General features: G+C 65.1%; 48 protein-coding genes and 1 pseudogene (1 of these 49 running past the window's edge). 30 read left to right on the top strand and 19 right to left on the bottom strand.

Features of this window, described 5'->3' with window-relative positions:
• Window positions 1-844, top strand: the 3' portion of a protein-coding gene (locus IVB27_RS17085; RefSeq protein WP_247444567.1) for a M20 family metallopeptidase. 284 nt of this gene lie to the left of the window's left edge; 844 of the gene's 1,128 nt are visible here — the last part of the coding sequence; its start codon lies off the left edge, out of view; its stop codon occupies window positions 842-844.
• A complete protein-coding gene (trmB, locus tag IVB27_RS17080; protein ID WP_247444566.1) occupies window positions 841-1,551 on the top strand; it encodes a tRNA (guanine(46)-N(7))-methyltransferase TrmB in 711 nt (236 codons plus the stop codon). The genes IVB27_RS17085 and trmB overlap by 4 nt, the downstream gene beginning before the upstream one ends.
• On the opposite strand, the gene IVB27_RS17075 is transcribed toward trmB, so the two are convergent.
• Window positions 1,548-2,630, bottom strand: a complete 1,083-nt coding sequence (locus tag IVB27_RS17075) for a DUF2336 domain-containing protein (protein ID WP_247444565.1) — start codon at window positions 2,628-2,630, stop codon at window positions 1,548-1,550. The genes trmB and IVB27_RS17075 overlap by 4 nt on opposite strands.
• A gap of 376 nt (window positions 2,631-3,006) precedes the next feature.
• Here IVB27_RS17075 and rimP point away from each other — a divergent pair, with 376 nt between their 5' ends.
• The 8 genes from rimP (at window position 3,007) to pnp (ending at window position 13,385) form a co-directional block, all read left to right on the top strand.
• On the top strand, window positions 3,007-3,786 hold the full coding sequence (gene rimP / locus IVB27_RS17070; RefSeq protein WP_247444564.1) for a ribosome maturation factor RimP: 780 nt from the start codon (window positions 3,007-3,009) through the stop codon (window positions 3,784-3,786).
• Window positions 3,787-3,788: 2 nt separating this feature from the next.
• A complete protein-coding gene (gene nusA, locus IVB27_RS17065) occupies window positions 3,789-5,399 on the top strand; it encodes a transcription termination factor NusA (protein ID WP_247444563.1) in 1,611 nt (536 codons plus the stop codon).
• A 22-nt stretch (window positions 5,400-5,421) separates the two neighbouring features.
• Window positions 5,422-6,105, top strand: a complete 684-nt coding sequence (locus tag IVB27_RS17060) for an RNA-binding protein (protein WP_247352851.1) — start codon at window positions 5,422-5,424, stop codon at window positions 6,103-6,105.
• 71 nt (window positions 6,106-6,176) lie between these two features.
• Window positions 6,177-8,873, top strand: a complete 2,697-nt coding sequence (gene infB, locus IVB27_RS17055; RefSeq protein WP_247444562.1) for a translation initiation factor IF-2 — start codon at window positions 6,177-6,179, stop codon at window positions 8,871-8,873.
• Window positions 8,874-9,028: 155 nt separating this feature from the next.
• Complete coding sequence (gene rbfA / locus IVB27_RS17050) at window positions 9,029-9,460, top strand: 30S ribosome-binding factor RbfA (protein ID WP_247352848.1); 432 nt, start codon at window positions 9,029-9,031, stop codon at window positions 9,458-9,460.
• The gene (gene truB / locus IVB27_RS17045; RefSeq protein ID WP_247444561.1) at window positions 9,457-10,575 is read left to right on the top strand and encodes a tRNA pseudouridine(55) synthase TruB; all 1,119 of its coding nucleotides are present in this window, start codon (window positions 9,457-9,459) and stop codon (window positions 10,573-10,575) included. The genes rbfA and truB overlap by 4 nt, the downstream gene beginning before the upstream one ends.
• 2 nt (window positions 10,576-10,577) lie before the next feature.
• Entirely contained in the window at window positions 10,578-10,847 is a 270-nt protein-coding gene (rpsO, locus tag IVB27_RS17040; protein ID WP_092027405.1) for a 30S ribosomal protein S15, read from the top strand.
• A 378-nt stretch (window positions 10,848-11,225) separates the two neighbouring features.
• A complete protein-coding gene (pnp, locus tag IVB27_RS17035; RefSeq protein WP_247444560.1) occupies window positions 11,226-13,385 on the top strand; it encodes a polyribonucleotide nucleotidyltransferase in 2,160 nt (719 codons plus the stop codon).
• Between the two features lie 78 nt (window positions 13,386-13,463).
• Here pnp and katG read toward each other — a convergent pair whose 3' ends face one another.
• Entirely contained in the window at window positions 13,464-15,632 is a 2,169-nt protein-coding gene (gene katG, locus IVB27_RS17030) for a catalase/peroxidase HPI (protein WP_247444559.1), read from the bottom strand.
• A 114-nt stretch (window positions 15,633-15,746) separates the two neighbouring features.
• On the opposite strand from katG, the gene IVB27_RS17025 reads away from it, so the two are divergent.
• The 3 genes and pseudogenes from IVB27_RS17025 to IVB27_RS17015 form a co-directional block, all read left to right on the top strand.
• Complete coding sequence (locus tag IVB27_RS17025) at window positions 15,747-16,673, top strand: hydrogen peroxide-inducible genes activator (RefSeq protein WP_247352842.1); 927 nt, start codon at window positions 15,747-15,749, stop codon at window positions 16,671-16,673.
• A gap of 7 nt (window positions 16,674-16,680) precedes the next feature.
• Window positions 16,681-17,145, top strand: coding sequence for a GNAT family N-acetyltransferase (locus IVB27_RS17020; protein WP_247444558.1), 465 nt, complete (start codon window positions 16,681-16,683; stop codon window positions 17,143-17,145).
• A gap of 26 nt (window positions 17,146-17,171) precedes the next feature.
• A pseudogene (locus IVB27_RS17015) lies at window positions 17,172-17,393 on the top strand (glutathione S-transferase family protein); the annotation flags it as partial.
• Here IVB27_RS17015 and fabI read toward each other — a convergent pair.
• The 3 genes from fabI to fabA form a co-directional block, all read right to left on the bottom strand.
• The gene (gene fabI, locus IVB27_RS17010) at window positions 17,390-18,190 is read right to left on the bottom strand and encodes an enoyl-ACP reductase FabI (RefSeq protein WP_247444557.1); all 801 of its coding nucleotides are present in this window, start codon (window positions 18,188-18,190) and stop codon (window positions 17,390-17,392) included. The pseudogene IVB27_RS17015 and the gene fabI sit on opposite strands and share 4 nt — an antisense overlap.
• A gap of 138 nt (window positions 18,191-18,328) precedes the next feature.
• On the bottom strand, window positions 18,329-19,552 hold the full coding sequence (fabB, locus tag IVB27_RS17005) for a beta-ketoacyl-ACP synthase I (protein WP_247444556.1): 1,224 nt from the start codon (window positions 19,550-19,552) through the stop codon (window positions 18,329-18,331).
• 39 nt (window positions 19,553-19,591) lie between these two features.
• Window positions 19,592-20,113 carry a bifunctional 3-hydroxydecanoyl-ACP dehydratase/trans-2-decenoyl-ACP isomerase gene (gene fabA, locus IVB27_RS17000; protein ID WP_247444555.1) on the bottom strand — a complete coding sequence of 174 codons (522 nt, stop codon included), beginning with the start codon at window positions 20,111-20,113 and terminating at the stop codon, window positions 19,592-19,594.
• Window positions 20,114-20,464: 351 nt separating this feature from the next.
• On the opposite strand from fabA, the gene irrA reads away from it, so the two are divergent.
• A complete protein-coding gene (irrA, locus tag IVB27_RS16995; RefSeq protein WP_276001300.1) occupies window positions 20,465-20,956 on the top strand; it encodes an iron response transcriptional regulator IrrA in 492 nt (163 codons plus the stop codon).
• Window positions 20,957-21,086: 130 nt separating this feature from the next.
• Here the strand turns inward: irrA and IVB27_RS16990 are convergent, their stop codons facing one another.
• Window positions 21,087-21,617, bottom strand: a complete 531-nt coding sequence (locus tag IVB27_RS16990) for an SH3 domain-containing protein (protein WP_247444554.1) — start codon at window positions 21,615-21,617, stop codon at window positions 21,087-21,089.
• Window positions 21,618-21,941: 324 nt separating this feature from the next.
• Between IVB27_RS16990 and IVB27_RS16985 the strand changes: the two genes are divergently transcribed.
• Window positions 21,942-22,943 (top strand): 2-hydroxyacid dehydrogenase, encoded by a 1,002-nt coding sequence (locus IVB27_RS16985; protein WP_247352833.1) that lies wholly within the window; start codon window positions 21,942-21,944, stop codon window positions 22,941-22,943.
• Between the two features lie 12 nt (window positions 22,944-22,955).
• Here the strand turns inward: IVB27_RS16985 and IVB27_RS16980 are convergent, their stop codons facing one another.
• Entirely contained in the window at window positions 22,956-23,861 is a 906-nt protein-coding gene (locus tag IVB27_RS16980; RefSeq protein ID WP_247444553.1) for a LysR family transcriptional regulator, read from the bottom strand.
• 115 nt (window positions 23,862-23,976) lie between these two features.
• Here IVB27_RS16980 and IVB27_RS16975 point away from each other — a divergent pair, with 115 nt between their 5' ends.
• Window positions 23,977-24,984, top strand: a complete 1,008-nt coding sequence (locus tag IVB27_RS16975) for an aldo/keto reductase (protein ID WP_247444552.1) — start codon at window positions 23,977-23,979, stop codon at window positions 24,982-24,984.
• Window positions 24,985-24,993: 9 nt separating this feature from the next.
• Here the strand turns inward: IVB27_RS16975 and IVB27_RS16970 are convergent, their stop codons facing one another.
• Window positions 24,994-25,797 carry a HesA/MoeB/ThiF family protein gene (locus IVB27_RS16970; RefSeq protein ID WP_247444551.1) on the bottom strand — a complete coding sequence of 268 codons (804 nt, stop codon included), beginning with the start codon at window positions 25,795-25,797 and terminating at the stop codon, window positions 24,994-24,996.
• 234 nt (window positions 25,798-26,031) lie between these two features.
• On the opposite strand from IVB27_RS16970, the gene IVB27_RS16965 reads away from it, so the two are divergent.
• Complete coding sequence (locus tag IVB27_RS16965) at window positions 26,032-27,390, top strand: serine protease (protein WP_247444550.1); 1,359 nt, start codon at window positions 26,032-26,034, stop codon at window positions 27,388-27,390.
• A 68-nt stretch (window positions 27,391-27,458) separates the two neighbouring features.
• Here the strand turns inward: IVB27_RS16965 and ggt are convergent, their stop codons facing one another.
• Window positions 27,459-29,138 (bottom strand): gamma-glutamyltransferase, encoded by a 1,680-nt coding sequence (ggt, locus tag IVB27_RS16960; protein ID WP_247444549.1) that lies wholly within the window; start codon window positions 29,136-29,138, stop codon window positions 27,459-27,461.
• Between the two features lie 237 nt (window positions 29,139-29,375).
• On the opposite strand from ggt, the gene IVB27_RS16955 reads away from it, so the two are divergent.
• Window positions 29,376-30,119 carry a nucleotide-binding protein gene (locus IVB27_RS16955; RefSeq protein WP_247444548.1) on the top strand — a complete coding sequence of 248 codons (744 nt, stop codon included), beginning with the start codon at window positions 29,376-29,378 and terminating at the stop codon, window positions 30,117-30,119.
• A 171-nt stretch (window positions 30,120-30,290) separates the two neighbouring features.
• Here the strand turns inward: IVB27_RS16955 and mutM are convergent, their stop codons facing one another.
• Window positions 30,291-31,172, bottom strand: a complete 882-nt coding sequence (mutM, locus tag IVB27_RS16950; RefSeq protein WP_247444547.1) for a bifunctional DNA-formamidopyrimidine glycosylase/DNA-(apurinic or apyrimidinic site) lyase — start codon at window positions 31,170-31,172, stop codon at window positions 30,291-30,293.
• Between the two features lie 81 nt (window positions 31,173-31,253).
• Between mutM and ubiE the strand changes: the two genes are divergently transcribed.
• The 12 genes from ubiE (at window position 31,254) to IVB27_RS16890 (ending at window position 49,431) form a co-directional block, all read left to right on the top strand.
• Window positions 31,254-32,015, top strand: coding sequence for a bifunctional demethylmenaquinone methyltransferase/2-methoxy-6-polyprenyl-1,4-benzoquinol methylase UbiE (gene ubiE, locus IVB27_RS16945; RefSeq protein ID WP_247444546.1), 762 nt, complete (start codon window positions 31,254-31,256; stop codon window positions 32,013-32,015).
• Window positions 32,012-33,586, top strand: coding sequence for a 2-polyprenylphenol 6-hydroxylase (gene ubiB, locus IVB27_RS16940; RefSeq protein ID WP_247352817.1), 1,575 nt, complete (start codon window positions 32,012-32,014; stop codon window positions 33,584-33,586). The genes ubiE and ubiB overlap by 4 nt, the downstream gene beginning before the upstream one ends.
• A gap of 56 nt (window positions 33,587-33,642) precedes the next feature.
• Window positions 33,643-35,094 carry a bifunctional phosphopantothenoylcysteine decarboxylase/phosphopantothenate--cysteine ligase CoaBC gene (coaBC, locus tag IVB27_RS16935; protein ID WP_247444545.1) on the top strand — a complete coding sequence of 484 codons (1,452 nt, stop codon included), beginning with the start codon at window positions 33,643-33,645 and terminating at the stop codon, window positions 35,092-35,094.
• On the top strand, window positions 35,091-35,549 hold the full coding sequence (gene dut / locus IVB27_RS16930; protein WP_247444544.1) for a dUTP diphosphatase: 459 nt from the start codon (window positions 35,091-35,093) through the stop codon (window positions 35,547-35,549). Before coaBC ends, dut begins: the two co-directional genes overlap by 4 nt.
• Window positions 35,550-35,740: 191 nt before the next feature.
• Window positions 35,741-38,245, top strand: a complete 2,505-nt coding sequence (locus IVB27_RS16925; protein WP_247352812.1) for a sensor histidine kinase — start codon at window positions 35,741-35,743, stop codon at window positions 38,243-38,245.
• Window positions 38,242-39,774 carry a tRNA (adenosine(37)-N6)-threonylcarbamoyltransferase complex ATPase subunit type 1 TsaE gene (gene tsaE, locus IVB27_RS16920; RefSeq protein ID WP_247444543.1) on the top strand — a complete coding sequence of 511 codons (1,533 nt, stop codon included), beginning with the start codon at window positions 38,242-38,244 and terminating at the stop codon, window positions 39,772-39,774. The genes IVB27_RS16925 and tsaE overlap by 4 nt, the downstream gene beginning before the upstream one ends.
• Before the next feature lie 106 nt (window positions 39,775-39,880).
• Window positions 39,881-40,198 carry a PilZ domain-containing protein gene (locus IVB27_RS16915; protein WP_247352808.1) on the top strand — a complete coding sequence of 106 codons (318 nt, stop codon included), beginning with the start codon at window positions 39,881-39,883 and terminating at the stop codon, window positions 40,196-40,198.
• A gap of 124 nt (window positions 40,199-40,322) precedes the next feature.
• On the top strand, window positions 40,323-41,045 hold the full coding sequence (locus IVB27_RS16910) for a nucleotidyltransferase family protein (RefSeq protein ID WP_247352806.1): 723 nt from the start codon (window positions 40,323-40,325) through the stop codon (window positions 41,043-41,045).
• Between the two features lie 201 nt (window positions 41,046-41,246).
• Window positions 41,247-44,393 carry a double-strand break repair protein AddB gene (gene addB, locus IVB27_RS16905; RefSeq protein ID WP_247444542.1) on the top strand — a complete coding sequence of 1,049 codons (3,147 nt, stop codon included), beginning with the start codon at window positions 41,247-41,249 and terminating at the stop codon, window positions 44,391-44,393.
• Window positions 44,387-47,896, top strand: a complete 3,510-nt coding sequence (gene addA / locus IVB27_RS16900; protein ID WP_247444541.1) for a double-strand break repair helicase AddA — start codon at window positions 44,387-44,389, stop codon at window positions 47,894-47,896. The genes addB and addA overlap by 7 nt, the downstream gene beginning before the upstream one ends.
• 63 nt (window positions 47,897-47,959) lie before the next feature.
• Complete coding sequence (gene trxA / locus IVB27_RS16895) at window positions 47,960-48,280, top strand: thioredoxin (protein WP_247352799.1); 321 nt, start codon at window positions 47,960-47,962, stop codon at window positions 48,278-48,280.
• A 143-nt stretch (window positions 48,281-48,423) separates the two neighbouring features.
• Window positions 48,424-49,431 (top strand): ATP-dependent DNA ligase, encoded by a 1,008-nt coding sequence (locus IVB27_RS16890; RefSeq protein WP_247444679.1) that lies wholly within the window; start codon window positions 48,424-48,426, stop codon window positions 49,429-49,431.
• Between the two features lie 135 nt (window positions 49,432-49,566).
• Here IVB27_RS16890 and IVB27_RS16885 read toward each other — a convergent pair whose 3' ends face one another.
• The 9 genes from IVB27_RS16885 to sppA form a co-directional block, all read right to left on the bottom strand.
• On the bottom strand, window positions 49,567-50,307 hold the full coding sequence (locus IVB27_RS16885) for a metallophosphoesterase family protein (protein ID WP_247444678.1): 741 nt from the start codon (window positions 50,305-50,307) through the stop codon (window positions 49,567-49,569).
• Window positions 50,308-50,324: 17 nt separating this feature from the next.
• Complete coding sequence (locus IVB27_RS16880; protein ID WP_247444540.1) at window positions 50,325-51,668, bottom strand: bifunctional folylpolyglutamate synthase/dihydrofolate synthase; 1,344 nt, start codon at window positions 51,666-51,668, stop codon at window positions 50,325-50,327.
• On the bottom strand, window positions 51,665-52,606 hold the full coding sequence (gene accD / locus IVB27_RS16875) for an acetyl-CoA carboxylase, carboxyltransferase subunit beta (RefSeq protein WP_247444539.1): 942 nt from the start codon (window positions 52,604-52,606) through the stop codon (window positions 51,665-51,667). The genes IVB27_RS16880 and accD overlap by 4 nt, the downstream gene beginning before the upstream one ends.
• A 111-nt stretch (window positions 52,607-52,717) precedes the next feature.
• Window positions 52,718-53,554: a tryptophan synthase subunit alpha gene (gene trpA, locus IVB27_RS16870; protein WP_247444538.1), complete on the bottom strand. Its 837-nt coding sequence runs from the start codon at window positions 53,552-53,554 to the stop codon at window positions 52,718-52,720.
• Window positions 53,551-54,768, bottom strand: a complete 1,218-nt coding sequence (gene trpB / locus IVB27_RS16865) for a tryptophan synthase subunit beta (RefSeq protein ID WP_247444537.1) — start codon at window positions 54,766-54,768, stop codon at window positions 53,551-53,553. Before trpB ends, trpA begins: the two co-directional genes overlap by 4 nt.
• Window positions 54,765-55,436, bottom strand: a complete 672-nt coding sequence (locus IVB27_RS16860) for a phosphoribosylanthranilate isomerase (protein WP_247352787.1) — start codon at window positions 55,434-55,436, stop codon at window positions 54,765-54,767. The genes trpB and IVB27_RS16860 overlap by 4 nt, the downstream gene beginning before the upstream one ends.
• A gap of 81 nt (window positions 55,437-55,517) precedes the next feature.
• Entirely contained in the window at window positions 55,518-55,910 is a 393-nt protein-coding gene (locus tag IVB27_RS16855; protein WP_247444536.1) for a lipopolysaccharide assembly protein LapA domain-containing protein, read from the bottom strand.
• A 71-nt stretch (window positions 55,911-55,981) separates the two neighbouring features.
• Window positions 55,982-56,287 (bottom strand): integration host factor subunit beta, encoded by a 306-nt coding sequence (locus tag IVB27_RS16850; protein WP_007598410.1) that lies wholly within the window; start codon window positions 56,285-56,287, stop codon window positions 55,982-55,984.
• Between the two features lie 172 nt (window positions 56,288-56,459).
• Window positions 56,460-57,440: a signal peptide peptidase SppA gene (gene sppA, locus IVB27_RS16845; protein WP_247444535.1), complete on the bottom strand. Its 981-nt coding sequence runs from the start codon at window positions 57,438-57,440 to the stop codon at window positions 56,460-56,462.
• Between the last annotated feature and the right edge of the window lie 231 nt (window positions 57,441-57,671).

Below are 57,671 nucleotides of genomic sequence, written 5' to 3'. Positions count from 1 at the left end.
GTTCAAGGTCGAAGGCGACAGCGCGTTCGGTCCCGGCATCTACGACATGAAGGGCGGCGCCTACATTGCCCATCAGGCCTTTCGCGCGCTTTGCGCCACGGCCGATCGCTCGCCGCTCGGCATCACCCACATGTTCACTTCCGACGAGGAGATCGGCAGCCCCACCTCTCGTGCACTGATCGAGACGGAAGGGCGCAAGGCCAAATACGTGCTGGTGACGGAGCCGGCGCGCGACGGCGGCAAGATCGTCACCGGCCGCAAGGGCGTCGGACGATTCGAAGTCTTTATCAAGGGTGTGCCCGCACATGCCGGCACGCGGCCCCAGGACGGCCGCAGCGCGATCCGCGAGCTTGCCAACGTCATCCTGGCGCTGGAAGCGATGAACGATCTGGCGCGCGGCGTCACCGTCAATGTCGGCGTGGTGCGCGGCGGCACGCGGCCCAACGTGACGCCGGAAGAAGCCCATGCCGAAATCGATCTGCGCGTGCTGAGCTTCAAGGACGCGGACGAATTCGTCGGCAAGATCCTCGCCCTGACATCGAAGACGGATGGCGTCACCGTCAAGGTCACGGGCGCGCTCAATCGTCCGCCTTACGAGAAGAGCAATGCAGGCGCATCGCTGTACGAACATGCGAAGACTGTCGCCACGGAGATCGGCTTCGAGCTGGTCGACGCTCACACCGGTGGCGGCTCGGACGGCAATTTCACCGCCGCCCACACCGCGACGCTCGACGGGCTCGGCGTCGACGGCAAGGGCGCGCACACCCCTTATGAGCAGCTCTATGTCTCATCGCTCGAACCGCGCGCGCGGCTGCTCCATCGCCTGTACCAGACGCTGCGATGAGCGAACGCAAATCAGATCCCGGTCGCGATGACAGCGAGCGTGCGTTCTTCGGACGCCGCAAGGGCCACAAGCTCAGGCAGCACCAGGCCGAGCTGATCGGTCATCTGCTGCCGCGTCTTGCGCTCGCCATCGACAGTGAAGCACCGGCGGATGCCCGCGAGATATTCACCCCCGCGGCCGACGACGTGCGGCTCGAGATCGGCTTCGGCGGCGGCGAGCATCTTGCGGCGGAAGCGCAAAACTTCGTCACAACCGGCTTCATCGGCTGCGAGCCCTATGTCAACGGCATGGCGAAGATCCTCGCGCAGATCGAGGCAGCCAGCATCGGCAACATCCGTCTGTTCGCAGGCGATGCCGCCGAGCTCCTGGCCTGGCTGCCGAAGGCTTCGCTGTCGCGGATCGACCTGATCCATCCCGATCCCTGGCCGAAACGGCGGCACTGGAAGCGGCGCTTCGTCCAGGACCGGACCATCGCGGCGATGGCGCGCGTGCTGAAAGCCGGCGGCGAATTCCGTTTTGTCTGCGACATCGACGATTACTGCGCCTGGACGCTGTCGCATCTGGTGCGCTCGCAGGACTTTGTCTGGCTCGCGGAGCGCGCCGATGATTTTCGCCTGCCGTGGGACGGCTACACGATGACGCGCTATGGCCGAAAGGCGACGCGCGAAGGCCGCAAGGCGGCGTATCTGCGATTCAGGCGGGTTTAGATCGTCTGCCGATTGCGCCAGAAATTGACGACGCGCTCGGCGGTCGTCGGCATCAAGCGCGTGAAATTCGCGCGCGCCGCCTCGAGGTCGGCATCCGCCGGCGTGCGGTGCGGTCCGTACCACAGCAGGATGAGCGCGCGCACAGTCGGCCAGCCGAGATTCAGCACGCGTCCCAGCACCAGAATTGGATCGTACCGATCACCCGCGACCAAGCGCTCGAGGATCGAGAGGCGAACGCCGGACAGCGCCGAAAGCGAGGCGATCGACTCCTCATATTTGTGAGCCTTGGCGAAGCCAAGCAGCGCGCTCTCGCCAAGATGGCCCTCGCGATGCAAGGCCAGCACCGTGCGCTGTGCCCCCGAGAAATCGCGACGCAGGCCCGGCGGCAGCGTGGCCTCCTCGATCGCCGCCATGGCGCGCTTGATCTCGACCTGACGCACGGGATTGACCACGCTCGAGAGGCGGCGGCGGATGACGTCGAGCGTGCCGTCGAGAAGCTGTTTCAGGTTCTCGCCTGAAAGATCGCTGCGCTGGCCGATCTTGAGCGTCAGCACGCCGTCCTGCGCGGCACGCTTGATCAGCTCGGAATAGCTGCCGGGCGAGAACACCGCGCCGGCATTGCCCGCGGCGCGGCGCACCACATCGCGATCGCCGCGCTCGACCAGCACGTCGGTGACGACAGCCGACAGTGTGGGGCGCTCGGTCATCGCCAGCAGATGGCCCTGGCCCTTCAGCCGCGCGATCTCGACGAGGGCGGCTTCGTCGAGCACGGGCGAACGGCGCAACACCGGGCCCGCCACCGTGATCTCGTTTTCGCGCGCGAGCTGGCTCACCAGATGCCGTGGCGCATTGGTCAGCAGCGAGAAGCGTTCGGCGAGATCGACGCGCGAGGCGAGTTCGGCGTGCGGGACGAGATCGATCAGCAGATTGTCGAAGAGATCGACGACATCGGGACGGAGATTCTCAGCATCCTGAAAGAACAATTGGGAGATGGCGCGCGCGATCTCGCCGCGACGCCGCGGGTCGCCGCGTTTGACGATATCGTCCAGTCCGGGAATAAGAGACGTGGCAACGGTCATGAAAACGCAACTCGTATAGGGCACGCCGCTAGGGCACGCCGCGGGCGCGCCCTTGGCCCAAGCCGCCCCACAATCAGGGAATTTAGGCCTCCTAGATGAAGGAAGCGTTGCGCGGGGGGCCGCAGCCCGGTCGCAAAAAGCCTCGCCTGCCCTGCGATGGGCCTTGTCCGGGAAGACGGAAAGGGCTATATCAGCGCCAATTCATCTTCTCATACGATCCGCGTAATGAGAGTGGGCCCGAAAGGACCCGCTCTTTTTTATTACCTGAACGCGGCTTGTCGGAAGGTGTGCGGCCCGGCGATCTGTCGGGAGAGTTCCGAACGGGCTTTGAAATCTTAAACCAAGCCTTAACCATATCGAGCGCTTGACCCCTGACATGACCGAGCCGAACCCTGGTTCCACGGATGCCGAACTGCTGGCCGAGCCGAGGCTCGTGGTCGAGCCGGGCGTGGCGGCACGGGTGTCCGCGGTCGCGGGGCCGGTGCTCGAAGGCATGGGCTACCGCCTGGTGCGGATCCGCATTTCCGGGGAATCCGGCTGCACCGTGCAGGTCATGGCCGAGCGGCCGGACGGCTCGATGCAGATCGAGGATTGCGAGGCGATCTCGCGGGCGCTGTCGCCCGTGCTCGACGTCGCCGACCTCGTCGATCGCGCCTATCGGCTGGAAATCTCTTCCCCGGGAATCGACCGCCCGCTGGTTCGCCGCTCCGACTTCGAGCGTTATGCCGGGCATCTGGTGAAGATCGAGATGGCGGTCGCCCATGAGGGGCGGAAGCGGTTCCGCGGCACGATCGGTCCCGTCGAAGGCGATCGCGTGCATCTGCATCGCGACGACGTCAAGGCGAATGAGGCTGCCGACGTTCTCCTGACGATGGAGGATATCGCCGAGGCACGGCTGGTGCTGACCGACGAGCTGATCGCGGAATCCATGCGCCGCGGCAAGGCCCAGGCACGCGAGATGCGCCGCAATCTGGGCCTGGAGCCGCCGGCTGCACCGCACGCCGGCATCAGCGAAAAAACGACCAAGAACACGAAGCCGACAAAGAAGCCGGCGCCGACCACTACAAAGAAGCCGGCCCCGACCAATACCAAGAAACATCGCCTGGCCGCCGAACGCGCGCGACGGGGCGAGATCGATCCTGACGAAGGAGACTAGCCATGGCAGTCAGCGCCAATCGACTTGAATTGCTCCAGATCGCCGACGCCGTTGCACGCGAGAAATCGATCGACCGCGGCATCGTGATCGCGGCGATGGAGGACGCCATCGCCAAGGCGGCACGGGCACGTTACGGCAGCGAGACTGATGTTCACGCCGAGATCGACCCGAAGAAGGGCGAGCTGCGGCTGTCGCGCCATATGCTGGTGGTCGAGACGGTCGAAAACCATTCCAACCAGATCTCGCTGGTGGATGCGCAGCGCGCCAATCCCGGTGCCCAGGTCGGCGACACCATCGCAGACACCCTGCCGCCGCTGGAATATGGCCGCATCGCCGCGCAGTCGGCCAAGCAGGTGATCGTGCAGAAGGTGCGCGAAGCCGAGCGCGACCGGCAATATCAGGAATTCAAGGACCGCATCGGCGACATCGTCAACGGCGTCGTCAAGCGCGTCGAATATGGCAGCGTGATCGTCGATCTCGGCCGCGGCGAGGCCATTATCCGCCGCGACGAGATGCTGCCGCGCGAAGTGTTCCGCAACGGTGACCGCGTCCGCGCCTACATCTTCGACGTCCGCCGCGAGACCCGTGGTCCGCAGATCTTCCTCTCCCGCACCCATCCGCAGTTCATGGCAAAACTGTTCGCGCAGGAAGTACCCGAGATCTATGACGGCATCGTCGAGATCAAGGCGGTTGCCCGAGATCCCGGCTCGCGCGCGAAAATCGGCGTGATTTCCCGCGATTCCTCGGTCGATCCGGTCGGCGCCTGCGTCGGTATGCGCGGTTCGCGCGTGCAGGCGGTGGTGAACGAATTGCAGGGCGAGAAGATCGACATCATCCCCTGGTCGCCCGACATCGCGACCTTCGTGGTCAACGCGCTGGCGCCGGCCGAAGTCTCCAAGGTCGTCATCGACGAAGACCGCGAGCGCATCGAGGTCGTCGTGCCCGACACCAACAACCAGCTCTCGCTGGCGATCGGTCGCCGCGGCCAGAACGTGCGTCTGGCCTCGCAGCTCACCGGCTGGGACATCGACATCCTGACCGAGCAGGAGGAATCGGAGCGCCGCCAGGCCGACTTCGAGAACTCCACCCGCGTCTTCATGGAATCGCTCAATGTCGACGAAGTGGTCGGTCAGTTGCTGGCGTCCGAAGGCTTCACCTCGGTCGAGGAACTCGCGATGGTGGACCTCAAGGAGCTCGCCGGCATCGAGGGCTTCGACGAGGAGACCGCGCAGGAACTCCAGAACCGCGCTCGTGAATATCTCGAACAGCTGGAAGCCGAGATCGAGGCCAGGCGCAAGGAGCTCGGCGTCGAGGACGCCGTCAAGGACGTGCCCGGCGTCACCTCGAAGATGCTGGTGAAATTCGGCGAGAACGACATCAAGACGGTCGACGACCTTGCCGGCTGCGCCACTGACGATCTGGTCGGCTGGACCGAGCGCAAGGAAGGCGGCGAGCAGACCAAATATCCGGGGGCGCTCGACGGCCTCGAGATCTCCCGTGACGATGCCGAAGCGATGATCATGCAGGCCCGCGTCAAGGCCGGCTGGATCACCGAGGCCGATCTCGCCAAGCCGGCTGAGGAGGCCGAGGCGGCCGAAGATCAGCCGGCTTAGGGCGAAGGAGGATGTCACCCGGATGCTCGCCGATACTGACCCCGAACTCGACCATGGACCGCGGACTGAGAAGTCCGCGACCATGCGGATGTGCGCGGTCAGCCGCGAGGTCCGGCCGATCGACGAGCTGATCCGCTTCGTCGTCTCACCCCAAGGGGACATAGTTCCCGATCTCAAGCGCAAGCTGCCCGGACGCGGCATGTGGGTCACCGCCTCGCGCGAGGTGGTTGCGGAAGCCGTGCGGCGTCACCACTTTACCAAAGCCTTCAAGCGCCAGCTGCGCATCCCTCAGACGCTTCCCGCCGACATCGAGGCGCTTCTGGTTCGGGGCGTGACCGAAGCCCTCGGGATTGCCGCCAAGGCGGGCCAGATTGTGGCCGGCTTCGGCAAGGTCGAAAGCGCGCTTCGGGGAGGTACGGCCGAGGTCCTGATCCATGCCAGCGACGGGGCCGCGGACGGAATCCGCAAATTGGACATGCTGGCGCGTCAAAATGACGGAAATCGCGGCTCCAAGCCGCAGATTCCCGTCGTCACCGCGCTGAAATCAATAGAATTGGATTTGGCACTTACCCGGTCAAATGTGATACATGCTGCCCTGCTCGCGGGCCCGGCGAGCAAGTCATTCCTGTCACGTAGCCAGATGCTGGTCCGATACCGGATGGCGCACGTTGACAAGACTGCCGAAATGCCCGGCCAGGATTTCTGAGAGACAACGACCACCCGATAGCACGGTGCGGCAACGCACAACGACAACAAGATCAGGATTAGGACTGCTTAATGGTTGATACCAAGACCCCTGGCGACAAGAAGCTGAGCGTTCCGAGCAAGACGCTATCGCTCAAGCCGCGCGTCGAAACGGGCACCGTGCGCCAGAGCTTCAGCCATGGCCGTAGCAAGCAGGTCGTGGTCGAGAAGCGCGGCAAGCGCCGTGTCGACGGCACCCCCGAGCCGCAGGTGGCCGAAGTGGCGAAGCCCGCGCCGGCCGCGCCGGCGCCTGCTCCCGCACGCGCGGCTCCGCCGCGCAACACCGGCTCCGGCGTGGTGCTGCGCACGCTGACCGAGGACGAACGTTCCGCCCGCGCAAGCGCGCTGGCCGATGCCAAGGTGCGCGAAGTCGAAGAGCGTCGTAGTGCCGAGGAAGAGGCTCAGCGCCGCGCTGTCCGCGAAACCGCCGAACGCGCCGACCGCGAGGCCGCTGAAGCCCGCCGCAAGGCCGAGGACGAGCGTCACCGCCACGAAGAGGAAGCCAAGCGGAAGGCCGAAACCGAGGCCAAGAAGCGTTTTGGCGAAGGCGAGCAGCCGCAATCTGCGGCGCGCCCTGCCACCGCGACCTCCGCCACTACTGCACCGCGGTCCGGAGCGCCCACGGCGCGCCCGGGAACGAGCACCACGGCACGCCCGGGAACAACGACCGCGCGGCCCGGAACGACCACGCGGCCGGGAGGCCCGGTGGGTCGCGCCCCCGCTGTCGCAGCCGGACCGGACGAGGACGAGGGTCCGCGCCAGATCCGTCGCGGTCCCGGCGGCGCTGCGCGGCCTGTGGTAGCCCCCAAGCCCACCCAGAAGCCCGGCCCGCAGAAGGAGCGCGGCCGCCTGACGGTCGTCACCGCCTTCAATGCCGACGATGTGCGCGAGCGCTCGATCGCCTCGTTCCGCCGCCGCACCCAGCGCCTGAAGGGCCATGCCGCGAACGAGCCGAAGGAAAAGCTCATCCGCGAGGTGATCATTCCGGAAGCGATCACGATCCAGGAACTCGCCAACCGCATGGCCGAGCGCGCGGTCGACGTCATCCGCATGCTGATGAAGCAGGGCGCGATGCACAAGATCACCGACGTGATCGACGCCGACACCGCGCAGCTGATCGCCGAAGAGCTCGGTCACACCGTCAAGCGCGTTGCCGCGTCCGACGTTGAAGAAGGCCTGTTCGACGCCATCGACGATCCCACCGATACCGAGCCGCGCTCGCCGGTGGTGACCGTGATGGGCCACGTCGACCACGGCAAGACCTCGCTGCTCGATGCGCTCCGTCATGCAAACGTTGTCTCCGGCGAAGCCGGCGGCATCACCCAGCATATCGGCGCCTATCAGGTGCTGTCGCCCGAGAGCGGCAAGAAGATCACCTTCATCGACACGCCCGGCCACGCCGCGTTCACCGCGATGCGCGCCCGCGGCGCCAAGGTCACCGACATCGTCGTGCTGGTGGTTGCGGCCGATGACGGCGTGATGCCGCAGACGATCGAAGCCATCAACCACGCCAAGGCGGCGCGGGTGCCGATCATCGTTGCCATCAACAAGATCGACAAGCCCGACGCCAAGCCCGAGCGCGTGCGCACCGAGCTGCTGCAGCACGAGGTGCAGGTGGAATCTTTCGGCGGCGAAGTCGTCGACGTCGAAGTGTCCGCGAAGAACAAGACCAATCTCGACAAGCTGCTCGAGATGATTGCGCTCCAGGCCGACATCCTCGACCTGAAGACCAATCCGGAGCGCCCGGCCGAAGGCACCGTGATCGAAGCCAAGCTCGATCGCGGCCGTGGTCCGGTCGCGACCGTGCTGGTCCAGCGCGGCACGCTCCGTGTCGGTGACATCATCGTCGCCGGCGCCGAGATGGGCCGCGTCCGTGCGCTGATCTCCGATCAGGGTGAGACGGTTCAGGAAGCCGGTCCCTCGGTACCGGTCGAAGTGCTCGGCTTCAACGGTCCGCCGGAAGCCGGCGATCGTCTCGCCGTGGTCGAGAACGAAGCCCGCGCCCGTCAGGTCACGAGCTACCGCGCGCACCAGAAGCGCGAGAACGCGGCTGCCTCGATCTCCGGCATGCGCGGCTCGCTCGAGCAGATGATGTCGCAGTTGAAGACGGCGGGCCGCAAGGAATTCCCGCTGATCATCAAGGCCGACGTGCAGGGCTCGCTGGAAGCGATCCTCGGCTCGCTGGAGAAGCTCGGTACCGACGAAGTCGCCGCGCGTATCCTGCATGCCGGTGTCGGCGGCATCTCGGAATCGGACGTGACGCTCGCGGAAGGTTTTAACGCCGCGATCATCGGCTTCTCGGTTCGTGCGAACAAGGAGGCCGCTGCGGCCGCCAAGCGCAACGGCATCGAGATCCGCTACTACAACATCATCTACGACCTCGTGGACGACGTGAAGAAGGCCATGAGCGGCCTGCTCGCACCGACCTTGCGCGAAACCATGCTCGGCAATGCCGCGATCCTGGAGATCTTCAACATCTCCAAGATCGGCAAGGTCGCCGGCTGCCGCGTTACCGACGGCACCGTGGAACGCGGCGCCAACGTGCGCCTGATCCGCGACAACGTCGTCGTGCACGAAGGCAAGCTGTCGACGCTGAAGCGCTTCAAGGACGAAGTGAAGGAAGTCCAGTCCGGTCAGGAATGCGGCATGGCCTTCGAGAACTATCACGACATGCGCGCCGGTGACGTGATCGAGTGTTACCGCGTGGAGACGATCCAGCGCTCCCTGTAAGTCCAAATCTTACCGAAGCGCCTGGATCTTTCTGAGCTGAAATTGCGGGAGTGAGATGGCCGGATTTATTCCGGCCATCTCACCGCATTCGTTTCAACAGAACAAATGACAATGCTCGTGTCCCATACACGCGCATGACGAGGTAATTTTCGACCATGCCCAGCCATCATCAGAAAAAAAGTTCCGCACCCGGCGGCTCGCAGCGCCAGTTGCGTGTCGGGGAGCAGGTTCGCCATGCGGTGGCCGAGATTTTGGCGCAAGGCAATGTGCATGATGAGGACCTCGAAGGTCACATCATCACCGTGCCGGAGGTACGGATGTCGCCCGACCTGAAGCTTGCAACAGTCTATGTGATGCCGCTCGGTGGCCGCGACACCGAGGTCATTATCGCTGCGCTCGAGCGCAACAAGAAGTTCCTGCGCGGCGAAGTCGCGCGGCGCGTTAACCTGAAATTTGCACCTGACCTTCGCTTCCGCGTCGATGAACGATTCGACGAAGCGGAACGGATCGAGAAACTTTTGCGAACACCTGCGGTGCAGAAGGACCTGGAACAGGATCCGAAATCGGATCGGGAAGAAGAGCAATGACGATGGACCCGGCTCACGGCACGATCGGCGGCGAAGAGCCCGATCAGCGCGACGTGCAGAAGAATAATTTTGCGGACATGGACGGCAATTCCCAGCCGCATCAGGAGCCGCGCCGCGTCAACAACGATCCGCGCGCCAACAAGCAGAAAGGCAACCAGCCGCGCCGTGACCGCCGCGACGTCCACGGCTGGGTCGTGCTCGACAAGCCGATCGGCATGACCTCGACGCAGGCCGTTGCCGTGCTCAAGCGCCTGTTCAACGCCAAACGCGCCGGTCATGCCGGCACGCTGGATCCGCTCGCCTCCGGCGGCCTGCCGATCGCGCTCGGCGAGGCCACCAAGACCGTCCCCTTCGTCATGGACGGCCGCAAGCGCTACCAGTTCACCGTGTGCTGGGGCGAGGAGCGCGATACCGACGATATCGAGGGCCAGGCTACCGCAACCTCCGACCAGCGCCCGACCCGGGAGGCCATCGAGGCCCTGCTGCCCCGTTTCACAGGGGTGATCGAGCAGATCCCGCCGCGCTATTCCGCGATCAAGATCAAGGGCGAGCGTGCCTACGACCTCGCCCGCGACGGCGAGATCGTGGAACTGGCCCCGCGTCCGGTCGAGATTCACCGTTTAAGCCTTGTAAATCAACCAGGTAGTGACCACGCCGTGTTCGAGGCCGAGTGCGGCAAGGGCACCTATGTCCGCGCGCTGGCCCGCGATATGGGCCGAATTCTCGGCACTTACGGCCATATCTGCGCGCTGCGGCGGACCCTGGTCGGCCCATTTGGCGAGAACGACATGATTCCGCTGGATCAGTTGGAGGCTTTGTGCGATAGAGCCGCGTCCGGCGAGGGGAGCCTCGCCGACGCGCTTATGCCCGTTGAGACCGCGCTGGACGACATCCCGGCACTGGCCGTCACTCGGGCTGATGCGGCAAGGCTCCATCGGGGCCAGGCCGTTTTGTTGCGCGGACGGGATGCGCCCACTTCGAGCGGCACAGTCTATGTCACGGTGGCAGGCCGGCTTCTAGCGCTTGCCGAAGTTGGCAATGGCGAAATCATCCCCAAGCGTGTGTTCAACCTGACCGGCCTGACTGCCAGCGCCGTTCGCAACGAGAGAAATTGACGATGTCGATTGCCGCAGAACGCAAAGCGGAAGTCATCAAGACGAATGCCAACAAAGCCGGCGATACCGGCTCGCCAGAGGTTCAGGTCGCGATCCTTTCGGAACGCATCGCCAACCTCACGAGCCATTTCAAGACCCACGTGAAGGACAACCATTCGCGTCGCGGCCTCTTGAAGCTGGTGTCGACCCGCCGCTCGCTTCTCGACTATGTGAAGAAGAAGGACGAGGCGCGCTACAAGGCGCTGCTCGAGAAGCACAACATTCGTCGTTAAGAGTTCTTGCGCGCGCCCAACGGCGCGCGTTTTCGCGCGTGGTTTCGAACGAAAGCGCTTGTTTAAAGGTTTTTGATCGAGGCTGCGTGCGCGTCGGGTACGGGCCGTTGACGGTTCGCATCCGGGGCATGATGGGCGAAGACCCAAGGTTTGGTGTTCGCGTTCGTGCCGACTGACAGTCCAGCAGCAATCCGGCCGCTGGGCACAACGGGCAAGGCGCCCGTATGACCCGAAAGGATGGACGCCATCCGAAATCCAAAAACCATGGCAGGATCGCAGGACGCTGATCGCCCGCTTCGATCAACGTCCCGCAATCTTGCGCATGGTTTTTGTTTTTCGAGCCGTCCTTCTTTCGAGAACCCATGAAAGAAGACATCTATGTTCAATAAGCATTCGGTCGAGATCGACTGGGGCGGACGCCCTCTCAAGCTTGAAACCGGCAAGATCGCCCGCCAGGCCGACGGCGCCGTCGTCGCGACCTACGGCGAGACCGTGGTGCTCGCCACCGTCGTCGCGGCAAAGACCCCGCGCGAAGGTGTCGACTTCCTGCCGCTGACCGTCGACTATCAGGAGAAGACCTACGCAGCCGGCCGCATTCCCGGCGGCTATTTCAAGCGCGAGGGCCGTCCGACCGAGAAGGAGACGCTGGTCTCCCGCCTGATCGACCGTCCGATCCGTCCGCTGTTCGTCGACGGCTGGCGCAACGAGACCCAGGTGATCGTCACCGTGCTCTCGCACGACATGGAGAACGATCCCGACATCGTGGCGCTGGTGGCATCGTCGGCCGCGCTGACCCTGTCGGGCGCTCCGTTCAAGGGCCCGATCGGCGCCGCGCGCGTCGGTTTCGCCAATGACGAGTTCATCCTCAACCCGACCCTCGACGAGATGGTCGACACCCAGCTCGACCTTGTCGTCGCCGGCACTGCCGACGCCGTGCTGATGGTGGAATCGGAAGCCAAGGAACTGAACGAAGACATCATGCTCGGCGCCGTGATGTTCGGTCACCGCCACATCCAGCCGGTGATCAACGCGATCATCGAGCTCGCCGAGAAGGCCGCGAAGGAGCCGCGCGAGGTCACCGCGATCGACAATTCGGCGCTCGAAAAGGAAATGCTCGGCATGGTCGAGCAGGAATTGCGCACCGCCTACGCCATTCCGATCAAGCAGGATCGCTACGCCGCGGTCGGCAAGGTCAAGGAAAAGGTGATCGCCCACTACTTCCCCGAAGGGCAGGAGCCGAAATACGACAAGCTGCGCATCGGCGGCGTGTTCAAGAAGCTCGAAGCCAAGATCGTTCGCTGGAACATCCTCGACACCGGCAAGCGCATCGACGGCCGGGACTCCAAGACCGTGCGCAACATCATCGCCGAAGTCGGCGTGCTGCCCCGCGCCCACGGCTCGGCGCTGTTCACCCGCGGCGAGACCCAGGCGCTGGTCGTGACCACGCTCGGCACCGGCGAGGACGAGCAGTACATCGACGCACTGTCGGGAACGTACAAAGAGACGTTCCTGCTGCACTACAACTTCCCTCCCTACTCGGTCGGTGAAACCGGTCGCCTCGGCGGCACCAAGCGCCGCGAGATCGGCCACGGCAAGCTTGCCTGGCGCGCGATCCACCCGGTGCTGCCGCCGCACCACGAGTTCCCCTACACCACGCGCGTGGTGTCGGAGATCACCGAATCCAACGGCTCGTCGTCGATGGCTTCGGTCTGCGGCGCCTCGCTCGCGCTAATGGACGCAGGCGTGCCGCTGAAGCGGCCGACCGCGGGCATCGCGATGGGCCTGATCCTCGAAGACAAGCGCTACGCGGTTCTCTCCGACATCCTCGGTGACGAGGACCATCTCGGCGACATGGACTTCAAGGTCGCCGGCACCGAGCAGGGCATCACCTCGCTCCAGATGGACATCAAGATCGAAGGCATCACCGAAGAGATCATGAAGGTCGCGCTCGGTCAGGCCAAGGATGGTCGTATCCACATCCTCGGCGAGATGTCCAAGGCGCTTACCAACGCCCGTGCCGAGCTCGGCGAATATGCGCCGCGCATCGAGACCTTCAAGATTGCCACCGACAAGATCCGTGAAGTGATCGGCACCGGCGGCAAGGTGATCCGCGAGATCGTCGAGAAGACCGGCGCCAAGGTCAACATCGAGGACGACGGCACCGTGAAGGTCGCCTCCAGCGACGGCGAGGCGATGAAGGCCGCGATCAAGTGGATCAAGTCGATCGCGTCCGATCCGGAAGTCGGCCAGATCTATGACGGCACCGTCGTCAAGGTGATGGAGTTCGGCGCCTTCGTGAACTTCTTTGGTTCCAAGGACGGTCTCGTCCACATCAGCCAGCTCGCTTCGGCGCGCGTGCAGAAGACCTCCGACGTCGTCAAGGAAGGCGATAAGGTCAAGGTCAAGCTGCTCGGCTTCGACGACCGCGGCAAGACCCGCCTGTCGATGAAGGTGGTCGACCAGGAGACCGGCGAAGACCTCGAAGGCAAGGGCGGCGGCGAGGGCGAGAAGGCCCCGCGCGAAGCGGCCGGCGAGTAATCGCTCCGCGCTGCATCAGAAACACGAAGGGCGGCCTTGCGGCCGCCCTTTTTGCTTGTCGCTTGCTGAGCTTTGGGATCAAGCCGCGAGGTCGAACCGGTCGAGGTTCATCACCTTGGTCCAAGCCTTGGCGAAGTCCTTGACGAACTGCTCCTTGGAGTCCGACGTGGCATAGACCTCGGCGTAGGCGCGGAGCTGCGAGTGTGCGCCGAAGATCAGATCGACGCGCGTGCCGGTCCACTTCACCGCGTTGGTCTTGCGATCGCGGGCCTCATAGCCGCCGTCAGTGCCGGTCGGCGTCCACTGCGTGCTCATGTCGAGCAGGTTGACGAAGAAGTCGTTGCTCAGCGTTCCCACCTTCGAGGTGAGGACGCCGTTCTTCGAACCGTTCGCATTGGCACCGAGCACGCGCAGACCGCCGACGAGCGCCGTCATCTCCGGGCCGGTAAGCCGGAGCAGCTGCGCACGATCGACCAGAGCCTCCTCGGGCATCATGAACTGCTGCCGCTTCCCGGTGTAGTTGCGGAAGCCATCGGCCCGCGGCTCCAGCGGAGCGAAGGAGGCAGCGTCGGTCTGCTCCTGCGAGGCATCCATGCGGCCCGGCGTGAAGCCGACCTTGATGCCGACGCCGGCATCCTTCGCGGCCTTCTCGACCGCGGCGGTGCCGCCGAGCACGATGAGGTCCGCCAGCGAGACCTTCTTCGCACCGGATGACGCATTGAAGTCCTTCTGGATCGCTTCGAGCTTGCCCAGGACCTTCGAGAGCTGAGCCGGCTCGTTCACCTCCCAGTCCTTCTGCGGGGCGAGGCGGATGCGTGCGCCGTTGGCGCCGCCGCGTTTGTCCGAGCCGCGGAACGTCGAGGCCGACGCCCAGGCCGTCGAGACCAGCTCCGGCACCGACAGACCCGAGGCCAGGATCTTCGTCTTCAGCGAGGCGATATCCTGCTCGCCGGCCAGCTCGTGATTCACGGCCGGGATCGGATCCTGCCAGATCAGCGTCTCCTTCGGCACCAGCGGGCCGAGATAGCGCACGACCGGACCCATGTCGCGATGGGTGAGCTTGAACCAGGCGCGGGCGAAGGCGTCGGCGAACTGATCGGGATTCTCCAGGAAGCGCCGCGAGATTTTCTCATAGGCGGGATCGAGACGCAGCGAGAGATCGGTGGTCAGCATGGTCGGCCGATGCTTCTTGGACTTGTCGAAAGCGTCCGGAATGATCGCCTCCGCGCCCTTGGCCGTCCACTGCTGCGCACCCGCCGGGCTCTTCGTCAGCTCCCATTCGTACTTGAACAGGTTCTCGAAGAAGTTGTTGCTCCACTTCGTCGGCGTCGTCGTCCATGTCACCTCGAGACCGCTGGTGATGGAATCACCGCCGATGCCCGAAGCGTGCTTGCTCTTCCAGCCGAGGCCCTGATCCTCGAGCGCGCCCGCTTCCGGCTCCGGTCCCACCAGAGACGGATCGCCAGCACCATGGGTCTTGCCGAAGGTATGGCCGCCGGCGATCAGTGCGACGGTTTCCTCGTCATTCATCGCCATGCGGAAGAAGGTCTCGCGGATGTCCTTGGCCGCGGCGATCGGATCCGGCTTGCCGTTCGGGCCTTCCGGATTGACGTAGATGAGGCCCATCTGCACCGCGCCGAGCGGCTCGGCGAGCTGGCGTTCGCCGCTGTAGCGCTCATCGCCCAGCCAGGTGCCTTCGGGACCCCAATAGAGCTCCTCCGGCTCCCACACGTCGGCGCGGCCACCGGCGAAACCGAAGGTCTTGAAGCCCATCGATTCCAGCGCGACGTTGCCGGCCAGCACCATCAAATCGGCCCAGGAAATCTTGCGGCCGTATTTCTGCTTGATCGGCCAGAGCAGACGGCGCGCCTTGTCGAGGTTGGCGTTGTCGGGCCAGCTGTTGAGCGGCGCGAAACGCTGCTGACCGGCGCCGGCGCCACCGCGGCCGTCCGTGGTGCGGTAGGTGCCCGCGCTGTGCCAGGCCATGCGGATCATGAGACCGCCATAGTGACCGAAATCGGCGGGCCACCATTCCTGCGATTCCGTCATCAAAGCGGTCAGATCCTTGATGACCGCGTTCAGGTCGAGCGTCTTGAATTCCTTGGCGTAGTCGAATTCCTTGCCCATCGGATCCGACAGGCCGGAATTCTTGTGCAGCATCTCGATGCTGAGCTGAGTTGGCCACCAATCGCGGTTCGTTGGCACGCGTTTTCCACCCGAAAACGGGCACTTCGAAGTGTCGTCCATGAATACCTCCTCTGGTGGCGTCGAACTCGCGCCCTTGACCAGGTAGAAGCACTCTAAGCTTCGCGTTCGATCAGGGGAAGTTGACTTTAATGATCACTGCGATAAGATTTTCTGATGATCAACTTGACGATGCGGCAGCTCCGATATTTCGATGCGCTGGCGCGCCACGGCCATTTCGGCCGCGCGGCTGAATCGTGTTCCATCTCGCAACCGGCCTTGTCGATGCAGATCAAGGAGATGGAGGAGGCGCTCGGCGGCCTGCTGCTGGAGCGCAGCGCGCGACAGGTGGCGCTGACCCGGTTTGGCGAGGAGCTCGCGCAGCGCGTCCGCGACATTTTGCGCTCGGTCGACGAACTCGGCGATTTCGCCCGCGCCTCGCAGGACCGGTTCTCGGGACGGCTGCGCATCGGCATGATCCCGACGATCGCGCCTTATCTGCTGCCCACGATCACCAAGAATCTCACGCGCATGCATCCGGAGCTCGACATCCGCGTGCGCGAGACGATGACGCCGCGGCTGATCCAGGAACTGGTGGAAGGCCGGCTCGACACCGCCATCGTCGCGCTGCCGGTGTCCGAGCCCTCGCTCACCGAGGTCGCCCTGTTCGCGGAGAAATTCCTGCTGGTGCGGCCGGGAGCGGATGAGGGGACGCCGGCACCATCGCGGGAGATGATGCGCGAGATGCGGCTGTTGCTGCTCGAAGAGGGGCACTGCTTCCGCGATCAGGCGCTGTCGTTCTGCAACATGCAATCGGCGCCGCCGCGCGAGATGCTGGATGCCAATTCGCTGTCGACGCTGGTCCAGATGGTCAGCGCCGGCATCGGCGTCACCTTGATCCCGGAGATGGCGGTGTCGGTGGAGACGCGATCGGCGTCGGTCTCGCTCACGCGCTTCCGCGACCCGCAGCCGTCGCGCACCATCGGCATGGTCTGGCGCAAGACCAGCCCGCTCGCGCGCCAACTGCTTCAGATCTCCGAGGTGGTGTGCCTGTCGGCCGGCAAGGTGCGCGCGCGGCCATCCGCGCGCAGCCAGCCGGCCTGAGTCCCCGATGTCCCACCCCATCATCCGCCCGGCCCGCGCGGACGAATACGACGAGATCGGCCGCGTCTGGATGGAGAGCTGGGTCTCGACCGGACTCGGCGAGACGAGCAACTTCCTGCTCGCGAACCTGCGTGCGCGCATCCGGCGCGAGATCGAGGGTGGCTGGAGCCTGTTCGCCGCCGACGACAACGGCACGATCGCCGCGATGCTGGCGCTGCATCTGCCAAAACTCTATCTCGACATGCTGTTCGTCGCGCCCGCCTATCAGGGCCAATCGCTCGGCCGCCAATTGCTCGCCTTCACGCGCACGCAAATGCCGGACGAGATGTATCTGCGCTGCGTCCGCGAAAACGAAAAAGCCTGGCGCTGGTACGAACGCGAAGGCTTTGTGTTCGAGAAGCAAGAGATCGAGCCGTCGAACGGGTTCATGATGAAGTATTATCGGTGGCGGCGGCAGCGGCCCGCTGGATAGACAGCGAGCTCTGGGTGCAGCTTGCGGGCAGCGCGACGCAGGTCTTCGACGTGCTGGAAGCCGCGCTCGCCAACGGGCCGTGGATTCTCGAGGAATTTTCGGCCGCCGACATCACGATCGGATCGGGCCTGAACTTTGCGGTGCGCCTGTTCAAGACGGTGCCGTCGCGCCCGGCCTTCGACGCCTGCCTCGCGCGCTGCACGGCAAGGCCGGCGTTCCAGCGCGCGGAGACGATCGCGGCGGGTTAATCAGGCATTGCAAGGTCGTCCGGCTTCGGCATCAGGACGATGTTGTAGCCGGAATCGACATAGTGGATCTCGCCGGTCACGCCGCCGGAGAGATCCGACAACAGATACAGCGCCGAGCCGCCGAGCTCGTCGAGCGTCACGCCGCGGCGAAGCGGCGAATGTTTTTGCATGAAGGCGAACATCGCGCGCGCCTCGCCGATGCCCGAGCCGGCAAGCGTGCGGATGGGGCCTGCGGAAATCGCGTTGACGCGGATGCCGCGCGGCCCGAAGTCGGAGGCGAGATAGCGCACCGAGGCTTCCAGCGCCGCCTTGGCCACGCCCATCACGTTGTAGTTCGGCATCGCGCGCATCGAGGCACCGAAGGTCAGCGTGATCATGCTGCCGCCCTCAGTCATCAGCTCGGCGGCGCGTTTTGCAATCTCCGTAAACGAGAAGCAGGAGATCACCATGGTGCGCGAAAAATTCTCGCGGCTGGTATCGGCGTAGCGGCCCTTGAGCTCGTTCTTGTCGGCGAATCCGATCGCGTGGATCACGAAATCCAGCCGGCCCCACTTTTCGCGCAAGGCCGTGAATGTGGCGTCGACGCTGGCAAGGTCCTCGACGTCGCAGGGCAGCACCATGTGGACGCCAAGCTGCTCCGCCAGCGGCTTGACACGCTTGCCCAGGGCCTCGCCCTGGAAGGTGAAGGCAAGCTCGGCGCCGTGGGCATGCAGCGTCTTCGCCATGCCCCAGGCGATCGAATGATCATTGGCAATGCCCATGATCAGACCGCGCTTGCCTTTCATCAATTCCTGCATCGTTTCGATCGCTTTCCACTTTCGTCATGCCCGGGCTCGTCCCCGGCATCCACGCCCTTCGAAGCCGGCGGCCAAGACGTGGATGGCCGGGACAAGCCCGGCCATGACGAGAAAATTACCAGCGCGTCCGCAAGGACCTCACGCATCCAGCCGGCTGAACACCAGCGTGGCGTTGGTGCCGCCGAAGCCGAAGGAGTTCGACAGCACGGTGCCGATCTTGACGTTGTCGATACGCTTGCGCACGATCGGCATGTCGGCGAATGCGGGATCGAGCTCCACAATGTGCGCGCTCTCGCAAATGAAGCCGTTGTTCATCATCAGCAGCGAATAGATCGCCTCCTGCACGCCGGTTGCGCCCAGGGAGTGGCCGGTCAGTGCCTTGGTCGCCGAGATCGGCGGGCACTTCTCGCCACTTCCGAACACCCTGCGGAGCGCGTCGATCTCCGGCGGATCGCCGGCCGGCGTCGAGGTCGCGTGCGGATTGATGTAGTCGACCTTGGTCTTCACGGTCGACATCGCCATGCGCATGCAACGCTCGGCGCCTTCACCTGACGGTGCGACCATGTCGTAGCCGTCGGACGTCGCGCCGTAGCCGACGATCTCGCCGTAAATGCGCGCGCCGCGCGCCTTGGCATGCTCGAGCTCTTCCAGCACCAGCACGCCGGCGCCGCCGGCAATCACGAAGCCGTCGCGGTTGATGTCGTAGGGACGTGAGGCCGTGGCGGGCGTGTCGTTGTACTTCGAAGACATCGCGCCCATGGCGTCGAACAGCACCGACAGCGACCAGTCCAGCTCCTCGCAGCCGCCGGCGAAGATGACGTCCTGCTTGCCGATCTGGATCGTCTCATAGGCGTTGCCGACGCAATGGTTCGACGTGGCGCAGGCCGACGAGATCGAATAGTTCACGCCCTTGATCTTGAACCAGGTCGCAAGCGTCGCGGAGGCGGTGGAGGACATCGCCTTCGGTACTGCAAACGGTCCGACGCGCTTCGGCCCCTTGGTGCGGGTGGTGTCGGCGGCCTCGACGATGGTGCGAGCGGACGGACCGCCGGAGCCCATGATGATGCCAGTGCGGATGTTGGACACTTCATCAGGCGACAGGCCGGAATCCTGGATCGCCTGCTCCATCGCGACGTGATTCCACGCCGCGCCCTGACCGAGGAAACGCATGGCGCGGCGGTCGACCACCGTCGAAGGATCGAGCGTCGGCGCACCTTGCACCTGCGAACGGAAGCCGAGCTCCGCGTATTTCTCAGCCCGCGAAATGCCCGACTTCGCCTCGTGAAGGCTTGCAAGCACTTCCTGGGTGTTGTTTCCGATGGAGGAGACAATGCCCATCCCGGTGACCACAACCCGCCTCATGACAGCCTCGCTTCAATCGTTGTCTTCGTGGTGATGCGCTCAGCCCAGGCTCGTGCCCTGCTTGAACAGGCCGACCTTCAAATCCTTCGCGCGATAGATAATCTGGTCATCGACCGAAAGCCATCCGTCGGCGATACCCAGCACCAGCTTTGAACGCATCACGCGCTTGATATCGATGTTGTACACAACCTTGCGGGCGTCCGGCAGCACCTGGCCGCTGAACTTCAGCTCGTTCAGGCCGAGCGCGCGGCCGCGACCTTCACCACCACTCCACCCCAGATAAAAGCCGACCAGTTGCCACAGCGCGTCGAGGCCGAGGCAGCCGGGCATCACCGGATCGTTCTTGAAGTGGCACCCGAAAAACCAGAGATCGGGCTTCACGTCGAGCTCGGCACGCACCACCCCCTTGCCGAATTCGCCGCCGGTCTCGCTGATGTCCGTAATACGGTCGAACATGAGCATCGGCGGCAGCGGCAGTTGGGCATTGCCCGGGCCGAACATCTCGCCGCGGGCACATGCCAGCAGATCTTCATATTCGTAGCCGTTGCGCCTGTTCAGCATGCGGAAGCCTCTGTGTTCTAACCCGATTGAGCGGCGTTTCCGGCAAAAATGGGCCCAGTCCTGCTCGAAAAGCAACGTCCGTTGCCATCGTCAAACGAGAATACGAAGGACCGGATGGATTGCGAGCGGCCCTCAATGCCTGGGCTGCGCCAAAATCGGTTAAGCGGAACCGCGGGCTCTCTAACACAGGCCATTTCGGGTGGCAAAGCGCTCTCATGAAGGTAAAATGACCGGGGCTCGGCCCGGTTCCTTGCCTGATTAGAACCACTCTAGTTGCGAGAAACTTGCATCTGCATCTATCTCTCCATATATGTTGAGGAAGATAGTGTTCACGCGTGCCCGAAGCTGGAAATGAGCGAAAATAACGCGCCCCATCACGACGAAGAGGCCCATGCGGCGGCTCTTATGTCCGGCCGCCAGCCGGCTTTGACCGGCTGCCCGTGGCACGACGTCAACGAAATGCTCCAATCCGCCGGGCTTCGTCCGACGCGCCAGCGCATGGCGCTGGGCTGGCTCCTGTTCGGCAAGGGTGCACGCCACCTCACGGCTGAAATGCTTTACGAGGAAGCGACACTGGCCAAGGTGCCGGTCTCGCTGGCGACCGTCTACAACACGCTGAACCAGCTCACCGATGCCGGTCTGCTCCGTCAGGTCAGCGTCGACGGCACCAAGACCTATTTCGACACCAACGTCACGACCCACCATCACTACTACCTCGAGAACAGCCATGAGCTGGTCGACATCGAGGATCCGCATCTGGCGCTGTCCAAGATGCCGGAGGTGCCCGCGGGTTACGAGATCGCCCGCATCGACATGGTCGTGCGGCTGCGCAAGAAGCGCTGAGATCAATCCTAAACTGCTGATTCAGTCGTCGTGGCCGGGCCTGTCCCGGCCGTCCACGTTTTTGGGCCAGATGCAAAGTCGTTGATGCCCACGAGGCAAGGGATTGGAGGCAAGGGATTGCCCCTGAGCCTCAGTTCACCTGCTCGTCCGAGTAGACGCCCCAGAGGCGCTCCTGCTGGATCCAGCCGTCAAAACCGTTGCCGAGGACGTGGCACCAGTTTGCGCTGCACTTCTTGACCTGTGTGACGACACCAACCTGAAGCTTGGCTGCAACCGCACTGTCGGGATCGGCGCGATCGTAGATCGGCGCGAGGTCGTCCTTGTGCTTCATGGTGACGACAGCGGTGCGGCGGCCCGACAGCAGCGAGTGATAGACCCAGCCCTCGGCACCCTCGGAATCGCGCACCCGGCGCCAGTTCTCGAACTCCGCGGTGATTTCGACCGGCAGGCCGGAGCGGGTATAGACCCAGGCGACGTCATTGTCCTTGGTGGGACCGGCGCGGACGTTGACGTGATCCGATTTGAGGCTGACGTAGCGCGGCACCGGGAGGCCCGAGGCTGTCTGGGGTGTGTTGTCCTTCGCCGAATGCCCGGGGCTGACCGAAGCGCTCAACCAGGTGCAAACGAGCGCCATCACCGAACAAAAACGCCCCAACGCCATCAACCCGTCTCCTGTCGAAGCTCCGGCCGAGCCGGGCCCTCACCCACAATTCCAATACCGTGCCGCACTAGCCCCGACCCGCCCCACGCGGGTGTTCCCGAGCCCTTTGCCCGTGGTTCTTGTCTTGGCCCGGCCTTCTGCTAGAGAGGACGGACGTCTGAACAACCAGTTTGCCCCGATTTTCCGGCCGGAAATATCGGGAGAGCTTGAAGGAAACGCCGGGGACGACACGGCAAAGGCAGTGTCGAACAACCGGGTTAATGAGGCCTCAACGGCCGGCCTTTGGTGACAGAGGTGGCCCGCGACGCCTCATGAGGGCAGAACATGTCTGTGAAGAAAAAGCCCCTCGTCGTGGTGACGCGCAAGCTTCCGGACTCGATCGAGACCCGGATGCGCGAACTGTTCGACGCGCGGATCAATCTCGACGACGCGCCGATGTCGGCCGACCAGATCGCGGAAGCCGCGCGCACCGCCGACGTGCTGGTTCCGACCGTTACCGATCACATCTCCGCCGACATCGTCAATCAGCCCGACTGCAAGCTGAAACTGATCGCGAATTTCGGCAACGGCGTCGACAACATCGACGTCGAGGCCGCGCACGCCCGCGGCATCACCGTCACCAACACACCAAAAGTCCTGACCGAAGACACCGCCGACATGACCATGGCGCTGATCCTCGCCGTGCCGCGGCGGATGATCGAAGGCGCCTCGATCCTGACGGAAGGAAAACCTTGGCCCGGCTGGTCGCCGACCTGGATGCTCGGTCATCGCATCGGGGGAAAGCGCCTCGGCATCATCGGCATGGGCCGCATCGGCCAGGCGGTCGCGCGCCGCGCCCGCGCCTTCGGCTTACAGATCCACTATCACAACCGCCGGCCCGTGGCGCCGAAGATCGCCGAAGAGCTGGGCGCGACCTATTGGGAAAGCCTCGACCAGATGCTGGCGCGGATGGACATCATCTCGGTGAACTGTCCGCACACGCCGGCGACCTACCATCTGCTCTCGGCGCGCCGGCTGAAGCTGATCCGCAAGGACGCCTACATCGTCAACACCGCGCGCGGCGGGGTCACCGACGAGGACACGCTGATCAAGCTGATCGAAGGCGGCGAGATCGGCGGCGCGGGCCTCGACGTCTACGAGCACGAGCCCGCGGTCAACCCGAAGTTGGTGCGGCTCGCCAAGGCCGGCAAGGTGACGCTGCTGCCGCATATGGGCTCGGCCACCATCGAAGGCCGCGTCGAGATGGGCGAGAAGGTGATCATCAACATCCGCACCTTCCTCGACGCCCACAAGCCGCCGGATCGCGTGCTGCCGAGCATGCTCTGAGGGTTCAGTGTCTCAGCGCGTTTCGCGCTTGCGCCAGTCTGCTGTGAAATCGATGAAGGCGCGCAGCGCCGGCGGCGTTTGGCGCCGGCTTGGATAATAGAGAAACGGTCCGGGAAACGGTTCGCACCAATCCTGGAGCAGGCTGACCAGCGCGCCGGATTTCACGGCGTCATGGACGTAGCCATCGAGCGTCGCCCACACACCTACGCCGTCGAGCGTAGCGCGCATCGCGAGGCCCATATTGGTCGAGATCAGCTTGGCCGGCGGATCTACCTTCACCAACTGACCGGCCTTCTCGAACTCCAGATCATGCATGACGCCGCTCGAGTAGCGGGCGCGGATGCAATCATGGTCGAGCAGGTCCTTCGGATGCCTGGGTATGCCGCGGCGCGCGACGTAATCGGGCGATGCGACGACGACATAGTTCTGCGGGCCGCTCAGCGGGATCGCCACCATGTCCTGCGCGAGATGCTCGCCGTAGCGCACGCCGGCATCGAAGCCGGCGCTGACGATGTCGACGAACCCGCTTTCGGACACGACGTCGAGATCGACCTGCGGATACGCCCCCAGGAACGGCCCGACCATCGGCGCCAGCACGAGGTCGACCGCCGGGGGCGGTGCGTTGATGCGCAGGCGGCCCGAGGCCACCTCGCGCAGGCCCCGCACCTGATCCAGGGCGTCGCCGACATCGCGCAAGGCGGGCGCCACGCGCGATAGCAGCAGCTCGCCCGCCTCGGTCAGGGCGACGCTGCGGGTGGTGCGGTTCATCAGGCGGACGCCGAGGCGCTCCTCCAGGTCCCGAAGCCGCTGGCTAAGGCTCGACACCGACACGCGAATTTCGACCGCCGCGCGCCGGAAATTGCGGGTGCGGGCGACCGCCACGAAGACGTCGAGATCACGCAGGTCGGGCTCGGCCATTGTTCGCCAGAATGAACAAGCTATTCTCGATTGTCCAGCTTATCGGCGTAATCGATCAGGCGCATATCAGGCCTCATCACCCGGCGCAGTCAGCGCCTTTTCGAGGAGAGCCATTATGGAACAGCGCAAACTCGGTTCACCCGGCCCCACCGTTTCCGCCCTCGGTCTCGGCTGCATGGGCATGTCCGAGGTCTACGGCCCCGCCGATCGCGGCGAGAGCATCGCCACGATCCACGCGGCTCTCGATGCCGGCATCACGCTGCTGGATACCGGCGACTTTTACGCCATGGGCCACAATGAAATGCTGGTCCGCGAGGCGCTGAAAGACGTTCCGCGCGAGAAAGTGCAGATCAGCGTCAAGTTCGGCGCGTTGCGCGGCCCCGCCGGCGAATTCGCCGGGATCGACTCGCGGCCGGCCGCAACGAAGAACTTCCTTGCCTATTCGCTGCAGCGGCTCGGCACCGACTACATCGACGTCTACCGTCCGGCGCGGCTCGATCCCAACATCCCGATCGAGGAGACCATCGGCGGCATCGCCGAGCTCGTGAAGGCCGGCTACATCAAACATATCGGCCTGTCCGAGGTTGGCTCCGACACCATCCGCCGCGCGCACGCCGTGCATCCGATCGCCGATCTCCAGATCGAATATTCGCTGATCGAACGCGGCATCGAGCGCGACATCCTGACGACCTGCCGCGAGCTCGGCATCGGAATCACCGCCTACGGCGTGCTGGCGCGCGGCCTGATCAGCGGCCATTGGTCGAAGGATTCCGGCAAGACCGGCAAGGACTACCGGCTGATGAGCCCGCGCTTCCAGGGCGCGAACCTCGATGCCAATCTCGCGCTGGCCGAGCAGCTGCGCGCCATCGCCGCCGAGATCGGAGCGACGCCGGCGCAGGTCGCGATCGCCTGGGTGGCGGCGCAAGGCAAGCAGATCGTGCCGCTGGTCGGCGCCCGCACCCGCAACCGTCTCAGCGAAGCACTCGGCGCGGCCAAGGTCACGCTGACGCCGGGTCATCTTGCGGCGTTGGCAAAAGCTTTCCCGCCGGATGTAGCTTCCGGCACGCGCTATACGGCGGAGCAGATGGCGCACCTCGACAGCGAGAAGCCGGCCACGATTTAACGGCTGCGATCAGGTGCGATGGGTGCTGAGGTCAGTGATCACAGGCCCATCGCCGTTGAGCGGATTGGCCGGATCGCGCCCATAGCGCAACGTCTCGAAGCGCATCGCGCGCGCGTCGATCATCAGGAGGCGGCCGACCAGGCCGTCGCCGAAGCCGACGATCTCGCGGATCGCCTCCAGCGCCATCATCGATCCCATCACGCCCGCAAGCGCGCCCATCACGCCGGCTTCGGCGCAGGCCGGCACCGTACCCGGCGGGGGCGCCTCCGGAAACAGACAGCGATAGGTCGGGTTGAACTCGCCGTCGTCGTTTTTCTCATGCGCGCGGATGGTGGTGAGCGAGCCGTCGAAGGTCCCGAGCGCGGCGGTGATCAGCGGTCTCTTCGCGAAGAAGCAGGCGTCCGAGGCCAGATAGCGCGTCGAGAAATTATCGGAGCCGTCGAGCACGAGGTCGTAGTCGCCGATCAAGCCGAGCGCGTTGTCCGCGTTGAGCCAGGTGGCGTGGCCGACGAAGCGGACGTGCGGATTGAGCGCGGTGATTCGCTCGGCCGCGCTCTCGACTTTGTGCCGGCCGATATCGGGCGTGGTGTGAATGACCTGGCGCTGGAGGTTGGAGAGCGACACCACATCGTCGTCGACCACGCCGAGCGTGCCGATCCCTGCCGCAGCCAGATACATCAGGGCCGGTGCACCGAGCCCGCCGGCGCCGATCACCAGCACGGAGGCCCGCTTCAGCGCAGCCTGGCCGGGACCGCCGACATCGCGCAGCACGATATGGCGGGCATAACGTTCGAGTTCGTCCGGGCTCAGCATCGTCGTCCTTCGTTCTCTCAACCCTCATGGTGAGGAGCGCGGAACGCGCGTCTCGAACCATGAAGGCCCCGATATCGCCCGGAGCCATCCTTCGAGATGCGGCCTTGAGGCCGCTCCTCAGGATGAGGGCCTGTGTCCGTGGGCTCTATCGCGGCCTGAACCACCCCGAGATTGTTCGCGACCAACGAGATGTGCTTCAATGGCATTGCGTTCAATGGGCTGGCTGGATTTGTCATGAGATCGATGCTTGCGGCAACACTGATGTTTGCGGCTGCGACAGGCGCGAACGCCCAGATGACGACGCCGCCGATCCCCGGCACCAGGCCGAAGCCGGTCCAGACCATTCCGATCCGCCCGCCCGCACTGCAGACGCCATCGGAGACGGCTGATGCCATGGCGCAGGCGGAGCGGCTGTCGCTGCAGTCCGACCTCGCCTGGGTCGGCCGGTACAACGGCGCCATCACCGGCGACGTCAGCGCGCGCATGGTCGATGCCATCAAGGAATACCAGAAGCTCAAGGGCAGCAAGCCGACCGGCGTGCTCAATCCGCAGGAGCGCGCGGCGCTCGCCGAAGCCGCGCGCCGGAAGCAGGACAACGTCGGCTGGAAGATCGTAACCGAGATGACCAGCGGCGCGCGGCTCGGCATTCCCTCGAAACTGGTGCCGCAGCAGGCGACCGACGCCAACGGCTCGAAATGGACCTCGCCGACCGGCACGGTGCAGGTGCTGCTCGGCCGCCGCAAGGAGGCGAACCCGACCACAGCCAAGCTTGCCGAAGCGGAGAAGAAGGAGCTGGGTCGCAAGATCGACTACACCGTGGTGAAGCCCGACTTCTTCGTGCTGTCTGGTTTGCAGGGCCTGAAGAAATTCTATTTGCGCGGCACCTCCAGGGGCGACGAGGTCCGCATCATGACGATCCTCTACGATCAGGCGACCGAGAACACGGTCGAGCCGGTCGTGATCGCGATGTCGAGCGCGTTCAATGCATTCCCGTCAGGACCACAGGCCGGGCCGCCGCCGCGCAAGACCGTCGAATATGGCACCGGCATCGTCGTCAGCGACGATGGCGCGATCATTACCGACCGCCTCGTCACTGATAGCTGCCTCGCGATCACGATCGCGGGCTATGGCAGCGCCGACCGTCTCGCTGAGGACAAGGAACACGATCTCGCGCTGCTGCACGTCTACGGCGCGCGCGGACTGAAGCCGTTCAGCCTCTCCGCCGGCGCGGCGAAGACGAGTGTCGATATCATCGGTATCGCTGATCCACAGAGCCAGGGCGGAGCGGCCGGTGCGTCGAGCCTCAAGGCCGCGCTGGCATCTGTCGGTGGCGGCGATTCCGCGCTCTCACCGCCGCCGGCGGTTGGCTTTTCCGGCAGCGCCGCCATCGACGGCGACGGCAATTTCGCCGGCATCGCGCTGTTGAAATCTGCGATCGTTGCGGGCCCCGCGACATCGGTGCCGGCGTCGCAGGCGGTGATGGTCTCCGCGGAGACGGTGCGCGATTTTCTGAAGGCGAACGGCGTTGCTGCGAATGGCACGTCGACGGATGCGAAGGCCGCGGTCGTGCGCGTGATATGCGTGCGGAAGTAAGCGAGCGCTGCGCTCCCGCTCCCGCAAGCGGGAGAGGTGACCGAGTCCTCGGCCAGCGCACCATCAAATCAGCTCAGCCTGAATCTGATCCCGCTCTTCGCGAGACCACCCGAGATCCCCACCGGCGTGCCGTCCGCGCGCCAGCAGGCGGCGCCGGTCATGGTGCCGTCGTCGTGGAAGGCGATGCCGTTCATGCCGCCGGCGACCGTCGCAACTGGCTGGACCTTGTGGCCGAGGCTTTCGAGCTTGGCGCGCACGGCTTCCGGCACCTTCTGCTCGACCTCGAGCGCATTGCCCTCGGTCCAGACGCGGGGCGCCTCGACCGCCTCCTGCAGGCTCATGCCGTGGTCGATCAGATTGACCAGCGCCTGCATCGCGCTCGGAAAGATGCGTTTTCCCCCGGGCAGACCCAACGCGTAACGCAACTTGCCCTCGCGCAAGGCCATCATCGGCGACATCGAGGTCGTCACCCGCTTGCCCGGCGCCAGCGACAGGGCGCGGCCTGGCCGCGGATCGAACAGGTTCATGTAGTTGTTGGCGATGGCGCCGAGGCCCGGGATCATGATCTTGGCACCGAACAGATTGTTGATGGTCTGCGTGGTTGCGACCACGTTGCCGAAGGCATCCGCCGCGGTCATGTGCGTGGTGTGAGCGCCTTCAAGCTGCGACACGCCGGCGCCCCAGGTCTGCGCCCGCGCCGGATCAATCGCACCGCGGCGCTCCTCGGCGTACGCCTTCGAGGTCAGCCGGTCCACGGGCACCCCGACATAATCAGGATCGCCGCTGGCCGCGGCGCGATCGGCGAAGGCGATCTTCAGGACTTCCGCGAGATAGTGGATCGTCTCCGGCGTGCCGAAGCCAAGGCTGCCGATGTCGTATCCTTCCAGAATGTTCAGCATCTGCGCGATATGCACGCCGGAGGCCGCGGGCGGCGGCGGGCCAAAGATGGTCCAGCCGCGATAATCGGCGCGGATCGGCTGCCGCTCGACGGTCTTGTAGCTGGTGAGATCGTTGCGCCGGATGAAGCCGCCGGCCTTTTCCATGTAGTCGATCAGGATGTCGCCGAGCGGCCCCTCGTAGAGCGCGGTCTCGCCGTGATCGGCGATGTAGCGGAGCGTCTCGGCATATTCTGATTGCACCACGCGCTCACCGACCTTCAACGGCTCTCCACCAGGCAGGTAAATCGCCGCGATCGGCTTGTCCTTGCGCATCTCGACGGCGCTCTCGCTGACGCATTCATGCAGATAGGGCGTCGCCGCAAAGCCGCGCGCGGCGTGCTTGATCGCGGGCTGCATGACGTCGGCAAGACTCATCGTGCCGAACCGGCGCAGCGTCTCGCACCAGGCTTTCAGCGAACCCGGTGTAGCGACCGCCTTTGGGCCGTTGAGGTTTTCATTGCCGACGGTGTCGAACACGTCATGCGCCGAGCCCGGCATGGAGGTGTAGCTGGTGTCGCGCACCGCCGCGGGCACGGTGCTCTGCCCGTCGATGAAGCGGTGGCTGCCGTCGGCCAGCCGGATGTGCGCCATGCCACCGCCGATGATGCCGACCATCATCGGCTCGACCACGGTCAGCGTGAACAGGGTCGCGATTGCGGCGTCGATGGCGTTGCCGCCCGCGGCCAGCATCTCCGCGCCGGCGCTGGAGGCCAGTGGATGGTTGCTGACCACCATGCCGCGGCTCGATACCGCAGGCATCTTCTGGCACTCAAAATTCGTCGCCGTCCGGTCGCGCCAGTTTCCGCTCATGCCGCTTGTCCTTTTATTCACGGCGGTAAGCACAGCACACGTACCACTACTGGTCCAGTAATCGTACGGATTCGCTGGCATTCCCGATTCCGCCATCATCGTTACTGCTGATTCGGACCTCCGCGATCCCCTTTGGATCGGGCCGGCACGTCCTGAGCGAGAAGAGCTCAGCATCGAGATCGATGCACGTTCGCGTGGCGTTTCCCTGACCCAAGCACTCCAAAGGATTGATCTTCAATGCACACGATCGTACTGGCCACCCAAAAGGGTGGCAGCGGCAAGAGCACGCTCGCCATCGGCCTCGCCCTCGCAGCCAAGCAGGCCGGCTTCACCGTCCGCCTGATCGAGACCGACCCGCAGGGCACTTTGTCCAACTGGCAGCGCCGCCGCACTGCCGATGATCTCGTTGTCGAGCCGATCTATCACGCCGCCGACATCGAGCCGCGTCTGAAGATGCTGGCCGACAGCGGCCTCCAGCTCGCAATCGTCGACACCGCGGCCGGCCTCAGCGCCGCGACCACCGCCGCGATCCGCCATTCCGACCTCTGCCTGATCCCGGCCCGCCCGAGCGTCGCCGATATCGAGGCGACCGCCTCGACGCTGAGCGTCGCGCGCGCCTGGAAACGGCCTTACAGCTTCGTGCTGAACCAGACCCCGATCCGCGGCCAGCGCATCGACAACGCGGCCAACACGCTCGCCGAGGAAGCCGCCCTCGATCTCACCGAGGTGCTCGCACGCCCGCTGATCGTGATGCGCAATGATCATCAGGACTCGCTCGCCAGCGGCCTTGCGGTCAGCGAATTCGCGCCGAACGGCAAGTCGACCGAGGAGATCCGCGGCCTCTGGGATTGGATCGAGACCCGGCTCGAGCTCGCCGCTACGACCAATGTTCTGATCGACCAGTTCATCTCGACCGCGGACGGCATGCTGCACCCGGCTGCAGAGCTTGCGTCAGACGAATCCACGACACTGACGTCCTGAGCGAGGCGATTGCTCAGACGCCAGCCGGCCCTTCGCCATCCGGAAGACCCCAGCGACGAAGCAATCCGGCCACCAGCCCGGCCGGATTGCTTCGCTGCGCTCGCAATGACGCTCGTGGTGAATTTGTCACCCTTGCAGAAACTCACGGTCTCGCGGCCGCGGGCTTGATCGTTACTTCTGACATTTCGAGCACCAGAAGGTCGAGCGGCCGTTCTGCGTAAAACGCTTCACCGTGCCGCCGCAGCGCGGCGTCGTGCATTTCTCGTCTTCGCGATCGTAGACCTTGAACGAATGCTGGAAATAGCCGAGCTCGCCCGAGGTCTGGCGATGGTCGCGCAGTGACGATCCGCCGGCCTTGATGGCGTCGTTCAGCACGGTGTGGATCGCGCCTACCAATCTCTTTGCATGGTCGGTCGGCTCGTCCTTTTTCGTGGCGAGCGTCGCAGCAATCCGGCGCGGCGACAGATGCGAGCGATGCAGGGCTTCGCAGACATAAATGTTGCCGAGCCCCGCGACTACGCGCTGGTCGAGCAGCGCCACCTTCAAGTTGGTCTTTTTCCCCGCGCAGGACTGCGCCAGCATCGCCGCGTCGAATTCGTTGCCGAGCGGCTCAGGACCGAGCCCACGGAGCAGCGGCTCCTCGTCCAGCGCGCTGCGCGCGATCACTTTCATGTAACCGAAGCGGCGCGGGTCGTTGAAGATGATGTCGGCGCCCGAGGACATCCGAAACAGCACGTGGTCGTGCGTGGAGTCCTTGGCCCGCGGATAGTGAAACTCGCCGGGCGCAGCCTCGTTGTCCCGCTTGATGACGCGAAACGAGCCCGACATGCCCAGATGCATCAGCAGCACGTCGCCGGAGGCGAGATCGGCCATGAGATATTTTGCACGGCGCCCGAGCCCGGTGACGACCTGCCCCTTCAGCCGGGCCACGAAATCCGGCTGGAACGGAAAGCGCAGATCGGGCCTGCGGGCCTCCGCAACGAGGATTTTTGCACCTTCCATGACGGGCTGAAGGCCGCGGCGGACGGTCTCGACTTCGGGCAATTCAGGCATGGTCAGGCATTCACCTTATCAGGGCGGTGTGATAGCGCCATTGCGGCGGGCGCGCTATGGTCCGTCTCGTGGAGTAGAGTAATGGATCGGCCGGGCGAAACCACGCATTTTGGCTTCAGGGACGTTCCCCTGGGGGACAAGCAGACGCTGGTGAACGATGTGTTTCACAGCGTGGCGTCGCGCTATGATTTGATGAACGATTTGATGTCCGGCGGCCTGCACCGGGTCTGGAAGGACATCATGATCAACGCGCTCAACCCGCCCAAGGGCGACCGGCCGTTCGCACTGCTCGACGTTGCCGGCGGCACCGGCGACATCTCGTTCCGCGCCGCCAAGGCCGCAGGCCCCGGCTTCCATGCCACCGTCTGCGACATCAATTCCGGGATGCTGGAGGTGGGCCGCGAGCGCGCCGCGAAGCGGCATCTCGAGACCCAGGTCGATTTCGTCGAAGGCAATGCCGAGGCGCTCGCCTTCGCCGACCGCAGCTTCGACGCATATACGATCGCTTTCGGCATTCGCAACGTGCCGCGGATCGATCTCGCGCTGGCCGAGGCCTATCGCGTGCTCAAGCCAGGCAGCCGCTTCCTCTGCCTGGAATTCTCCACCGTCGAGATGCCCGGGCTCGATCGCCTTTACGACCTGTTCTCGTTCAAGGTGATCCCGCCGCTCGGCCGCATGATCACGGGTGACGCCGAGTCCTACCAATATCTGGTCGAGTCGATCCGCAAGTTTCCAAGACCCAACGCCTTCGCAGACATGATCCGCGACGCCGGCTTCGCCCGCGTGAATTGGCAGACATTGTCCGGCGGCATCGTCGCGCTGCATTCGGGCTGGCGTTTGTGATTTCTGCCGTCACCCACATTGCGCGCCTGATCCGCGCCGCGTTCGTCTTTGCGCGCGAGGGCGTGTTCGGCTCAGTCGATCCGAGCTTGGTGCCGGCGCCCGGGCAGCTCGCGCTGAAAATTGCACGCCTCATCGAGCGGCGCGGCCCGAAGCACGGCCCGCGGCTGACCCGCGCGCTAACCCGGATGGGCCCGGCCTATCTCAAGCTCGGACAATTTTTGGCAACACGCCCCGACGTCGTCGGCGTCGTCATGGCGCTCGACCTCGAAAGCCTGCAGGATCGCCTGCCGCCGTTCTCGCAAGCCGAAGCGGAAGCTGCGATCGCAACCTCGCTGGAACGGCCGCTGACGGATGTGTTCGCGAGCCTCAGTCCGCCGGTCGCGGCTGCCTCGATCGCGCAGGTTCATCGCGGCGAAGTTTTGCGCGACGGCGTCCGCAAGGCCGTCGCAGTGAAGGTGCTGCGACCCAACGTGGCCGCCCGCTTCCGCCGCGACCTCTCCGACTTCTTCTTCGTCGCGCACAAGGCCGAAGCCTATTCGTCCGAGGCGCGGCGCCTGCGCCTGATTGAGGTCATCAACACCATGTCGCGCTCGGTCGCGATGGAGATGGATCTGCGGCTCGAGGCTGCCGCGCTGTCGGAAATGGCGGAGAACACGCGCGACGATCCTGATTTCCGTGTGCCGACCGTTGACTGGGACCGCACCACGCACAACGTGCTGACGATGGAGTGGATCGACGGCATTGCGTTGAACGACCACAAACGCCTCAAAGAAGCGCAGGTCGACCTGCCCGATCTCGGCCGCAAGGTGATCCAGAGTTTCCTGCGCCACGCGTTGCGCGACGGCTTCTTCCACGCCGACATGCATCCGGGCAATCTGTTCCTGGATGACGCCGGCCGTCTCGTCGCGGTCGATTTCGGCATCATGGGCCGGCTCGGCATGAAGGAGCGGCGCTTCCTCGCCGAAATCCTGCTCGGCTTCATCACCCGCGACTATCGCCGCGTCGCCGAGGTGCATTTCGAAGCGGGCTACGTGCCCGCGCATCACTCGGTCGAGAATTTTGCGCAAGCGATCCGCGCCATTGGCGAGCCGATTCACAATCGCACCGCCGAAGAGATCTCGATGGCGCGGCTGCTGACGCTGCTGCTCGAAGTCACCGGCATGTTCGACATGAAGACGCGGCCCGAGCTGATCTTGCTTCAGAAGACCATGGTGGTGGTCGAGGGTGTGGCGCGCGGCTTCAATCCCAAGCTCGACATCTGGAAAGTCGCCGACCCCGTGGTGCGCGAATGGATCGAGCGCAATCTCGGGCCGATCGGCCGGGTCCAGGGCGCACTTTCCGGCACCGGCGATCTCGCCCGCATCCTGATGCGTCTGCCTGACATCGCCGCGCGCTCGGTCGCGGTGCTCGAACAGTTGGAGACCATGACGCGGGAAGGCATCCGGCTGTCGCCGGAGAGCATCGCGGCGATGGGCCGCAGCGAGGGCCGCAAGAACCGCTGGCGCACCGTGGCGCTCTGGATCATCGCGGCGACCTTCATCGGCATCCTGATCGCCGTCCGGAATCTATGATTGCAGTGCAATCATACGACTGATAGCATCGCTATCATTTTTCGCCGGAGAGTGCCATGGCAAGCCTGACCATCCGCAAGCTCGACGAGAACGTCAAAACCTTCCTCCGCCTGCGTTCGGCCAGGAACCGCAGGTCGGTCGAGGAAGAGGTCCGGGTCATTCTCGGGGAGCTGATCGAGGGGCGCGAGGAGCCGCTGACGCCGTTCACGGCGCCGCCCGCGGCCTCCGCCACCCCCATCCCCCAGCGCCCCGGTGCCCTTCCCGAGGCCGGCGTTACCCTGATCATCGGCGGCGGGATCGCGGCCTACAAATCGCTCGACCTGATCCGAAGGCTCAAGGAGCGGCGGATCGAGGTGCGCTGCGTGCTGACCAAGGCGGCGCAGCAATTCGTCACGCCGCTGGCCGTGAGTGCGCTCTCGCATGAGCGCGTCTACACCGACCTGTTCGATCCCCAGAGCGAGTTCGACGCCGGTCATATCCGCCTCGCGCGCGAGTGCGACCTGATCGTGGTGGCGCCCGCCACCGCCGATTTGATGGCCAAGATGGCGAACGGCCACGCCGACGACCTCGCCAGCGCCATCCTGCTCGCGACCAACCGCAAGGTGCTGCTGGCACCGGCGATGAATCCGCTGATGTGGAATAACGCGGCGACGCGGCGCAATGTCGCGCAGCTCCAGCGCGACGGCGTGGTGCTGATCGGGCCGAATTCCGGCGAGATGGCCGAAGCCGGCGAGGCCGGGATCGGCCGCATGTCCGAGGCGATCGAGATCGCGACCGCCGCCGAGCGCCTGCTGCGGCCGCCGGTGCCGCGCCCGCTCGCCGGCAAGCGCGTGCTGATCACGGCAGGTCCGACTCACGAGCCGATCGACCCGGTGCGCTACATCGCCAACCGCTCCTCCGGCAAGCAGGGCTTTGCCATCGCCGCCGCCGCACAGGCCGCAGGCGCCGAGGTGATTTTGGTGAGCGGACCGGTCGATCTCGGCGATCCCCGGGGCGTGACGGTCAAGCACGTGGAATCGGCGCGGCAGATGCTGGAGCAGGTGCAGGCCGCGCTTCCCGCCGACATTGCGATCTTCGCCGCGGCCGTCGCCGACTGGCGGGTCGCCAATGAAGGCGAGCAGAAGCTGAAGAAGAGTTCGGCCGGGATGCCGCCGCTCCAGCTGGTCGAGAACCCCGACATCCTCGCGACCATCTCCAAGCTGACCGACAAGCGTCCGCCACTGGTGATCGGCTTTGCGGCCGAGACCGAGCACCTCATCGACAACGCCAAGTCGAAGCTTGCCCGCAAGGGCTGCGACTGGATCGTCGCCAACGACGTCTCCCCCGCAACCGGGGTGATGGGCGGAGACCGCAACACCGTTCACCTCATCAGCCGCAAGAACGATGAGAAGGATGGTGAGATTGCAGTTGATTCCTGGCCCGCGATGACCAAGGAACAGGTCGCCATCGAACTGGTCGCGCATGTCGCAAAGAGCGTGACCGGCAAATCCCGGGAGCCGGCATCTTGAGCACGAAAGTCACGGTCGAACTGCAACGCCTGCCCCATGCGGAGAGCCTGCCGCTGCCGGCCTATCAGACCAACGATGCCGCCGGTCTCGACCTGATGGCAGCGGTGTCGGACAGCGAGCCGATGACGCTCGCGGCCGGCCAATACGCGCTGGTGCCGACGGGCCTCGCGATCGCACTGCCGCCCGGGTACGAGGCGCAGGTGCGGCCGCGCTCGGGGCTTGCGGCCAAGCACGGCGTCACCGTGCTGAACTCGCCGGGCACGATCGATGCGGACTATCGCGGCGAGATCAAGGTGATCCTGATCAATCACGGCCAGGCCGCCTTCGTGATCAAGCGCGGCGAGCGCATCGCGCAGATGGTGATCGCGCCAATGGTGCAGGCCGCGCTGGTTCCCGTGGCCGAATTGTCATCGACCGACCGCGGCGCCGGCGGCTTCGGCTCGACCGGCCGCTGACGCGCGGCACATCCAGCCGAATCATCCCGAAGATTTACGTGGCTGGAACAGCGCGGCCGGCATTTTTGTGGGACCGGCTTTGCGTTCACGATCTGGACTCTTACCGGTGGAGTCACGGTGAGGGTATTGTCGTTTGATTCGCGCGCGACGGGGGTCGCCGCGTGCAAATTCGTGCGGTTCTTGGGGCAACTATGTCAGGCGTGATCGTGTCGATGCGTCGGACGCTGCTGTCGTGCACATCGCTGGTGCGCAACGGCGTCTTGGGAAGCGCTCTCGCGGCGCTGCTGCCGGCTGCGCCGGCTGAGGCCGCCGATCTCGTCGACACACTCTCAACATTGCTGGATTTCAACCGGCAGGAACTCGCGGTGCTGGCCACTGCGCTGGCTTTGCTAGGCTTCTCGGTGGTCGCCGCGATTCTCCTGATGCGCACGCGTGTGCGCACGGCGAGGAACGAGGCGCGGCTGCGCGCCCGAATCGGGGAACTCCAGCTCCAGGCCGACCGCTTCGGCGCGCTGCTGTTCGCCGAGCCGCAAATTTTGATCTCCTGGCCGGCCGGCGACAATCGCGCCCAGATTTCCGGCGACATCTCCATGGTGTTGCCGCGCGACTCCTCCCCGCAGCGCCTGCTCGCATTTGGAACCTGGTTGCCGCCGGAGCCGGCGCTCCAGATGGATCACGCGGTCGACGCGCTGCGGGACCGTGGCGACGGGTTCCAGCTGACGCTGACCACCGCGCATGGCCACACGCTCGAGGCCATCGGCCGCGCCATCGGCGGCCAGGCCATCGTCAGGATTCGCGAACTCTCAGGGCTGCGCCGCGATCTGGCCGAGACCAATTTGCGCTACAAGGCGCTGTCGGACGAAACCGAGATGCTGCGCGGCTTCGCCGCCGCCGCACCCTGGCCGATCTGGGCCAAAAGTGAGAACGGCGCGCTGACCTACGCCAACCCCGCCTATGTCCGTGCGACCGAAGCGGCCACCATCGCCGACGCCCAGGCGCGCAAGCTCGAGCTGCTCGACAGCGCCGACCGCACGGCGATGGAGCGGGGACTGAAGGAGGCGGCCAATTTCACCTCGCGGCTGCCGATCGTGATCAGCGGCGAGCGGCGCATCTATGACGTCCGCGCCGTCAATGTCGGCCGCGGCAATGTCGGCGTTGCCATCGATGCCAGCGAGGCGGATGCGCTGAGCTCGGCGCTGGTACGGATGGCGGAGGCGCATCGCCGCACGCTCGACCAGCTTTCCTCCGGCGTTGCCGTGTTCGACGGCCAGCGCCGGCTCGCTTTCTACAACGATTCCTACCGCCGGCTGTGGGACCTCGATCGCACCTTCCTCGACGCCAACCCCGATGATTCCAGCGTGCTTGACCAACTCCGCGCCGGGCGCAAGCTGCCGGAGCAGCCGGACTTCCGCGCCTGGAAGGTCGAGCTGCACGAGGCCTACCGCGCGGTCGAGACCGCCAAGGACACCTGGTACCTGCCCGACGGCCGCGCACTCTCCGTCGTCACCACGCCGAATCCGGAAGGCGGCGTCACCTATCTGTTCGACGACGTCACCGAGAGCCTCGAGCTCGCCCGCCGCTTCGACGGCATGATCCGCGTCCAGCGCGAGACGCTGGACAGCCTCGCCGAGGGCGTCGCGGTGTTCGGCAGCAACGGCAGGGCGCAGCTGTTCAACCCGGCCTTCGTCCGGATGTGGAAGCTGTCGAGCGACGCCATGCGCGACGAGCCGCACATCCAGACCGTCGAAGGCTGGTGCCATCAGCTGTTCGACGACGCTATCGTCTGGCGGCAGATCCGCGAGGCCGTCACCTCGATCGAGAGCCGCGCCGACGTTCCGCTGAAGCTGGAGCGCAAGGACGGCAGCGTGCTCGACGGCATGATCCGGCCGCTGCACGACGGCGCGACCATGCTGACGTTCCAGGACATCACCGATACCGAGAATGTCGAGCGCGCGCTGCGCGAGCGCAACGAGGCGCTGGAGGCCGCCGACCAGATGAAGGTGGATTTCGTCCACCACGTCTCCTACGAGCTGCGCTCGCCGCTTACCACCATCATCGGCTTCGCGCATTTCCTCAGCGATCCCTCGACCGGGCCGCTGACGCCGAAGCAGGCCGAATATCTCGACTACGTCACCAAATCGACCAATGCCCTGCTGGCGCTGACCAACAACATCCTGGATCTCGCCACCATCGACGCCGGCGCCATGAAGCTGGAACTCGGCCCGGTCGACGTCAGCAAGACCATCGAGCTCGCCGCCGAGGGTATTCAGGACCGGCTCGCCACCGACCGCATCCGTCTCAAGGTCGAGATCGCGCCCGACGTCGGCAGCTTCACCGGCGACGAGAAGCGCGTGGTGCAGGTGCTCTATAACCTCCTCGCCAACGCCGTCGGGTTTTCTCCACAGGATTCCGCCGTCGGCATCAGCGCCCGCCGCACCGAACGCAGCGTGGTCTTCACTGTGACAGATTCCGGGCCTGGAATACCTGCCGACATGAAGGACAAGGTGTTCAACTGGTTTGAAAGCCGATCGCAGGGCTCGCGTCACCGCGGCGCCGGGCTTGGCCTGTCGCTGGTGCGCTCCTTCGTCGAGCTGCACGGCGGCAAGATCCGGGTAGATTCGATCGTGGGCAGGGGCACGGTCGTAATCTGCGACTTCCCGACCGAGCAGGCGGCGCATCGCGACGCCGCCGAATGACTGAACCAACCACATTCTCCGTCGCGCTTCACAACGAGACGGCGACTGCGCACCTGATGGCCGACCTCGCGCTGCTGGTCGGCTCCGGCGACGTCATCACGCTCACCGGCGATCTCGGTGCCGGCAAGACCGCGGCGGCGCGGGCCATGATCCGCTATCTCGCCGGCGACGAGGCGCTGGAAGTGCCGAGCCCGACCTTCACGCTGGTGCAGGGCTACGAGCTGCCGCCATTCCCGGTGATGCATGCCGACCTCTACCGCGTCGAGGACGAGAGCGAGCTCGAAGAGATCGGGCTGTCGCCGCTGCCGGAAGCGACCCTCGTCCTGATCGAATGGCCGGAGCGCGCCCCGTCGGCGATGCCTCAAGACCGCATCGACATCGCGCTGACGCACCGGCCGGCGCTGGGCTCGAGCGCACGCGCCGCCGACATTACCGGCTATGGTAAGGCCGCCGCCACCGTCGCGCGATTGAAGGCGCTACGCGAATTCCTCGATGCATCCGGCTACATGGATGCGACGCGCAAGCGCATGCCGGGCGACGCCTCGACGCGCTCGTATGCACGGCTGCTGCGCGACGACGCGATCGTCATCCTCATGAACTCTCCGCAGCGCCCGGATGGCGCTGCGGTCTACAACGGAAAATCCTACAGCGCCGCGGTGCACCTCGCCGAAAATATAAAACCCTTCGTTGCCATCGGCGAAGGTCTGCGCGCACATGGCATCTCGGCACCTGCGATCCATCATTCGGACCTCGACCAGGGATTCCTGATCAGCGAAGACTTTGGCAGCGAAGGCGTGATCGAGGGCGATCCGCCGCGCCCGATCGCCGAGCGCTACGAAGCCGCGGCCGATTTGCTGGCCGTGCTGCACGGCGAGACGCTGCCGGAAAAATTGCCGCTCGATGGGCAGACCTACGCCATTCCTGTCTTCGATACCGAGGCGCTGCTGATTGAAATCGGGTTGATGCCGGAATGGTACCTGCCCGACCGCAACGCACCGCTGGACGACGCGAAGCGCACCGAATTTTTCGCGATCTGGCGCGAGCTGCTGAAGAAGCCGCTGGCGGCGCCGAAGACGTGGATCATCCGCGACTATCACTCGCCGAACCTGATCTGGCTCGGGAATCGCACCGGCATCGAACGCGTCGGCGTGATCGATTTCCAGGACACCGTGCTGGGGCCGCAATCCTACGACGTGGTGTCGCTGCTCCAGGACGCCCGCATCGATGTGCCCGAGGCAATCGAGCTGACGCTGCTGTCGCGCTACATCAAGGCGCGCCGCGCGAACGACGCAAGCTTCGACGCGGCCGGCTTCGCTGAGCTCTACGCCATCATGTCGGCGCAGCGGAACACGCGTCTGCTCGGCACCTTCGCCCGCCTCAACCGCCGCGACGGCAAGCCGCATTATCTGCGTCACCAACCGCGGATCTGGACCTATCTCCAGCGCTCCCTGGCGCATCCCGCGCTCGCCCATCTGCGCGACTGGTATGTCGCCAACGTCCCACCGCCCCAACGGCCGGTCCAAGGCTGACAAGGCCGACAAGGCAGATTAGGGGCCCGATTTACCGGCTGTTAGCCAAGATACCGGTAATCTGGCGGTGGGGCAGCCGGATAGTTGCGGGGCCGGAGCAGGGCAGATGGCGGTGAAGACGGACCAGCGCGGCAACAGCCGGGTTGTTTTCGAGCGCGGGATCGCGGCCCAGATGATGGGTATCGACGGCACCTGGCGGCGCGACTGCAGCATGGAGGACGTCTCCGAGAGCGGCGCCAAGCTGACCATCGACGGCTCGGTCGAAGGCCTGCATCTGAAGGAGTTTTTTCTGCTGCTGTCGTCTACCGGACTTGCGTACCGGCGCTGTGAGCTCGCCTGGGTCAATGGCGACCAGATCGGTGTCAATTTTCTCAAGCTTGGCGACAAGAAGAAAAAGGCGCGTTCCACATCCGTCCGGGCGTAACGGCAACACCCGTCGTACAAGCGTCACGGCAGGTGGTTAAGGCGATTAAGACGCGGTGCGGTCGGTCAAGCCTCGTGTTAGGATTGCTGCGAACGCGAAATCAATAGGTCTGAGAAAGCGAAGGATGTCCGTCAAGCCGACCAAAGCCATGGTGCTCGCCGCAGGGTTCGGCCTGCGCATGCGTCCGTTGACGGATAAGATGCCGAAGCCGCTGGTGCCGGTGGCCGGCCAGCCGCTGCTCGACCACGTGCTCGACAAGCTCGGCCAGGCCGGCGTGAGCGAGGCGGTGGTCAACGTACACTATCTGCCGGACCAGATCATCAATCACACCGCGTCCCGCCAGCATCCGCGCGTGACCATCTCGGATGAGCGCGACCAGGTGCTCGGCACCGGCGGCGGCGTGGTCAGGGCGTTGCCATTGCTCGGCGATGCGCCGTTCTTCCATGTCAATTCCGATACGCTGTGGATCGACGGCGTGCGCTCCAATCTGGCGCGGCTTGCCGAAAACTTCGATCTCGCGCGGATGGACATCCTGCTGCTGATGGCGCCGACGGCGACCAGCATCGGCTATAGCGGCCGCGGCGATTACGGCATGCTGGCCGACGGCGCCCTGCGCAAGCGCAAGGAAAAAGAGGTCGTTCCGTTCGTCTATGCCGGCGCGGCGATCTTGTCGCCCTCGATCTTCGCCGATGCTCCGACAGGCGAGTTCTCGCTGACTAAAATGTTTGACCGCGCCAACGAGCAGGAGCGGCTGTTCGGCCTCCGCCTCGACGGCGTCTGGATGCATGTCGGCACGCCCGACGCCGTGCACGCCGCGGAAGAGGCGTTTCTGGAGAGCGTGGCGTAGGGTCTCTCTTGTCCCGGACGCGGTGCGGCGCGAAGTGCCGCTCCGCAGAGCCGGGACCCACAGCCACAGCCGTGATGACGTAGCCTGCGCCCCGGTCGCGAGCGGCGAAGCCGTCAAACAGCGGGGACTATCTCCCTTCCACCCATGACCATTTGAGTCCACCTCCCTATATTGGCGCCTGATTCCCGAATCAGGCAGCTCATGCGCGTTTTCAGCGTTCCAGTCTCAGTTCCCTTCCTGCGCACCGTCGTCTCAAGCCTGCTCGACGGCCGGCTGGTCGACGGCTTTGAGGCGCGCAAGGAACCTGCACGGCTGGCGGACGCCACGTTGTACCTGCCGACAAGGCGCGCCATGCGAATCGTCCGCGAGATCTTCCTCGACGAGTTGAAGGCGGATGCCGTCGTGCTGCCGCGCATCGTCGCGCTCGGCGACCTCGATGAGGATGAACTCGCTTTCGCCGATGAAGGCGAACAGTTTTCCGGCGCAACACCGCTCGACATTCCGCCGCGCCTCGGCGAACTCGAACGGCGGCTGACACTGGCGCAGCTGGTCGCAGCCTGGTCCAAGGGCCCAGTGCTGTCTCCGCTGGTCGTCGGCGGCCCCGCTTCGACTCTGGCGCTGGCCTCCGATCTCGCGCGGTTGATCGACGATATGGTCACGCGCGGCGTCGACTGGAGCGCACTCGATGGCCTCGTGCCTGATATGCTCGACCGGTACTGGCAGCACTCGCTTGAATTTTTGCGCATCGCGCGCATCGCCTGGCCCGGTCATCTCGCCGAAATCAAACGCATCGAGCCCGCTGCCCGCCGCGACCTCCTGATCGATGCCGAAGCCAAGCGGCTGACCGCGCATCACCATGGCCCCGTGATCGCGGCCGGTTCGACCGGCTCGATGCCGGCCACGGCAAGATTTCTCCACGCAGTCGCCTTGCTGCCGCATGGCGCCGTGGTGCTGCCCGGCCTCGATACCGATCTCGACGACGATGCCTGGCGCAGCATCGGCGGCGTACGCGACTCGCTCGGCAAGTTCGCGGAGCATCCGGTCTCGAACCATCCGCAATATGCCATGCACGCGCTGCTGGATCGCTTTGGCATCAAGCGCAGCGACGTCGATATCCTCCAGCCTCCGGCGGAAGGCGGCCGCGATCTGCTCGCCTCCGAATCGATGCGGCCATCGGCCAAGACCGAGATTTGGCACGACCGCCTGAAGCAGCCGGATGTGGCCGCGAAGATCACCGGCGGCATGAACAATCTCGCAGTGGTCGAAGCCCCCAATCCCGAGATGGAAGCCCTCGCCATCGCGATTGCGATGCGTGAGGCGCGGCATCTCGACAAATCCGCCGCGCTCGTCACGCCCGACCGCGCACTGGCGCGGCGGGTGATGGCCGCGCTGACCCGGTGGGACCTCGCGTTCGACGATTCCGGCGGCGACGTCTTGATGGAGACGTCCGCCGGCGTGTTTGCGCGACTCACAGCGGAGGCTGCGACCAAGGGATTGGAGCCGCCGACGCTGCTGGCGATGCTGAAGCATCCGCTGTGCCGGCTCGGCCGTGCACCTGGCGCGTGGAGGGCGGCGATCGAGGGCCTGGAGCTTGCGGTCTTGCGCGGCACGCGCCCGCCTGCAGGCACTGCCGGCCTGCTGCGTGAATTCAATCGCTTCCGCGAGGAGCTGGCAAAGCTGTGGCGCAGCGAGGTCTCCGCGCTGCATAAGGCCGAGCCGCGCGCGCGTCTCAAAGCGGAAGACCTGGATCGCATCCAGGCGCTGATCGATGCCCTGCGGATAGCATTGGCGCCGATCGAGAGCCTGGCGTCAGCGAAGCCGTTTGACTTCGCCGAGCTCGCACATCGCCACCGCGAGATCATGATCGAGCTGTCGCGCGACGAGCAGGGCATTTCCCTGGCCTTCGAGGACCGCGAAGGCCTCGCGCTCGCGAGCGCCTTCGACGATCTCCTGCGCGGCGGCACGACCAGCGGACTGATGGTGACGCTGCCCGACTACGCAGACGTCTTCCAGACCGCATTTGGCGATCGCGCGGTGCGGCGGCGAGACAAGCCCGGCGCGCGGCTTCAGATCTACGGCCCGCTGGAATCGCGCCTGATGCAGGCCGACCGAATCATCGTCGGCGGACTGATCGAGGGCGTCTGGCCGCCGGCGCCCCGCATCGATCCCTGGCTCAGCCGACCGATGCGGCACCAGCTCGGCCTCGATCTGCCTGAGCGCCGTATCGGCCTCTCCGCCCATGATTTTGCGCAACTGCTCGGCGGCGACGAGGTCATCCTCACCCACTCCGCAAAGGCGGGCGGCGCGCCCGCGGTGGCTTCGCGCTTCCTGCATCGGTTAGAGGCGGTCGCGGGCGACGCGCACTGGAAGACAGCAATTCGCGCGGGCGAGAAATATGTGCAATTCGCAACCGCGCTGGACCAGCCCGACGAGGTCAAACCGATCAAACAACCCGAGCCGCGACCGCCGCGCGCGACCCGGCCGCTCAGGATGTCTGTGACTGCGATCGAGGACTGGCTGCGCGATCCCTATACGATCTACGCAAAACACATTTTGCGGCTCGACGCGCTCGATCCCGTCGACATGCCGCTGTCGGCCGCCGACCGCGGCTCGGCGATCCACGATGCACTCGGCGAGTTCACGGAACGCTACGCCACGAATCTGCCCGACGATCCCGCGCGCGTGCTGCGCGTGATCGGTGAAAAGTACTTTGCACCGCTGATGGAACGTCCCGAGGCGCGGGCGCTATGGTGGCCACGTTTCCAGCGCATCGCGCGCTGGTTCGGCGAATGGGAGACGGCGCGTCGCGACGTGATCGAGGTCATCACCGCGGAGACCCGTGGCGAGATTTCGATCGCGCTCGACAGTACGCGCAGCTTCAAGCTGTCCGCGCGCGCCGACCGCATCGAGCGGCGCCAGGGCGGCGGCTATGCCATCCTCGACTACAAGACCGGCCAGCCGCCGACCGGCAAGCAGGTCCGGATGGGCCTGTCGCCGCAACTCACGCTGGAAGCCGCGATCCTGCGCGAGGGCGGTTTTCCCGATATCGATGCCGGCGCTTCCGTGAGCCAGCTCGTCTATGTGCGCCTGAGCGGCAACAATCCGCCGGGCGAGGAGCGCATCCTCGAGCTCAAATATAGGCAAGGCGATGAGCCGCAGCCGCCTGATACGGCTGCTGCCGAAGCACGGGCCAAGCTGGAGGCGCTGATCCGCGCCTTCGAGGACGAGAGCCAGCCCTACACCTCGCTGAACCTGCCGATGTGGACGAACCGCTACGGCACTTATGACGACCTCGCCCGGATCAAGGAATGGTCCGCGGCCGGCGGATTGGGAATCGAGGAATGGTGAAGTTGCCGCGTCCCATTCCCGATGAGGTGCGCGCGCGGCAGGCACGCGCGTCCGATCCGACTGCGTCGGCGTTCGTGTCGGCCAATGCCGGCTCGGGCAAGACGCATGTGCTGGTGCAGCGGGTGATCCGCCTGCTGCTCTCTGGCGTGCCGCCGGAAAAGATCCTCTGCATCACCTTCACGAAGGCGGCTGCCGCCAACATGGCCGAGCGCGTGTTCACCACGCTCGGGCATTGGGTGACGCTCGACGACACGGCACTCGACGCGGCGATCACGGCGGTCGGCATCCCGCATCCCAATTCAAAGTTGCGCCGCGAAGCGCGAAAACTGTTCGCCTGTGCGCTGGAGACGCCCGGCGGACTGAAGGTGCAGACCATCCACGCGCTGTGCACCCGCCTGCTCCAGCAGTTTCCGTTCGAGGCCAACGTGCCCGCGCGCTTCGCGGTGATCGACGATCGCGACCAGACCGACATGATGGAGCGCGCCAATCTGAAGGTACTGCTGGAGGCCGCGCGCGATCCTGACAGCGTCACCGGCCGCGCGCTGCTGACTGCGATGGCGAGCGCCGCCGATGTCACCTTTAAGGAGGTCGTGCGCGAGGCTTGTCTGAGCCGCGACCATTTCATGGCCTGGACCGACGAGGCCGGCAACGCTGAGCTGGCAGCCGAGCAGATGGCAGCGGCGCTGGGCGTGGACGCCAGCGATCGCATCGAGGACGTCGAAACGGAGATTCTCGACGGTCCGTTCCTGCCGCGATCGCGCTGGGATGACATCGCTTTTGCACTGGAGGACGGCAGCAAATCCGACAACGACCAGTCCGGTCGGCTCCGCGAAGCAAAAGTCTTTTCCGGCGGCGCGCAGGTCGATGCCTATCTCAGCGTCTTCCTCACCGACGACAAATTGCCGCGCAAGGCGGTGCTGACCAAGAAGTTTTGCGATCACAACCCGTCCGTTGCCCGCCTGTTCGAGAGCGAGGCGCAGCGCCTCAGCGGATTGGTCGAGAAGCGCCGCGCGGTGACCATGCGCGACCGCACCGCGGCCCTGCTGCATATCGCGACTGCTGCCGCCGCAAACTATCGGCGCGAGAAGCAGGAGCGCGGGCTGCTCGACTACGACGACCTTATCGACAAGACACTGGCGATGCTCAACCGCGTTTCTTCGGGTTGGGTGCATTACAAGCTCGACCGCGGCGTCGATCACGTGCTGATCGACGAAGCCCAGGACACCAGCCCCCGGCAATGGGACATCGTCGCGCACATCATCTCCGAGTTCACCGCAGGTAAAGGTGCCCGCGAGGGACTGAACCGCACCGTCTTCGCGGTCGGCGACGAGAAGCAGTCGATCTTCTCGTTCCAGGGAGCTGACCCGCATGAATTCGACGCGCGCCGGCGCGAGCTGGACCGCAAGTTCACCGCCGCCGGGCTGAAATTCGATCCGGTCGCCTTCACCTATTCGTTCCGCTCGGGTGCTGCGATCCTGCATTCGGTCGACCACGTCTTCCGCGAGCCCGCGATCTACAAGAGCATCCATTCGCTCGAGACCGGTCATCCCCTGCACAATGCCCTCGGCGATGCAGGCCCGAGCGTGATCGAGTTGTGGGACCTCGCGGAAGCCGATGACAGGCAGGAGATCGAAGGATGGCGCGCGCCGTTCGACGGCGTCGCCGCCACCAGCCCCGAGGTCAAGCTTGCGCGCCGCATCCAGACCGAGATCAAGCGGCTGGTCGAGAGCGGCACGCTGACGGGACACGAAGGCGAGCGGCGGCCCCTGCGCTATGGCGACATGCTGATCCTGGTGCGGCGGCGCGGCAATGCGTTCGACGCCGTGATCCAGGCCCTGAAGCATGCCAACGTTCCTGTCGCGGGCGCCGATCGACTGAAGCTCACCGAGCACATCGGAATCATCGATCTGATGAACCTCGCCGACGCGCTGTTGCTGCCGCAGGACGATCTCGCGCTCGCGGTGGCGCTGAAGAGCCCGCTGTTCGGGCTCGATGACGACGATCTGTTCCAGCTTGCCTGGGATCGCAAGGGATCCTTGCGCCGCGCGCTCGCCGAGCATGCAGGCACAAGCGAGAAATTCGCTGCGGCGTTGCGACGCCTCGAAGCCTGCGAAATGCGTGCGCGCGAGGAAACGCCGTTCGCCTTTTACGCCTGGCTGCTCGGCGGCGACGGCGGACGCGCGCGCATCCTGCGCCGGCTCGGTCACGAGGCCAACGACGCGCTCGACGAATTTCTGGAGCTGGCGCTGAACTACGAACGCAAGGCGCCGGCCTCGCTGCAGGGCTTCATGGCCTGGCTGCGTTCGGCCGACACTGAGGTGAAGCGCGACATGGAGATCTCGCGCGACGAGGTACGGGTGATGACCGTGCACGGCGCCAAAGGCCTGGAAGCTTCCGTCGTGTTCATGGTCGACACCACATCGTCGCCTGCGGACTCGCAGCGGGTCCGGTTGATCCACATGCCGCGAGGCAATGGCGGCGAAGTCGTGGTGTGGGCCGGCCGCAAGGCGGACGATCCAAAGCCCGTCGCCGACGCACGCAAGGCGATGATCGAGGAGACCGAGGACGAATACCGCCGCCTGCTCTACGTCGCGATGACGCGCGCCGCCGACCGGCTGATCGTCGGCGGCTGCTTGCCCGGCAACATGAAGGCGGTTCGCAAGCTGAGCTGGTACGACCTGGTCGACACCGGGCTCGCCGGCTCGGGCCTGGACAAGCAGACAATCGAGACGCCGCTCGGCAAAGTGACGCGATTCGCGCGGCCCGGGGATGCCGAGGCACTGGGCACGCCGGCGACGTCCGTGGACCAGACGACCGCGCTCCCGGACTGGCTGCGAACGCCGGCGCCGCGCGAGACCGTCGATGACGATCCTGTCCGTCCCTCCGGCCAGTCTGCCGAGGGAGGCCGCGTAGTGCGGTCAAGTGAATCGGTGCAGTCCCGCGCGCTCGCGCTGCAACGCGGCACGCTGGTGCACCGGCTGCTGCAATCACTCCCCGACATCGCCAGCGATCGCCGGCGCGAGGCCGCGCTCGGCTTCATGGCGCGCAATGCCTCGGACTGGGCGGAGGCTGACCGCGCCGCGCTGGCCGACAAGGTGCTCGCCCTCATCACTGAACCGCGCTTCGCGCCGGTCTTTGCCGCGGGCAGCCGGGCGGAGGTCGCCATCGTCGGCAGGCTGGAGCGGCCAGGCCGCACCCCGGCGCTGGTGTCGGGGCAGATCGACCGGCTGGTCGTTCGTCCGGATGAGGTTTTGATCGTCGATTTCAAGACCAACCAGGCGGCGCCCAGGAGCGCCGCTGAGGCGCCCGCGACCTATGTCCGGCAGCTTGCGCTGTATCGGGCGGTGCTATCGCGGCTTTATCCCCAAAAGCCTGTTCGAGCCGTTCTGCTCTGGACCGAGGCCCTTGAATATATGGAGATTTCAGCCCCCGCGCTGGACGCGGCGCTGGCATCCCTTCATCTCCGTGTGAGCGTCCTTGACCCGGCAAGGAGCCGTTCATAGGTTGACGCCATGATCTCGGGTGCGATTCCCGTCGCGTCCTTCTCTCAGGTACGAGGTATTCCCATGGCCGTTGGCAAAGTTTCTGACACCGATTTCGAAGCCGAAGTGCTCAAGGCGGACGGTCCGGTGGTTGTCGATTTCTGGGCCGAATGGTGCGGTCCCTGCCGCATGATCGCACCCGCGCTCGACGAGATCTCCGGCGCGATGGGCGACAAGGTCAAGATCGTGAAGCTCAACGTCGACGAGAGCCCGAAGACCGCGTCGAAGTATGGCGTGATGTCGATCCCGACCCTGATGATCTTCAAGGGCGGCGAGATGGCTTCTCGCCAGGTCGGCGCAGCGCCGAAGGCAAAGCTGCAGCAGTGGATCACCTCCGCAGTCTGATCCGCCGCGCACGAGATTATTTTTTGGAAACGGCCGGCGAAAGTCGGCCGTTTTGCGTTGATGGGACATGTCCTGCGTATGACGAGTCCCAACCCGTGCCTTCCCCCGCAAAACGCGCGCGAAAATCGACATCTCTCGTTGCGATGGAGGCGAAGTCCGTCGATGCGATCCCGCGCGGCAAGGAGTGGCAATACGAGCCGAAATGGGATGGCTTCCGTTGCCTGCTATCGCGCAATGGCGGCAGCATTGATTTGCGCTCGAAATCCGGCGAGGACCTCGCGCGCTACTTCCCCGAGATCGTCGCCGCGGCACTGAAGCTGAAGGCGGATTGCTTCACGCTCGACGGCGAGATTGTCGTGCCGCACGGCAAAAGCTTTTCTTTCGACGCGCTGCTGCAGCGCATTCACCCCGCTTCAAGCCGCGTGAACAAGCTCTCTCAGGACACGCCGGCACTTTATCTCGTCTTCGATCTGCTTGCGACGGCTGGCGAGAAGCAGCTTGCCAAAGAGCCGCTCGGCGAGCGGCGGCCGGCGCTGGAAGCGTTTGCGAAAGCCAACCTGAAAGCCAGCATCTTCCGCCTCTCACCGGCGGCGACAAGCTACGCCACCGCGCAAAAATGGCTGGCGCAATCCGGCGGCGGCTCGGACGGCGTCATCGCCAAGCGCATCGACCTGCCTTACCAGGCGGGAAATCGCGACGGCATGCAGAAGATCAAGAAATTCCGGAGCGCCGATTGTGTCGTCGGCGGCTTCCGCTATGCCACCAACAAGCTCGCCGGCCGGAGCGTGGTCGGCTCGCTGCTGCTCGGACTCTACGATGACGAAGGTCTCCTTCACCATGTCGGCTTCACCTCGGCGATCAAGGCGACAGAAAGGCCTGCTCTGACCGATCGGCTGGAAGCGCTGATCGGCGAGCCGGGCTTCACCGGCAACGCGCCGGGCGGGCCGAGCCGCTGGTCCACGGAGCGCTCGGCAAAATGGTGTCCGCTCAAGCCGAAGCTCGTGATCGAGGTCTGCTACGACCATTTCAGCGGCGAGCGCTTTCGCCACGGCACCTCGATCCTGCGCTGGCGCCCCGACAAGGCACCGCGGCAATGCAGCTTCGAGCAGCTGAAGCAGAAGGTGGCGGATCCGATGAAGTTGCTTGGATGACGATCGCTCTCGTGCCCCGGACGCAGCGCAGCGCTTCTTCAGCGGTGCGCTGCAGAGCCGGGGCCCACCGCCTGCTGGGTCCCGGCTCTGCGTCGCGTCATTTCATGCCGCGCCGCGTCCGGGACACGAGCGGGGCTATCTAATCCATCCCGTCGCCAGCGCGTTCGCCAACTCCGGCTGGCCGTTGCGACGCGCCAGCGCGGCCATCGTGTCGTGATCGTACGCAACGTGACGAAACGTCATCTGCCAGGCGTCATCGACGCGCTCGGCGATCGCATAGCGCGCATGCGGCGTACCGGCTTCGACGACATGCGGGAACGGATGCTTGTCGCGATAACCGGGACTGCCGACGCTGCCGGGATTGACGACCAGCCGACCATCGCGCAGCCGCACCGCGCGGGCGAGATGGGTGTGGGCGCAAAGGATCAATGATTGCGCGATGCCTTGCGCAAACTGCTCGATGCGATCGAGCGGCGACAGCGCCACCGTGCCGTCGGGATGCACGGTATCAAGCCAGTAGACCTCGTCATTGCCGGGCGTCGCGTGGCAGAGGAAAACCTGATCGCGAAAGACGCGCGACATCGGCTGCGCGCGTAGCCAGTCGAGCTGCGAGCCATCCAGCTCCGCATGGACGGGGCGATCCCATGAACCCATCTTCTCCGGGGGACGGTCGAGCAGATAGCGGTCGTGATTGCCGAGCACGTGCACGGCATCGAGCTTCATCAGGATCTCGATCGTGCGGCGCGCGTCGAGCGGGCCGCTCAGCATGTCGCCGAGATTGACGATGTCGGAGATGCCCTGCGCGCGAATGTCGGCGAGCACTGCCTCCAGCGCGAGATAGTTTCCGTGGACGTCGGCAATCGCGGCAAAACGCATGTTGGTCACCGCAACCCTTATGCAGGAGGCGTGCCGTTGAGCCCCAGCACGTGGCCGGCGAGATAGAGCGAGCCGGTGATCAGGATGCGCGGCGGCACTTCATAGGCGAGCTTCGCCAATGCGCGCAGTGCGGCCTCGATACCCGGCGCGGGCTCGACGCGCATGCCGAGGCTGCGCGCGGCATCCGCGAGGATGTCGACCGGCATCGCGTTGTCGGTGTCGGGAATCGGCACCGCGATGATATGACGGGTCAGACCGGCGAAATTGGCCAGAAACGCTCGCGCGTCCTTGTTGGCCATCATGCCGGCGATGACGACCAGCGGTCGCGACACCCGCTCCTCGAGATCGCCGAGCGCCGCCGCCGTGACGCGGCCGCCCTCGGCATTGTGCCCACCATCGAGCCAGATCTCCGATCCCTGCGGCCCCCAGGAGAGCAACTCGCCGGACGTAATGCGCTGCATACGTGCCGGCCATTCGGCGCCGACGATGCCGGCCTCAAACGCCGCTTGGTTGATCTTGAAGGCGTTGGTGGCCCGCAGCGTCGCAATCGCGAGGCCGGCATTGTCGAACTGGTGGCGGCCGAACAGGCGCGGCGCCGTGAGATCCATCAAACCGCGATCGTCGGAATAGACCAGCCGCCCGTGCTCGACATTGACGTGCCAGCTCTCGCCTGCGGCAAACAGCGGCGCGCGCATGCGCTTGGCCTGGGCCTCGATCACCGCCATCACCTCGCCCGACTGCTCGGCGCAGATCACCGGCACGCCCCGCTTGATGATCGCGGCCTTCTCGCCGGCGATCGAGGTCAAGGTGTCACCGAGGAAATCCATGTGGTCCATGCTGACAGGCGTGATCACGCAGGCCGCTGGTGTATCGACCACATTGGTCGAATCGAGCCGGCCGCCGAGGCCGACTTCGAGCAGCACGACATCGGCCGGATTCTGCGCGAACAGAAGAAACGCAGCCGCAGTCTTGAGCTCGAACACGGTGGCGGCTTCGCCGGCATTGACCCGCTCGACCTCTTCCAGCGCCGCGCGCAATTCGTCGTCACCGACCAGCACGCCACCGCCAACGCGGCCGAGCCGGAAACATTCGTTGATGCGAACGAGATAGGGCGAGGTGTAGGCGTGGACGCGGAGGCCCGCGGCCTCCAGCGTCGCGCGCAGATAAGCGAGCGTCGAGCCCTTGCCGTTGGTGCCGGCGATATGGATCACCGGCGGCAGCTTGCTTTCAGGGTGACCGAGCCGCTCGAGCAGGCGGTGCATCCGCTCCAGCCCGAGATCGATGCGCTTCTGATGCAGGACCGACAGCCGCGCGATCAAGTCGCCCAGCGATGGCTTTGCGCTGTCGGAGGAAGTGTTCACGCGTGCGGCGCGGCCGGCGCCGTCTCGGGAGCCGATACGATCTGCGCCGGGCTGACGACCGGCTGCACCGGTTTCGAGGCGCTCTCCAGCGCCGGCGCCCTGGTCAACAGGCGGCAGAGCCGCGCCAGGGTCGGGCGCAATTCGTGGCGATGCACGACCATGTCGACCATGCCGTGCTCCTTGAGGTATTCGGCGCGCTGGAAACCCTCGGGGAGCTTTTCGCGGATGGTCTGCTCGATCACGCGCGCGCCGGCAAAACCGATCAGCGCACCGGGCTCGGCGATCTGCACGTCGCCGAGCATCGCATAGGACGCGGTGACGCCGCCGGTGGTCGGGTTGGTCAGCACGACGATGTAAGGCTGTTTTGCCTCACGCAGCATCTGCACCGCGACGGTGGTACGCGGCATCTGCATCAGCGACAGGATGCCTTCTTGCATGCGCGCACCGCCTGACGCTGCGAACACGATGAACGGCGACTTCTTCTCGACCGCAAGCTCGAGCCCGCGCACGATGGCTTCGCCCGCGGCCATGCCGAGCGAGCCGCCCATGAAATCGAAATCCTGCACGGCGACGACGACGGCGGCACCTTCGAGCTTGCCGTAGCCGACCTTGATCGCGTCGTTCAGATTGGTCCGCGCGCGTGCATCCTTGATGCGATCGACGTACTTCTTCTCGTCGCGGAATTTGAGCGGATCGGGCGTGACGTCAGGCAGCGCGACGTCGTACCAGGTCTCGTTGTCGAAAATCGACCTCAGACGCGCCACCGAGTTCATGCGCATGTGGTAGTTCGAGCCGGGGATGACGAACTGGTTGGCCTCGACGTCCTTGTAGAACACGAGCTGTCCGGAATCCGGGCACTTGATCCACAGATTCTCCGGCGTCTCCCGCCGCAGCATGTTGCGGATCTTCGGCCGGACCACATTGGTAAGCCAGTTCATGGTTTGCTCCGATGTGCGACCCGCCTTGCGGATCGCCTGAAGGGATATATGGCGGCCGGGCCCCGGCCCGGCAAGCCGCCGTGTCGCCCGCCCGAGAAGCGGAATTGTGGCCTATTCCGCCGCCTGTTGCGCGCCCTTGACGCCCTGGGCCAGGGCCGCCGTCAACTCGGCGACGGCGTTAACGGTTTTGCCGGTGGCGCGCCCGTCCGCATCGAGGCTGTTCTTGAGGGCGTCGATCAGCGCGGTGCCGACCACGGCGCCATTGGCATGGGACGCAATGGCGCGGGCGTTCTCCGGCGTGCGAATGCCGAAGCCGACGCAGACCGGCAGCTTGGTGTGCCGCTTGATACGGGTAACCGCCTCGCTCACGGAGGAGGCGTCAGCCGCCGCCGCGCCTGTGATGCCGGTGATCGCGACGTAATAGACAAAGCCCGAGGTGTTGGCGAGCACCGCCGGCAGGCGCTTGTCGTCCGTGGTCGGCGTCGCCAGGCGGATGAAGTTGAGGCCGGCCTTCATCGCGGGCAGGCAGAGCTCGTCGTCCTCTTCCGGCGGCAAGTCGACGATGATGAGGCCGTCGATGCCGGCGGCTTTCGCATCACCTAAGAATTTGTCGACGCCATAGATGTAGATCGGGTTGTAATAGCCCATCAGCACGATCGGCGTGGCGTTGTCGTCCTTGCGGAAGCCGCGCACGAGATCGAGCGTCTTCTTCAGCGTCATGCCGACCTTGAGCGCGCGAAGGCCGGCGGCCTGGATCGACGGGCCGTCGGCCATCGGATCGGTAAAGGGCATGCCGAGTTCGATCACATCGGCGCCCGCCTTCGGCAGCGCCTTGATGATCTCGAGCGAGGTCGCCGGATCGGGATCGCCGGCCATCACGAAGGTGACGAAGGCCGCGCGGCCGGCTTTTTTCAACTCGGCGAAACGGGTGTCGATACGCGTGGTCACTTGCTCTTGCCCCTCAGGATGTCGCCGACCTGCGGGACGTCCTTGTCGCCGCGGCCGGAGAGGTTGACGACCATCAGGTGATCTTTTGCCCGCTTCGGCGCGAGCTCCATCACCTTGGCGATGGCATGTGCCGGCTCGAGCGCGGGGATGATGCCTTCCAGCTTTGACAACAACTGGAACGCTGCGAGCGCCTCGTCGTCGGTCGCGGAGAGATAGTTCACGCGGCCGATCTCGTGCAGCCAGGAATGCTCGGGGCCGATGCCGGGATAGTCGAGGCCGGCCGAGATCGAATGCGCGTCCTGGATCTGGCCGTCGGCATCCATCAGGAGATAGGTGCGGTTGCCGTGCAGCACGCCGGGACGGCCGCCCGCGATCGAGGCGGCATGCAGTTGCGTCAGCCCGTGGCCGGCGGCTTCGACGCCGAAGATTTGGACGGTGGAATCGTCGAGGAACGGATGAAACAGGCCCATCGCGTTGGAGCCGCCGCCGATGCAGGCGACCAGCGAATCCGGTAGGCGGCCTTCGATCTCCTGCATCTGCGCCTTGGTCTCGTTGCCGATGATCGACTGGAAGTCGCGCACCAGCGTCGGATAGGGATGCGGACCGGCGACAGTGCCGATGCAGTAGAAGGTATCGTGCACGTTGGTGACCCAGTCGCGCAGCGCCTCGTTCATGGCGTCCTTCAGCGTGCGCGTGCCCGACTGCACCGGGATCACCTTGGCGCCCAGCATTTCCATGCGGATGACATTGGGTTGCTGCCGCTCGACGTCGACGGCGCCCATATAGACGACGCAGTCGAGACCGAAGCGCGCGCACAGCGTCGCAGTGGCGACACCGTGCTGGCCGGCGCCGGTCTCGGCGATGATGCGCTTCTTGCCCATGCGCCGCGCCAGCATGATCTGGCCGAGCACGTTGTTCACCTTGTGGGAGCCGGTGTGGTTGAGCTCTTCACGCTTGAGGTAGATTTTTGCGCCGCCGAGATGTTCGGTCAGACGCTCGGCGAAATAAAGCGGCGAGGGCCGGCCGACATAATTCTTGAGATAGCCGTTCATCTCGGACTGGAAGGCCGGATCGGCCTTGGCCTCGGTGTAGGCCTTCTCCAGATCGAGGATCAGCGGCATCAGGGTTTCGGCGACGAAGCGTCCGCCGAAAATGCCGAAATGGCCGCGCTCGTCGGGCCCGCTACGATAGGAATTGGGTTTTACGCTATTCATCGGACGCTCAACTTTTGACTTGCATCTTGGCTTGCGCGCGCAGCGCGAATGAAGGCTTTGATCATCTCGGGGTCCTTCACGCCCGGGGCGCTCTCGACACCGGAGGAGACGTCGACACCGCCGGCGCGGGTGACGCGAAGGGCTTCGGCGACGTTCCCTGGATGTAGCCCGCCCGAAACCATATACGGCAGCGCGAGCTCAAGGTTTTCGAGCAGGCGCCAATCGAACGGTGCACCCAGGCCACCGGGCCGGGTCGCGTCTTTCGGCGCGCGTGCGTCGAACAGGATGCGATCGGCGACCGCGAGGTAGCCAGGCAGCACGGCGAGATCGGCTGACGTTGCGACCGGCACGACCTTCATCACCGGGCGACCGAACCGCTGCTTGATGTCGCGCAGCCGCGCCACGCTCTCCTTGCCGTGAAGCTGGAAAATGTCCGGCGACAGCGCGTCCATGATGTTGTCGAGCGTCGCGTCGTCGGCGTCGACGGTGAGCGCGAGCTTGAGCGCGCGCCGTTTCACCTGCCGGCCGAGGTCCCGCCCCGCCTCCAGCGACAAATGCCGCGGCGACGGCGGGAAGAACACGAACCCCACCATGTCGGCACCCGCGTCGAGCGCCGTTTCGAGCGTCTCGGGCGTGGACAGGCCGCAGATTTTGACAAGCAGGGACATGTTTTCCAAGGATATGGGCTCAAAGCAAATGGAGGCCGCGGGTCGGCGGCCGGAAAACAGGGTTTTCGGTTGCGGCCGCTTCTACAACGTCGCGCGCTGCTTGTCTCGCCCGACCGGCCCGTAAAGGCCCACCCCGGAGGGAACGGGGAGGCGCTGGGACTCGGGCCTTGCTGCGGCCGCCTGGGCCCGCAGATCGGCCAGTTCGCCCCGTGCGGCCCGGGCCTCCGCGTCATTCCGGCGCGCCGCACGCCGCCAGCGCCGCTGGCCGAACCAGACGGCACAGCCGCCTGCGAAGACCCCGAGCGCAGCCACCACGATCAGGAGCAGGAACAGCGGCAGCGTGACCGAGAATGACGGATCGTTGGAAACGAAGGGATCGAACGAGACCGTGACGAAATGCCGGTTGGCGACGGCAAAGACCATCAGGATCAGGCCCAGCGGAATCACGATCAGCGCGGTCAGGAACTTTCGCATCTCGCTTCGCTCGCCTTGAATCAAGCTTGCGGCCGCATCGCTCGCGACCGCGGGAAACCCTGACGTCGGCCTCAGTCTGGCGCGCCTGGATCCGGATGGTCGCGATTCAACCGTTCGCGCATTTCCTTGCCGGTCTTGAAGAACGGAACGCTCTTCTGGTCGACGGGCACATGGGCGCCGGTGCGCGGATTGCGCCCTGCGCGTGCAGGGCGATGCTTGACCGAGAAGGCACCGAAGCCGCGCAACTCGACGCGGTCACCGCGCGCGAGAGCCGCTACGATCTCTTCGAGAATCGCATTCACAATGTTCTCGACATCCCGCTGGTACAGATGCGGGTTGTGCTCGGCGATACGCTGAACAAGTTCGGATTTGATCATTGAGAGATAGGACCCGGGAGCGTGCGGATGACCATTTCCGTGAAAATACCGTGATCTGTCAAGACGCTAAATGAAGATTGAGCGCCGTGAAAATGCGTGACAAATGCCGAAAAAGCGGGCTGGCCCGGCACGCGTCGAACGGGAAAAGCTTCTGGGGCTCGCCCGGCGCCGGTCAGTTCGACGCCGCCGGCTGCCACAAGGCCAGCATTCCATCCATTCCGATCCGATCGACCGCCTGAGCGACGCCGGTTTGTCCGATTTGATGCGCAATCGAGCCTAAACCCAGCGCTTCCAGCGTCACTGCGGCCGCAGTCTTGAGGAACGGCAGATCGCCGAAGCGCGGCTGCAACTTGTAATCGCGCACGGAGAGCCCCTTCTTGACGCCCTTCTGCTCGACCAGCCAGGTCACGGCGGTCTTCTCGTCGCCGATCTGGTCGATCAGCTTGAGATCGATCGCCTGGCGTCCGGTGAAGACACGGCCATCAACCACTTTCTCGAGCTGCGTGTCATCCATGCCACGCCGTTCCTTCACCAGGCCCTTGAACCAGGCATAGGAGTCCTTCACCAGCGCATCGAGCGCAGCCCGCGCCTCGGGGCTGGTCGGCTCAAAACCGTTGGGCGCGGCCTTCAACGGCGTGGATTTCACCTCCTCGACCTTGACGCCGACGGTTTTCAGCAGCTCCGAGAAGTTTGGAAACTGGAACAGCACGCCGATCGAGCCGACCAGCGAGCTCTGCTGGGCGATGATGTGGTCGCTGGCGATTGCGGTGATGTAGCCGCCGGACGCCGCAAGCCCTTCGACCACGACGACGAGAGGCTTCTTTGCCTTCAGACTCACAAGCGAATCATAGAGCTGCTCGGAGCCGGCGGTGGTGCCGCCCGGCGAGTTGATGTGGACGATGACGGCGGCAGCCTGCGAATTCTCCAGCCGCTCCAGCGCCTGCGTGCGATCGGAATCGCTGCGGATCAGGCCCTCGATCTGGACCCGCGCGATCGAGCCGGCGGACGCGAACGTGCCGCGCGCACCTGGTGTCGCCACCAGCGCGAAGCCTGCAATCGCCGCGATCGCGATCAGCGCGGCCATCACGCGCCAGAACGTCAGCTTGCGGCGGATCCTGCGGCGATCGACGATGATGTCCGAATCGAGCGACATCGGAATATCTCCAAAATGAAGGGCCAAGCGCGTTGTGCCGTCACAGCATGACCATTGGCTTATCTGGATACATCAATTGCGGCGCAATTTGAAGTAAACAAGGCTTGGCTCGGCGGAGGCCGCGTAGCCGGGCGCAATCGGGATAGGGGGACGCCTCGCGGCGTCGCCCCTCCCACACCACCGTACGTACGGGTCCGTATACGGCGGTTCGGTGGATTATGCGGGTCTCGG

Origin of the sequence: Bradyrhizobium sp. 197, from assembly GCF_023073375.1 — a bacterium.
Taxonomy (GTDB): Bacteria; Pseudomonadota; Alphaproteobacteria; order Rhizobiales; family Xanthobacteraceae; genus Bradyrhizobium.
The sequence above is the reverse complement of the archived record's forward strand: the minus strand, read 5'-3'. Positions and strand labels throughout refer to the sequence as shown.

Coding starts and splice junctions, on each gene's coding strand:
- trmB (WP_247444566.1), top strand. CDS start 841: ATGAGCGAACGCAAATCAGATCCCGGTCGCGATGACAGCGAGCGTGCG.
- IVB27_RS17075 (WP_247444565.1), bottom strand. CDS start 2,630: ATGACCGTTGCCACGTCTCTTATTCCCGGACTGGACGATATCGTCAAA.
- rimP (WP_247444564.1), top strand. CDS start 3,007: ATGACCGAGCCGAACCCTGGTTCCACGGATGCCGAACTGCTGGCCGAG.
- nusA (WP_247444563.1), top strand. CDS start 3,789: ATGGCAGTCAGCGCCAATCGACTTGAATTGCTCCAGATCGCCGACGCC.
- IVB27_RS17060 (WP_247352851.1), top strand. CDS start 5,422: ATGCTCGCCGATACTGACCCCGAACTCGACCATGGACCGCGGACTGAG.
- infB (WP_247444562.1), top strand. CDS start 6,177: ATGGTTGATACCAAGACCCCTGGCGACAAGAAGCTGAGCGTTCCGAGC.
- rbfA (WP_247352848.1), top strand. CDS start 9,029: ATGCCCAGCCATCATCAGAAAAAAAGTTCCGCACCCGGCGGCTCGCAG.
- truB (WP_247444561.1), top strand. CDS start 9,457: ATGACGATGGACCCGGCTCACGGCACGATCGGCGGCGAAGAGCCCGAT.
- rpsO (WP_092027405.1), top strand. CDS start 10,578: ATGTCGATTGCCGCAGAACGCAAAGCGGAAGTCATCAAGACGAATGCC.
- pnp (WP_247444560.1), top strand. CDS start 11,226: ATGTTCAATAAGCATTCGGTCGAGATCGACTGGGGCGGACGCCCTCTC.
- katG (WP_247444559.1), bottom strand. CDS start 15,632: ATGGACGACACTTCGAAGTGCCCGTTTTCGGGTGGAAAACGCGTGCCA.
- IVB27_RS17025 (WP_247352842.1), top strand. CDS start 15,747: ATGATCAACTTGACGATGCGGCAGCTCCGATATTTCGATGCGCTGGCG.
- IVB27_RS17020 (WP_247444558.1), top strand. CDS start 16,681: ATGTCCCACCCCATCATCCGCCCGGCCCGCGCGGACGAATACGACGAG.
- fabI (WP_247444557.1), bottom strand. CDS start 18,190: ATGCAGGAATTGATGAAAGGCAAGCGCGGTCTGATCATGGGCATTGCC.
- fabB (WP_247444556.1), bottom strand. CDS start 19,552: ATGAGGCGGGTTGTGGTCACCGGGATGGGCATTGTCTCCTCCATCGGA.
- fabA (WP_247444555.1), bottom strand. CDS start 20,113: ATGCTGAACAGGCGCAACGGCTACGAATATGAAGATCTGCTGGCATGT.
- irrA (WP_276001300.1), top strand. CDS start 20,465: ATGAGCGAAAATAACGCGCCCCATCACGACGAAGAGGCCCATGCGGCG.
- IVB27_RS16990 (WP_247444554.1), bottom strand. CDS start 21,617: ATGGCGTTGGGGCGTTTTTGTTCGGTGATGGCGCTCGTTTGCACCTGG.
- IVB27_RS16985 (WP_247352833.1), top strand. CDS start 21,942: ATGTCTGTGAAGAAAAAGCCCCTCGTCGTGGTGACGCGCAAGCTTCCG.
- IVB27_RS16980 (WP_247444553.1), bottom strand. CDS start 23,861: ATGGCCGAGCCCGACCTGCGTGATCTCGACGTCTTCGTGGCGGTCGCC.
- IVB27_RS16975 (WP_247444552.1), top strand. CDS start 23,977: ATGGAACAGCGCAAACTCGGTTCACCCGGCCCCACCGTTTCCGCCCTC.
- IVB27_RS16970 (WP_247444551.1), bottom strand. CDS start 25,797: ATGCTGAGCCCGGACGAACTCGAACGTTATGCCCGCCATATCGTGCTG.
- IVB27_RS16965 (WP_247444550.1), top strand. CDS start 26,032: ATGAGATCGATGCTTGCGGCAACACTGATGTTTGCGGCTGCGACAGGC.
- ggt (WP_247444549.1), bottom strand. CDS start 29,138: ATGAGCGGAAACTGGCGCGACCGGACGGCGACGAATTTTGAGTGCCAG.
- IVB27_RS16955 (WP_247444548.1), top strand. CDS start 29,376: ATGCACACGATCGTACTGGCCACCCAAAAGGGTGGCAGCGGCAAGAGC.
- mutM (WP_247444547.1), bottom strand. CDS start 31,172: ATGCCTGAATTGCCCGAAGTCGAGACCGTCCGCCGCGGCCTTCAGCCC.
- ubiE (WP_247444546.1), top strand. CDS start 31,254: ATGGATCGGCCGGGCGAAACCACGCATTTTGGCTTCAGGGACGTTCCC.
- coaBC (WP_247444545.1), top strand. CDS start 33,643: ATGGCAAGCCTGACCATCCGCAAGCTCGACGAGAACGTCAAAACCTTC.
- IVB27_RS16925 (WP_247352812.1), top strand. CDS start 35,741: ATGTCAGGCGTGATCGTGTCGATGCGTCGGACGCTGCTGTCGTGCACA.
- tsaE (WP_247444543.1), top strand. CDS start 38,242: ATGACTGAACCAACCACATTCTCCGTCGCGCTTCACAACGAGACGGCG.
- IVB27_RS16915 (WP_247352808.1), top strand. CDS start 39,881: ATGGCGGTGAAGACGGACCAGCGCGGCAACAGCCGGGTTGTTTTCGAG.
- IVB27_RS16910 (WP_247352806.1), top strand. CDS start 40,323: ATGTCCGTCAAGCCGACCAAAGCCATGGTGCTCGCCGCAGGGTTCGGC.
- addB (WP_247444542.1), top strand. CDS start 41,247: ATGCGCGTTTTCAGCGTTCCAGTCTCAGTTCCCTTCCTGCGCACCGTC.
- addA (WP_247444541.1), top strand. CDS start 44,387: ATGGTGAAGTTGCCGCGTCCCATTCCCGATGAGGTGCGCGCGCGGCAG.
- trxA (WP_247352799.1), top strand. CDS start 47,960: ATGGCCGTTGGCAAAGTTTCTGACACCGATTTCGAAGCCGAAGTGCTC.
- IVB27_RS16890 (WP_247444679.1), top strand. CDS start 48,424: ATGGAGGCGAAGTCCGTCGATGCGATCCCGCGCGGCAAGGAGTGGCAA.
- IVB27_RS16885 (WP_247444678.1), bottom strand. CDS start 50,307: ATGCGTTTTGCCGCGATTGCCGACGTCCACGGAAACTATCTCGCGCTG.
- accD (WP_247444539.1), bottom strand. CDS start 52,606: ATGAACTGGCTTACCAATGTGGTCCGGCCGAAGATCCGCAACATGCTG.
- trpB (WP_247444537.1), bottom strand. CDS start 54,768: ATGAATAGCGTAAAACCCAATTCCTATCGTAGCGGGCCCGACGAGCGC.
- IVB27_RS16860 (WP_247352787.1), bottom strand. CDS start 55,436: ATGTCCCTGCTTGTCAAAATCTGCGGCCTGTCCACGCCCGAGACGCTC.
- IVB27_RS16855 (WP_247444536.1), bottom strand. CDS start 55,910: ATGCGAAAGTTCCTGACCGCGCTGATCGTGATTCCGCTGGGCCTGATC.
- IVB27_RS16850 (WP_007598410.1), bottom strand. CDS start 56,287: ATGATCAAATCCGAACTTGTTCAGCGTATCGCCGAGCACAACCCGCAT.
- sppA (WP_247444535.1), bottom strand. CDS start 57,440: ATGTCGCTCGATTCGGACATCATCGTCGATCGCCGCAGGATCCGCCGC.